Below are 53723 nucleotides of genomic sequence, written 5' to 3' on the forward strand. Positions count from 1 at the left end.
CACGCGCCGGACGTCGCCGTGAAACTCCCCGCCGTGGCCCGCGTACATCGACTCGACGCCCTCGGGGAGCCGATCGAGGATCCGCTCGATACTCTCGATCAGCTCCTCGCGGGACTGACCGGCCATGTCCGTGCGCCCGAAACTCCCGTCCTCGAACGCCCCGTCGTCGTGAACCACGACGTCGCCGCTGTATATCGTCGACTCGCCCACGAACGACACGTGATCGTCGGCGTGGCCGGGCGTGTAGATCGCCTCGCAAGTCTCGTCGCCGACCTCGACTGTATCGCCATCGGACAGTTCGTGGGTTCGGTGGGCGTGCTCGCCGTAGGCGTAGACGTCGGGGTCGAACGCCTCGACGACCGCATCGAGCTGCTCGACGTGATCGCCGTGTTGATGGGTGAGGACGACCCGGTCGAGGTTCTCGACGTGCTCGCCGATCGCATCGACAATCCCCGGCATGGCGCCGGCATCGACCAGCGTCGTCTCCTCGCCGGTGACGAGAAAGACGTTACAGGTGAACGTCTCGGCGTCGGCGGTCAGGTTGTGAACGGCCATACCGGTACCTCGCCGGCCGGTCGTATAAGGATTGTACCGCGATGCTACACTCGTGTTGTTTCCGGGATCACGACAGCCTCCCGTCGGCGTAGATTTTTAGTAACAGGCTACATTATATCCTCGTGTATGGGCTTCGGGAGCTACGATGAATCCGAACAGGAGAACCAAGACTATGACACCGATTTCGAGGACGGCGACGGTGTCGATACGAACGAGAACACCCACGACGGTGCGATCACGTTCGACAACGGTGCCTCGAACGACGAACTGCTCTCGAGGCTCGAAGAGATCAAGGACCAGGAGTGAATGAAATCCGGGGCCCGGGTGCTCGGCGTCGCCGAGTCCTTCCGGGGCGAGCGCTCGCCCGGTGAGCCGAGCACGCTCGCGGGCGCACTCGTGCGCGCGGATCGCGTCGTCGACGGGCTGGCGTTCGGCTCGCTGACCATCGGCGGCGAGGACGCCACCGACGCGGTCGTTGCGCTCTTTTTGGAACTCGACCGTGCGGACGTCCAGTACGTCCTGCTGTCGGGGATCGCCCCCGCGTGGTACAACCTTCTCGACCTGCCCGCGCTGGCCGACGCGCTCGACCGACCGGTCTGTGCGGTGAGTTTCGAGAGGAGTCCGGGCCTCGAAGGACCCCTTCGTGAGGCGTTTTCGGGCGCGGAACTCGACCGGCACCTCGCGGTCTACGAGCGCCAGCCCGCACGCGAGCGGATCGAAATCGGGGAGGGCGAGTTCTTCTGGCGCGGGGTCGGCCTCGACGCCGCGGAGGCTCGGGAACTGCTCTTTGCCACCGCGACCGACGGCGGGCGACCCGAACCGCTCAGGGTCGCGCGACTGGCCGCCCGGGCTGCGGATCGCTTCCGAGAGGATTTGTAACTCGCCGTCGAAACGGCGGGCATGGAGAACATGGACGGACCCCGGGTCACGGAATGTGAGTGCTGTCCCGCCCTCGTCGAGTCGCGCTCGCGGATCGTCAACGGGACGGGACCGGAGGACGCAGACCTGCTGATCGTCGGGGAGGGTCCGGGCGAGCAGGAAGACGAGGAGGGCGAACCGTTCGTCGGCCGGAGCGGGACCCAACTCGACGAGAAACTCCGCGCACACGGCATCGCCCGCGAGGACGTGCGTATCACCAACTGCGTGCGGTGTCGCCCGCCGGAGAACCGCGACCCCACGAAGGAGGAACTCGAGAACTGCCGGGGGTATCTCGAACGCGAGATCGAACTCGTCGACCCCGCGTTGATCATGACCGTCGGGAAGGTGCCAACCGAGCACCTCTTGGAGCGCGATGTGGCGGTGACGAAGGAGGCCGGGAGCGTCGTCGAACACCGGATCGGCGGCGAGTCGAGACGGGTCCTGATCAGCGTCCACCCGGCGGCGATGCTCTATGACCGGTCCCAGGAGGAAACTCTCGACGCGACGGTCGGGGAGGCCGCAACGCTGATCGGTGCGGATGGGGCCGACGGCGGGGACGGCCAGTCACGACTCGACTCGTTTTGAGACGGAAAGTGCCTTTAGCAGGTGGGACGTACCCCGAGACATGAATTTGAGTACGCAGGCCGCCGAGGCGCCCGAAACGCTCGCGGAGGTCGTCGTCGTGGACTACGGGCTGGGGAACCTCAGGAGCGTCACGCGGGGACTAGAGCGGGCCGGCGCCGAGGTGGAGATCACGGACGACCCCGTGGCCTTCGCGGCGGCCGATGGAATCGTCCTTCCGGGCGTCGGCGCGTTTCGTGAGGGCGTCGAGAACGCCGGGCCGTACCGCGAACCACTCCTGGAGGCGGCCGAGCGGGGCCAGCCCGTCTTCGGGATCTGCCTGGGGATGCAGATGCTCCTGACCGAGAGCGAGGAAGCCGCCCACGACGGCGAGGGCGACGTGCGGGGACTGGACTTGATCCCCGGGACCAACCTCCGGTTCGATCAGGGCCAGAAGGTGCCCCACATGGGCTGGAACGAGCTACGCGTCGAGCGCGAACACCCGCTCGTGGAGGGCATCGACGGCGAGTACGCCTACTTCGTTCACTCCTATTACGCCGAACCCGAGGACGCGACCAGCGTGGTCGCCACCACGGACTACGAGATCGAGTTCCCCGCGATCGTCGCCAACGAGGCCGGTAACGTCTTCGGCACCCAGTTTCACCCCGAGAAGAGCGGCGAGACGGGCCTGCAGATCCTGCGGAACTTCGTGGCGATCTGCGCCGAGGCGTGAGGCCGGTACTGTTATCGGTTTTCAGGTAACAACATTGCCATGAGGAAATTCCCGGTCGGGTTCGGTGCCGTGATGCTCGCCCTGTTCACGGTCTTTTCGCTCGGTGCCGACCCGGTTTCGGATCCGGCCTTCGCCGTTCAGATCCTCTCGTTCGGACTCGCGGGCGTCTTACTGTTGGTGAGCGGTGTCGTCGACGCGGTTCCCGTCGGTGGCCGCCGGCTCCGTTGGTACGTCCCCTTCGGCGTCGGACTCGTCCTCGTCGGCGTCTCGTTCTCCGTTGGCCTCCTCCTTACCCCGCCCTTCGAGGGCTCTTTGGGGCGAGCGGTCGGTTGGGCGCTCGCGATCGCAAACGCCCTCGTGTTCGTCTCCGTCGGGGCCGACGCCGTCCGCGGCAACACCTACGTGAACGCGCTGAAACCCCACCCCGATCGGTGATCACTCCGCGCGCTCGCCGCGGATCTCGACCCGGTCTCCGACCTCTATCTCGCCGGCCTCCGAAACCCGCGTGTTGACCATCAGTCGGAACGGGTGATCGAACCGATCGGAGTCGGTCCACTCGGGGCGGGTTTCCTCACGCTTCTCGACGAATCGCTCGCGGAAGTTCGCCATCTCCTCGCCGGTGTCGGGATCCCGCGAGGGGACCACACAGCGCTGGCAGGGATTGACGCCCGCGAGCCGGACGTCCCCTACGGAAAAGTCGACGACGTGACCGTGATCGGAGAAGAGCTGGTCCTCCCAGAACGCGGGGACACCGTCGATTTCGAGGTTCGCACGAAAGCGCCGCCGGATACTCCCCGTACTGAGATCGAACCACGAGGCGACTTCCTCGATGGTCGCGGTGCTGATCACGGTCGGGCCCGCGAGGTCGGTGTCGTCGGGCAGTCCGACCTCGTCGCGGACTAACTCGACGGGATCGCCGAAATGCTCGGTAAGGCGGTCAGTGAGAGGGTCGCAGTCGTCTCCAAGCGAGAACTCGCGGGGGTCGCTTTCGGGTGTCGAGAGCACGACCCGGTCGAGTCCGTCGTAACTCGCTCGTATCCGGTGGACTGCCGGGGTTCGCTTGCCGTTTACGTACTCGTCCTCGCTGTCGACGATCGCATAGCGTCTGTCGCCCGCGATAGGCCCCGACGGGGTAATCTCTGCGCGCTCGGGTTCGTAGGCGTCGAGGGACTTAATCGGAAATATCGAGATCCGCGCGAGCCGTGGGTTCATAGCGACGACTGGGAGCGAGGAGGCTTCGGTTTATCGACTCCCGTGGGGCGGTCACGGTGCGGTGGCCGGTGCGAGCGCGGGCGGCACGTTCGCCGCCCGCGTGAGCGGGACGGGGGAGGGCTGGTGTCCCCGGAAGCGGCGCGTCATCTTCTCGCGGTCAAAGGCCGCTCGAATGGTCCGCGGGACCGGAAGTCCCGCGCTTATCACGCGCCGCGACTCGGCGGTACCTGGACGATCTCGAAAATCGCTTCGCGATTTTCTGGACCCAGAAAGGCCGCGGAGTGCGACTGCCAAGGAGCGCTGAGGGCTTTCTTTAGAGGAAGCTCCGGACCTCGGAGTACCACATATCGTGTTCGTCGACCCGCCCGGTCGCCTCGGCGATCACGACCGCGAGTGCGTGCCAACAGCGCTCGGTGGGGTCTTCGGGGTCGAGGTTGTACGCCGAGTCCTTGCATGTACAGCCCCCGTCCTCGACGACGTACTCCGCCTCGTGGCCGACGACGACGGTGAAATCGCGGTACTCTTTGACCCGTCTCTCGGTGACGGCCTCGATCGCGCGCACGCCCCGGTCGCCGTGGGTCGCGATGATCCGCTCGGCTACGGGACCGGTGATCGCCCCGGCTCCCGCGAGTTCCTCGCGCCACGCGCCGAGCGGATCGGACACACGCCACCTTGGGACGGACGGGGCTAAACCGGTTCGGTTCCACACGGGGATCGCATGGCTTTTCCCCCGCTCGCCGCCGTAGTACTTCCATGCGCGTACGCGAGGGCGGGGTCGAGATCGAAACCGGGGAGGCGTTTTACAACCCCGATCAGGAACTGAATCGCGACCTGACGGTCGCCGTCCTTCGCGCCTATCGCGACCGAGAACCCCGCGCCGAGCGCTATCTCGATGCGATGAGCGCCTCCGGTATCAGGGGGGTACGGGCAGCCGCGGACGGCTGGACGGCGACGCTCTGTGATTACAAGACCGAAAACGCCGACCTCTGTCGGGAGAACCTCGATCGGAACGGGTTGGAGGGCGAAGTGGTGAATCGGGACGCGAACGCCCTGCTTCACGAAGGGCTGTTCGACGTCGTCGATCTCGACCCTTACGGCACGCCGATCCCCTTTGCGGACGCCGCCTTTGCGAACGCCCGCAACATGGTCTGTGTCACCGCCACGGACACCGCCCCGCTGTGTGGCGCTCATTTCGAAAGCGGCGTCAGGAAGTACAGCGCCGTCCCGCAGAACACCGATTATCACCCCGAGATGGGATTGCGAATCCTGCTGTCGGCACTTGCGCGCACCGCCGCGCGCTACGACGTCGGGATCGTTCCGATCTTCAGCCACGTCACCCGCCACTACGTCCGGACCTATCTCGATCTGAACCACAGCGCGACCGACGGCAACCGCGCGATCGAGCGGTTGGGCTATCTCGATCACTGCGAGGACTGTCTCCATCGCGAGGCCACGGAGGGACTGCTCCCCGAATCGTGGGAGAGTTGCCCCCTGTGTGGCTCGAATCGGGTGTTGACGGCGGGGCCGGTCTGGCTCGGTCCCACTCACGAGTCCGCATTCGTCGAGCAGGTCGGCGAACATGTCGACGATGAGTGGGGAAGCGCAACGCGTGCCCACCGACTGATCGAGGCACTCTCCGGGGAACTCCCTCTCCCGACCCACTACGACCAGCATCGCCTCTGCAAGGAGTGGGGTCGGCCCGCCGAATCGATGGACGAGTTCCTCGGGGCGCTGCACGAGGCGGGCTTCGGGGCCACGCGCGCACACTACCACGGGACCGCATTCAAAACCGAGGCGACTGTCGGAGAGATTCGGGAGGCGGTGGCGGGGTCGGCCGAATGACATCCCCCGAGTATTTGTAGCTCCCCACCCCAATTCCGGTGTGAATCGCCGCATGACGAGCGCCGTCGGCGTCGGCCGGGAGGTCGTCGAGGAGGTCCGTGAAAACGAGGCCACGTTTCTCGCGGCGAGCATCGCGTACTACGCGTTCGTCTCCCTCATCCCGCTGTTGTTGTTCACGTTCGCCGCCGTGAGCGCCGTCGGCGGTCAGGAGTTCGCAAACCAGATCCTCGATCGGACCAGCGCCTTTCTCGCGCCGGCCGGCCAGGAGGCCATCGAGGGGGCGATCACCGGCGAAACCGGCCGTGGCGGGGCGACGATCGCGGGGTCGGTCGTGTTGCTCTGGAGCGCGCTCAAACTCTTTCGCGGCCTCGATACGGCCTTCTCGATCATCTACGATTCCGGGCTGGATAAGTCGATCGTCGGCCAGATCGCAAACGCCCTGATCGTCTTTCTGTCGATCCTGCTGGCGATCGTAGGGATGCTCGTCCTCGGAACCGTCTTCGCGCTCGTTCCCACGATCCCCTTCATCGGCTACGTTACCCCGCTGTTCGCGCTGATCGCGCTCTCGGTCGTCTTCCTTCCGATGTACTACTTCATGCCCGATGTCGAGGGCCTGACCGTGCGCGATGCGATCCCGGGGGCCGTCCTCGCGGGAGTAGGGTGGGCTCTCCTCCAGTCGGTGTTCGGGATCTACGCCTCGAACGCCGGCCAGTACGAGGCCTACGGCGTGATCGGCGGGATCCTCCTCTTGCTCACGTGGCTCTACATCGGCGGCGTTCTCATCATCCTCGGTGCCGTACTCAACTCAGTACTCATGAACCGCGACAACGACGCAGACGGCGCAGGCGAAGAGCTCACGGAAACGACCGAAGCGACCGACGGCTCGGGCGCCCGCAAAGCATCCGATTCCCGCGGGCCCGATCCGGACATCGGCGCCGAGGCGGACGGGACGACCGACTCGACGCGTACCGCGAGCGAGGAGGCCGGAACCGGAAAGCGCGGGCCCGCACCCGACGTCGTCGGCCTGCAGGACGAGGTGCGCTCGCTGCGAACCGATCTCGACACCTTCCGGGACGACATCGAGTCCAAAACCGTCGACAAGGAGGACGTCGAATCAGACCTCAAGAAGTACGTCAGAAAGCGCGTCCGCCGGGGTCACGCCACTGGTTGGGGACCGTACCTCGTCTTGCTATACGGGACGATCATGACGCTGGGGGCGTTCTTCTTCCTCTCGGGGCTCGTCGCGATCGCCGCGATGATCGTCCTCTGGCTCTCGACGCTCGGCCTGTACGTCGTGATGGTCACGGTCGGTACCGGACTGGGCGTGCTCGGGTTCCCCGGCCGGGTCAACGACGCGATCCGCAACTGGCGCGGGGACTGATAGAGCCACCAAGCCGACGAATCGCAGGACGGTGCTACGAACGGCCAAGGCACGTACCGGCCCGCGGGAAACGGACCTCACGATCCGAGGTACTCTCGGACCGTATCACGAGCCTCTCGTATCGCTGTCGTACTGCAACCAGTTGCAGTTTCGACCTCGTCCTGTGTGAGGTTACGAGCGAGCCGTTCACACGCATCGACCAGGTCCATGCGGATCAGCTGTCGGTAGAGGCGGATCGCGTCTGGTGTCACCTCTTGAGTTCGAAACGCATACACAGCCGGCGGCGTTCCGTTTCGGACAGAATGGGTCCGGGAACTGGAACCACGACTCGATTTCGCGTCGCGTTGCTACGGATCGACACGGGTCATGACGGTAGCGAGCGCTAGGCCGGCTAGTTCGACGACGATAAAAACGGGTTGCGTCGACCGGGTACGTCAGAACTTCTCGAGGTACTTCTCGGTCTCCCAACTGCTGACGTGAGTCCGATAATCGGCGTAGTCGGAGCGCTTTGCCTGGATGAACTTCTCGGTGACGTGCTCGCCGAGCGCGTCGGTGATGACCTCGTCGCTCTCGAGGGCGTCGACCGCGCGCTCGAGGTTCGGCGGGAGCGTCGTGATGCCGTACTCCTCGCGTTTCGCGTCGTCGAACTCGTAGATGTCCTCGCGCACGGGTGAACCGGGATCCGCGTCGGTCTCGATACCGTGTAGCCCCGCACCGATGATCGCCGCCAGCGCCAGATAGGGGTTACACGAGGGGTCGGGGTTGCGGACCTCGAAGCGCGAACTCGCGCCCGCGGCGTCGGGTACGCGGATGAGCGCAGACCTGTTGACGTCCGACCACGCGATGTAGACGGGCGCCTCGTAGCCGGGCACCAGCCGTTTGTAGGAGTTCACCGTCGGATTGGTGACCGCGGCGAAGGCCTCCGCGTGGTTCAGGATGCCGCCCATGAACTGGTAGGCCACCTCCGAGAGGTTGAACTCATCAGAATCGTTGGCGAAGGCGTTGCCGTCCTCGTCGAAGAGGCTGATGTGGGTGTGCATCCCCGAGCCGTTGATCTCGGCGATCGGCTTGGGCATGAACGTCGCGTGCAGGTCGTTCTGTGCGGCGACTGCTCGGACCACCGAGCGGAAGGTGGCGATGTTGTCCGCCGCTTCGAGCGCGTTCTCGTATTTGAAGTTAATCTCGTGTTGGCCCTCGGCGACCTCGTGGTGGGAGGCCTCGATCTCGAAGCCCATGTCTTCGAGCGCGAAGATGATGTCCCGGCGGACGTCGCTTGCGAGGTCTTTCGGTGCCAGATCGAAGTACCCGCCCGTGTCGTGGGGGATCGTCGTCGCGTTGCCCTCCTCGTCGGTCTTGAAGAGGAAGAACTCGGGTTCGGGACCGATCGAGACGGAGTAGCCCATCTCGTCGGCCTTCTCGAGGACGCTTTTGAGCACCTGTCGCGGCCCGCCGTCGAAGCGGGTCCCGTCGGTGTTGACGACGTCACAGATCAGCCGTGCGCTCGCGTGGTCATCGTCGCCGTTGGACCTCCAGGGGAGGATCTCGAACGTCGACGGGTCGGGCTCGAGGCGCATGTCCGACTCCTGGATGCGTACGAACCCCTCGATCGAAGACCCGTCGAACCAGATTCCCTCGTCGAAGGCCTTCTCGGCCTGACTGGCCGGGATCGCGACGTTCTTGACCGTGCCCGTGATGTCGGTAAACTGCAGGCGGAGGAACTTGACGTTCTCCTCCTCGATGCGCTGCAGGACCGATTGTTCCTCAGATGTAATGTTTCCGTTTGCCATCGTTCTCGACACTCACTCTGAACACAGATACCACCAAAATACTATCGCTCTACGCAAGTATTCCGTTTCGGATATAGAACTGGATATTCGTAAACTTCTAATGGGTGTAGTGGATCCGTAGAAGTGATGACGTACGAAAATCTCGACTCGAAGTTAGTGAACGCGCTGCTGGACGACGGTCGTGCGAGTCTGCGAAGCCTCGCCGAGGAACTGGACGTGTCGGTGACGACCATCTCGAATCACCTCTCGGACCTCGAAGAGGAGGGTGCGATCACGGGCTACACCCCGAAGTTGGACTACGGTCTGCTGGGGTACGACGTCACGGCGATCCTCCAGCTCAAAGTCGAGGGCAACGCACTGCCCGACGTGACCGAACGCCTCAGAGAGTCCGACCGGATGATCAGCGTCTACGAGGTCACCGGCGACCACGACATCATCGCGATCGCGAAGTTCGAGGACACCGACGCGATGAACGAGGGGATCAAGGCCCTGCTCGTTGACCCCGACATCCGCGAATCGAACACCAGCGTCGTGCTGAACGCCCCCGTCGAGAACCGCCAGTTCCCCCTCGAACTCGAGGAATAGAAGCGATTTCTGCGGAAAAACTGCGTTTCGCAATCGGCCCCGTATCTACATGTCCGTCCGGTTCGTTCGCCCGCCAATGAGACGACTGGCGTTCTAGACCGGGATCACTGCTACTACTGTTCGCATGCGTGGGACTGCTCGCGCTACTCGCGCTGTCGCCGCCCCTTCCACTGTCGGGATGTACAGAAGTCGCCGCGGTCGGCGAGCCGCCGGGTGGGCCGGTGCTGTACGGTCTCAACGGCACCGATCTCGGCTACACGCCCGACCGTGGCGTCAACGAGTGTTCGACACACGTCGCCGTCCCGGGGCTCCCGCTTTCGGTTCTGGTACTCGGCGGCGTCCTGGTGGCCGTCTCGCTGTCCGGGCGCGACTGACCGCCGCGATCGAATCCCGCGAGACGGCCGGAACGAATATATATTTCTAATGATACGTCGGTATATGATCGACGTGATCTTCTGGGGCCTGATTGGGTTCGTGCTCCTCGCCAGTGCGGTCTACGTCGGCGTACTACGGGCGCTCGACGTCTATTTCAGCGAGAACGAGGACAGCCTCTTTCTGAGCGACGATCCGCGCCGCTGATCGGTCGGAAACGGGAAGAAATCGGTTCGTCGGTAGTTGGATAGTGGGCTTTAGGGCCTACTTCACATCGCGCCGCCCATGCCGCCCATACCGCCCATGCCACCCATACCGCCGCCCATGCCGCCCATACCGCCACCGCCCGGGGGCATCTCGTCGTCGCCGCCGTCGTCGGCGTCGACCTGCCCACCGGAGAGGTCGCCCGCGGCGATCACGTCGTCGATCCGGAGAATCATGACCGCGGCCTCGGTGGCGCTCTCGATGGCCTGCGTCTTCACGCGCAGGGGCTCGACGACGCCCTCCGCTTCCATGTCGATGACGTCGCCGGTGTAGGCGTCCAGCCCGGCGCTCTGTGCGCCGCCGTCGTGCTGGCTGCGCAGTTCGACGAGCGAGTCGATCGAATCGAGACCTGCGTTCTCCGCCAGCGTGCGCGGGTTGATCTCGAGGGCGTCGGCGAAGGCCTCGACGGCGAGCTGTTCGCGCCCGCCGACCGAGTCGGCGAAGTCACGCAGCGCAAGCGCGAGTTCGATCTCGGGTGCGCCGCCGCCGGGCAGCACCTTTCCGTCCTCGAGGGTGACGCTGACGACGCCCATCGAGTCGTCGATTGCGCGCTCGACCTCGTCGACGACGTGCTCGGTGCCACCGCGGAGGATCAGCGTGACCGATTTGGCCTCCTCGACGTCCTCGACGAAGATGCGCTGGTCGCCGCCGATGTCCTTCTGTGCGACCGAGCCGGCGTAGCCCAGGTCGTCCTCGTCGAGGTCGTCGACGCTGGAGACGACGCTCCCGCCCGTCGAACGGGCGAGTCGCGAGAGGTCCGAGTCCTTCGCGCGCCGGACGGCGATGATGCCCTCCTGTGCGAGGAAGTGCTGGGCCATGTCGTCGATGCCGCTGCCGACGAAGACGACGTCCGCGCCGACGTCCTTGATCTTCTGGACCATCTCCTCGAGCTGGGATTCCTCCTGGTCGAGGAACTGCTGGAGCTGGTCGGGGTCGGTGACGTTGACCTCGGCGTCGATCTCGGTCTCCTTGACTTCGAGGGCACCGTCGAGCAGCGCGACGTTGGCGTCCTCGGCGAAATAGGGCATGTTGTCGTGAACGCGCTCCTTGTCCACGATAACGCCCTCGATGAGCTCGGATTCGGCGGTCGCGCCGCCGACGACCTTCTCGACTTTGACGTTCTCGGTGTCGATGTCGTCCTCGTCGGCGACAGACTGGACGGCGTCGACGACGAGCTCGGCGAGCACGTCACGGGCGTTTTCGGCGCCCTTGCCCGTCATCGCGGTCGCGGCGATCTGGGTGAGGATCTCGGTGTCGTCCGCGTCGACGTCGATCGCGATGTCCTCAAGGACCTCCTTTGCCTTCTCTGCTGCCTGTCGATACCCCTGTGCGAGCGTCGTCGCGTGGATGTCCTGATCGAGCAGTTCTTCGGCCTGCTTCAGCAGTTCGCCCGCGACGACGACCGCCGAGGTGGTGCCGTCCGCGACCTCCTCCTCCTGGGTCTGGGCGACCTCGACGATCATGTTCGCGGCGGGGTGCTCGATGTCCATCTCCTTGAGGATGGTCACGCCGTCGTTCGTGACGACGACCCCACCCGAGGAGTCGACGAGCATCTTGTCCATTCCTTTCGGACCGAGGGTCGTCCGTACGGCCTCGGCGACGGCCTTCCCGGCCGTGATGTTCATCGACTGTGCGTCCCGTCCGGACGTGCGCTGACTGTCGTCCGAGAGTACGATGAGGGGCTGGTTACCCATCTGCTGAGCCATGGTCAGGAGATGGATTGTTTGTGCTTCTATATAAAAGCATCGGAAACGTCAGAATATCCGTGGGAATTGGTGTCCTCCCACGTTGTGACAGGTTATCGCATGAACGTTTATATACTACGCCGACTCCCCGCCGCCGGGGAAGCGGTGGTAACTCAGGTCGTCGCGTTTCTGCTCGTTGTGCTTGCGTTCGAGAAAGGAATAGGCCGCCCCGTGGGGCGCGCCTTCGAGGATCATCTCTGCGGCCTCCCGCACCATCGAGACCTGTTCGGGCCGCCCGATGACACCCATCGTCGACCCGTAGATGACGACGTTCGCGCCCGAGAGCTCCTCCATGATCTGGCGGGTACGCCCGCCCTCGCCGATCAGGCGGCCCTTCTTTCGCTGGAGGTCCTTCTTGTTGCGGGCGGCGGCGTCGATGTCGATCAGGTCGAACAGCATCACGTCGTCTTCGAGCAGTTCCATGGCGTCCTCGGGGGCGAACCCCCGGCCGATGGCGCGGACGATTTCGGGGCCCTTGAGACCCGTAACGGGGTCACCGACGGTTTCGACCTGTACCGCACCGTTCTCCGAATCGACGTCGAGGCGCACCTCCGCACGGGATTCGATCTCCCGGAGCGTCTCGCCGCCGGCACCGATCAGCGCGCCGACGCGGTCCTGCGGAATCTTCACGTGGTTCATATCGGATCTACTGGCTCGGTTAGGTTAAACGTTCGGCCATCGGCCGACGGATACGGGTCGTGGGGTCGTCTCACAGGCACGGACGACGGTCTCGGCGAGACGGGGCCGCACACTTATTCGACGGCTGCACGTACGGGAAGACGGGATGAAATCCGACTCCGCTGGTGACGACCGGGTACGGGGGAACGGACTGCGAGCCACCGTCGAGGACGGCGGTGTCGCGCTGGGGGTGCTCGACGACCTCTACAGCCCGGAGATGGTCGAGATCTACGGCGATCTCGGCTTCGACTTCGTCTGGCACGACCTCGAACACGCCGGTCCGTCGCCCCGCGACGCCGACGCGCTCGCGAGCCTGCTCCGGGCGGCCGACCTCGCGGGCACCGAACTCCTCGTCCGGGTCCCCTCGCCGGACCCGGCGACGATCCGCAAGGCGCTCGATACCGGGGTGCGAAACCTGTTCGTCTCACACGTCGAATCCGCCGAGGCGGTCCGCCGGGCGGTCGAGGCCGCACGATTCGAGTACGACGGCGACCCCGGAAAACGGGGCTTTGCGAACCCGCGGGCGAGCCGCTGGGGCCGGACGGAAGACTACGTCGCGAGCGAGGACCGCGAGACGATGATCGGCATCACAGTCGAGGAACCATCGGCCGTCGAGGAGATCGAGGAGATCCTTTCCGTGCCCGAACTGGGCTTCGTCTTCCTCGGTCCGCTGGATCTCGCGGTGGCGATGGGTCATCCGGGCGAACCAGATCACCCCGAGGTCGAGGAGGCCGTCGGGACGGTCGTGTCGGCCGCGCGCGAGGCGGACGTGGCGATCGGCGGGCTGGGTTTCGGCGAGGACGACGTCGTAGAGAAGATCGACGACGGCTATCAGATCCTGCACACGGGCTCGACGACCGGCGCCGCGGCGGGCGCGCTGGAATCGTGGCCCGAACGGTTCGGCGATCGCTGACCGGATTCGCGCCGGTCCTACCTGTTTCCCGCTCGAAACGCTCCCGCCTCGGGCGACCTCAGCCGGTGGTCTGGAGGATCAACCGAGTCGCCTCTTCGGGGGAGTCCCAGTGGGGGTAGTGGCCACCCTCGTCGAACCAGTACAGCCGGGCCTCGGGGAACCGCTCCATCGCCCGGCCCGCCTGACGGGGAAGGGTGAGCCGGTCCTTGCGCCCCCAGCCGATCACGACCGATCCCGGCGTGGAGTCGGCTCCCTCCTGTGGGGGCCCGAACGCCAGCCGATCCACCAACTCGTCGAACACGGGCGAGTCGGCGAAGGTCCGTAGCTCCTCGAGCGTGACGTCCGCGGGCAGGGCCCACGGGCGCGCCGAGAGCTGTGCCAGAAGCAGGGTCCGACCCACGGGGCTCCCGGTGAGAGTCCCCGTGACGGGCTGGAGCGCCCGGACGAGGCGGATCGACGGGGCGATGGTCCCGTAGAAGAAGCACCGCTCCCAGCCCTCCCAGAACCCGCCGGGATCGAGCGCAACGGTGTCACCGACCTCGCCACGGCGCGCGAGTTCGAGCACGAGCCGCCCGCCCATCGAGTTCCCGACCACGTCGACCCCGGCGAGGTCCCGAGCCTCCATGAACCTCTCGACCGCATCAGCGAGCGTGGCGATGGACGTCTCGCCGTCGAGCGGCGGGGTGTCGCCGTGACCCGGGAGATCGAGAGCGATCACCTCGCGTTCGGCGGCCAGCGCGTCGAGGACCGGTTCCCACGACCGCCAGCTCCCGCCCAGCCCGTGGATCAACAGGAGCGATTCGCCCGTCCCCCGTCGGACGTGGTTTAGCTCCACCGGTCATCCTCCATCAGGTCGTTCGGCCGACAGTCGTCCGACAGACAGTCGTCCCTGCACTCGTTCACGCGAGTCGCGTGAGGTGACATAGCACTCGATACGGACGAGACGCGTAAAAGCGTGCGTCCGTTGGCCGTGTTCCCGATCGCACTCCTCCCGTCGATCACTCCTCAGGCACGGACTCGCCGGTGACGAAGGCGTAAAGGTCGTCGGCATCGGTTTCGAGCCCCTGACGGGCGAAGAAGTTCACGACGTTCTCACAGTCCCGCCGGAGGAACGCCTCGGAGTTCGGGTGGTGGACGGTGACGGCTTGGCCCATGTCCAGAAAGACCAGCTGGCCGTCGTGGAAGACGATGTTGTACTCCGAGAGGTCGCCGTGGACCAGCCCGGCCTCGTCGAGCCGGCGCATGTACTCGCGGACGACGTTGTAAGCGGTTTCGGGGTTCTCGATCTCGACTTCGTTGAGCCGTTTGGCGCGCTCGCCGTCGGTGGCGATGTACTCCATGACCAACACGTTTCGCTCGACGGCGATCGGTTTCGGTACTCTGACGCCCGCCTTGCGGGCGCGCTCCAAGTTGGCGTACTCCTTTCGAGTCCAGGCGAGCACGACCCGTTTCTTGTCCCCACCGAGCTCCTCGAATCGGGGGTCGCCGATGAGGTACTCGCGCATGTCCTTGAAGTCGCTGGCGTTGATCCGGTAGATCTTCACCGCGACCTGTTCGTCTGCGCCCATCGCCTCGTAGACGTTCGCTTCCTTGCCCGTCGAGATCGGCCCGCCGAACGCCTGGAGGTGGCCGTGATGGACCAACTGGTAGAGCGCCAGCAGTGTCGCCTCGTCGAAGACCGACGCCTCGACCTTGAACTGGTCCGCGTCCTTGATCCGTTTGCGAAACTGGTTGAACTCCCGGTCGCGCTTTCGGGCGACGCGATCTGCCTCCGTATCCGAAACGTCGATCTCCTCCCACTCGTCGCCGACGCCCTCCGCACCCTCGGGATCGAGCAGTCCGAACTCGCCCTCCGTGTTGCTCATGCACGCAGTACACGTGCCAGGGGTAAAAGTCCGAGTCCGCTAGACGTGTCCCTCCCGACGCACCCGACCAGCTGTGCGCTGCTCGTAGTGCCACGTCACGTCGGCCTTCCCCTCCCGCCAGTCCCATGGCTCGACTAGCACGACGGCGTCTCGCCCATACGCCGCGGTTCGACGGGGCGCAGTTCGAATCCGACGGAAGCCCGTGTCAGGGGGTTTATCCCGACCGCACTCTCAGGCCCGGTATGCTCGATCGCCTCGGCCTCGCCGGTATCGCCGGTTTCGTACTCGTTCTGGTCGGTCTCGCGCTCGTCGCCGTCAAGAGCCCCCTGATCGCCGCCGGACTCGCGCTCGTGCTCGTCGGGCTCGGACTCGCGGTCAAATCGCTCGTCTCGGGACTGCTCTCGACCTTCGGCATGGGCGGGATGTTCTGAGTCGCGACGCCCGACTCGGCGTGCTGGGGGAGTGGGGCCGCTCGAACGGCAGATCGGATATACGTCCTTTCAGTTTAGTAGAATTTAGGAGAAAAATTATGCTGTCTTAGTTTACATCCTATCTATGAATTGTGCGACGAAATCGCTCGTCGGCATCCAAGCGACGCTCGGCTGTCTCTACCTGGCGCGTGATTTCACCGGTTCGTTCCTTCCGGTTTTCGGCGTGGCGCTGATCGTAATCGGGATACACAGCGTGACCAAAACCGTTCTCGATGCGCCGACACGGGCCGAGAACTAGACCGCGAGCGCACCACTTGCCGGCTCAGACCTCGTTGTCGCCCGCGCGGTGTTCGCTGATCACCTGATCGACCATCGAAGCGTTCTGCTCGCGTCGGCGCTCTTCAGCGCGTTCGTGCCAGCCCTCGATCACCGCCTCGACATCGCTTTCTCGCGCGACGGCGAGTTCGTCGATCTCCTGGATCGTTACCTCGCTTGCATCCCCCACAGGAATTTCCGCCTCGAAGAGGATCTCGTCGGCACTATCGGAGAGCCCGCCGTTCTTGAGGACGACCCGCGGCCGGCTGTCGGCGAGCCGTTTTGCGGTCTTCGGCCCCGCCCCGCTCGCGTCCCGGAGCCAGATCACGTCGCCCTTCGAGAGGCCGTAGGACTCCTCGGCGCGCTCGATCGCGTCCAGCGTGAATTTCTCGATCTGTTTTACCGAAATCAGATCGCGTTTCTCGTCCTCGATGTCCGCGAAGTTAGAGTGATCGAGCTTCCAGAGTTTCTTGAGCCGGTCTAACTTCTCCGAAAGCGCGTCGCGCTCCTCGTGCGCCTCGTCGCGTTCGCGTTCGAGGCGGTCGGTTTCGCGTTCGAGGCGCGTGATTTCCCGCTTCCTGCGGACCCGTTTTCGCTCTTCGCTGCGGCGCTCGGTGAGGTCGGCTTCGAGTTCGTCGATGCGGTCGTCTTTCGTCTCGACGGTTCCCTTCAGGTCGCTTACGTGCCCCTTCAGTCGTTCGACCTGCGTTTCCAGGCGGGCGATCCGCTTCTGTTCGGGGCTGCGCTCGGGCTCGGAGTGCTCCGGGGATTCCTCGTCGTCCCCGCCGTCGTCCTCGCGGTACGAATCGAGGACGGCCTCGACGCTCTCGCCGCCGACGACGCTGGCGATCACCTCGCCGGTATCGATCGGTGCGGGGACTTTCCGGGCGACCCGCTCGAACTGTTCTTCGTGGTCGTCGTAGGCAAAGAGCGCCGCCGCGATCGCATCGCGCTCGTGGTCGTTGTCGTAGCCCACCTCGCGGGTCCGGTGTTGTTTCTCGTCGATCGGTAAGTCGGTCCCGGGGATCCAACTCGCGGCGTCGAAGCTCCGGCGGATCTTCTCGACGGTGTTGGGCATCGGCCTGACGTCCGCGGCGACGATGAAGGGCCGCCCGCGTTCGACGATCCACTCGATGACCGCGGCGGTATCCGCGGTTCTCGTGCTCAGGACGTCGAGGACCTCGCCGTCGATCCCGACGATCGCCACCGCGGTCGTGGTTCCGGGGTCGATCCCCACCAGCACGTGATCGCGCCGCTTTGCGAGGGGCTCGAACTGGATGCCGTCGGTGCGTTCTCGCTCCATCTCGACGCGGACGTCGCCCGCCCGCCCGGTCGAGACGGGGATCTCGTGGGGGTCGGCCTCGACAACGAAGACGGCGCTCGAATAGCCGCCGTACTTCTCCGTGACGGTCTTTTCGTAGGTCAGTCCCGCCCCGTCGAGATCCGACTCGACCTCGCGCGAGCGCTTTTTGACCGCGCCGTGGATCCGGCGGGTGTAGCGATCCGCACTCCAGCCACCCTTGCCGGTCGAGCGCCCCCGCGAGACTTTCACGCGAGTCGTGTTGGTGAATGCGCTCACCTCGTGGCCGACGTTGCCTGCTGCGAGTCGGGCGGCGGCTTCGGCCTCCTTCATCGGTTTTTTACCGTAGGGAACGCCGTGACGTGAGGCGACCCGCGAGAGGGGTTCGGGCCGTTGTGCGCCGGTGACCTGGACCAGCTTGGTTTGGCTCGGTAGCTCCCGGAGGAAATGGACGAGAGCGTCCTTGTCGGCGGCGAGTTCGTAGACGTTGTCGGTCGCTACGATCGAGGGCTCTTCCCTCGCGATCAGCCGCCGGAGCTTCCGGTAGGAGACCACATCTCGGTCGATGTGTTCGCCGTCGAATGCCACGACGGCGTACGAGGGTGCATCGCCACGGACGTCGCCGCTTTGGATGTCGACGCCGAAAATCAGCGTATCGAGGGCACTCGTTCGCGCGCTCACGAACGAATGTACGGAAGCGAGATATATTAACACCACGCCCGCTACGAAACGGCTATGATCCGGGCCGGAACCGCCCGGTTCGAACCGGCAGGATACCTCCACATCGTCGAGTGGTCTCCCGGACGATAGCGTCTACTCCGGGAACGGGACCTCGATCTCCAGCCCGTCCTCGGCGACAAAGGCCTCGTGGTGTTCCTCGCTCGCCTCGTTTGCGAGCCGTGAGGCGTCGCCGGCATACCGCGAGGAGATATGCGTCAGCGCGAGGCGCTTGACCCCGGTGCGAGCCGCAAGTTCGCCGGCCTCGCGGGCGCTCGAGTGACCGGTTTCGCGGGCGCGCTCGGCCCAGTCGTCCCCGAAGGTCGCGTCGTGGATCAGCAAGTCGGCGTCCTCGCTCGCATCGACGGTTTCCTCGGTCGGGCGCGTATCGCCCGTGTAGACGACCCGCCGTCCGGGACGGGGCGAGCCGACCACCTGCTCGGGCTTGATGACGGTGCCGTCCGCCAGTTCGACGGGCTCGCCAGCGTGGAGCCGGCCGAACGCCGGGCCGACGGGCACGCCCAGTTCCTCGGCCCGTTCGCGGTCGAACCGGCCTTTCCTGTCGGCTTCGACCAGCACGTAGCCGACCGAATGGGTTCGGTGGTCGGTCCGAAAGGCCTGTATCTCGTAATCCTCGCCGTCGCGGACGACCTCGCCGGGGGCGACCTCACGGACCTCGACGGGAAAGCCGAGGCGAGCGTCGAGCGCGCCGACGAGGTCCTCGACGGTGCGGCGGGTTCCGCGGGGCGTGTGGACCACCAGGGGGTCGGCCCGGTCGTTGAAATCGAGCGTCTGGAGGAGCCCCGGCAGCCCGAGGACGTGATCCCCGTGGACGTGGGTCAGAAAGATCGCCGAGATCGAAAACCCGGTCGAAAAGCGCATCATCTGGCGCTGGGTGCCCTCGCCGCAGTCGAAGAGCAGCTCCTCGCCCTCGCGGTTGAGGTAGATCCCGCTCGGGTTGCGCCGCGCGGTGGGGACCGCACCGCTGGTCCCCAGAAAGGTCACGCGTAAGGTCATTGGCGGCTCTGCGGGCGGCGCGCCTAAACGGGTGTCGGATCCGTTTCTACTCGCCGTTGAACTCTTCTTTGAGCGTCTCCAGCTGTGCGACCCGCTCGGCGTGGGCGTTGTGCTGGTGGATCGACTCGTCGTTCGACTGTTTCATCGTCACGACCGCGTCCGCGGGCAGGTCGGGGAACTCCCTGATGACGCCCTCGGCCATCGCGCGCACGCAGTCCTCGACGAACTTCGCGTCGGCGTGGGACTCGTAGGTCATGTGGTCCTCGTCGGGGCGTTTCGCGAGGTTGTAGATCCGCGCGCTCATCGAGTCCCGAGCCACGTCGATCAGGTCGTTCAGGTCGACTTCGGGTGCGCCCTCGCTCTCGACCGTGAGGGTCGCGTGCCCGCGCTGGGAGTGGCCCGGTTGGGGGACCTGATCGAGGAACTCGGTGATGACCTCGTCGTCGACGTCGAGCCCTTCGAGGGTGTCGCGGGCGCGCCCGACGGACATCCCCTGCGAACAGGGACAGACGGTCATGCCGGTGACTCGCGTCCCGATCTCCTCGCGGGTACCCTCTTCCGTGGCGGTCGCCCCGGCGATGATGTCGACGGTGCCCTGGGTCTCCCGATCCGATTCGGGGGTGCGATCGCGGGTCATGTACTCGGCTTCCATGTGGACTTCCGCCCGCGAGGTGTAGTCGTGTCGCGAGAGCAGGCGTTCCGCGGCGTCGCCACAGACGTCCTCGACCCGATAGGTCGGCTCGCTCACGGCGTCTTCGAGGATCTCGTTGATGACCTCCATGTTCCGGCTCATGTCCGCGCCCTTGCGCCAGCTCGGCAGGTCGACGAAGACCTCGAACTCGGCCATCAGCACGATCGGGCGCTCGTCGGGTCGGGCGACCTTGACGAGTTTCTCGACCCCGGTGACGCCGACCTGACTCAGTCCGACGGTGACCTCGGGGCTGTCGGCTTGTACGTCCGGCAGTTGCCTGCTCATTGTATATCAGCTAGGGCCGACGCCGATTCAACGTTTCCATCTCGCCCCGATCAGTCGAGTTTGCCGAGCGCTTCGAAAAAATCCACCGGCGGGCCGGCGATGTGGGCCGGTTCCTCGGCGAGGCCGACCTCGACTCGTGTCGGCGGTTCGACGGCCCGCTGTTGTTTCCCGTCGCTGATGACGTAAGCATACTCGGCGTCGTCGACCCGCACCGACAGCGTGCGATCGGCCCCGACGACCAGCGACGGCATCGCCTCGGTCGCACACATCTCCGTGACGACGATCCCCGGGATATCGGGATGGACCAGCGGCCCGCCCTCACTCAGGTTGTAGGCCGTACTGCCGGTCGGCGTCGAGAGCAACACGCCGTCGGCGTGCCCACCCGTATAGAGCGAGCCGTCGACGCGGACCTCGATCGTACAGCCCTGCCCGTGGCCGCGCTGGGGACCCTGGATCACGACCTCGTTGAGCGCCGGCGAGAGCGTCCAGTCCTCGCCCCGAGCCTCGATCCGCGGCACCGACCGCGAGCGGACGGTCCCGGTTCGACGGGCGTAGGCGAGTTCCTCGCGGACCGCACTCACCGCATCCGACGGCGAGACGGCGTTCAGAAAGCCGACCTCTCCGAGGTTCACTCCGAGGATCGGGGTTGCACCGACCCCGCGGGCGGTGTACAGGAAAGTACCGTCGCCGCCGATGCTCACCACGAAGTCACACTCGCGCATCGCGCTCGGTTCGACGCCCGCCATCGAAAGGGCCTCGGCGGTCGCCTCGTCGACCTGTACGGCCGTCTCCTCCTCGCGAAGGGTTTCGATGAGTTCGTCGGCCAGGTTCGCCGCGCGGGCGTTGTCCTTCTGGGCGACGATGCCGACGTCCATACCGCAGATGTGCTCCCGTCACCTAAAAACGCCTCGCACGACGGGCACTCACTCGATGCGCCACTCGCGACACTGGACCGCGCCGTCCTCCACGACGAGCAACTCGCCGATGTGCTCGGCCGGGAGGTCCCGATCTTCGATGTACCGCGCGGCCACCGCGAGGGCCTCCCGCGGGTCGTCACGAGCGGGGATCTCGCCGAGCGCGTCCACGACGGCGGCCCGGTCGCGCTCGACGCGATAGAGGAGACGCCACTCCTCCCCGTCGGTGCGTTCACCGAGCAGGGTCGGCCCGCCCTCCCGGCCGAGTTCGATCCGGTCGGTCGCCGACCGGTTCCATCGCCATCCCTCGGGCGTCCGCGGAGCGTTGGCGACCATAGTCGGACATCCCACCGCTCGCGGGTCGGTGTTGGCCCTGCGAATGCCTGTTCCCTATTAGCTAATACGGCCGCCGTCGTCCCCTCCCGTTTCTCAGATAAATCGCAATATTTTTACCACTCTAGATTACATAATAATATAGAGGCGAACGATGATCCCCGTACAGACGATGACGCTGTTGGTTCCCCTGATCGCCGGGTTGATGGTCGCGGAAGTCGCCGCGTCGTGGTATCTCAGGCTCCGCAGGCGACGAACCTGGTGAGGTCCCGCATCGGGTTCACATCGGGTCTTTGATGGCCCGGTAGTGACTATCGCTGTCAGATACCGTGAGATCGCTCGCCGACTTCAAGAACGTCCGGTCCTACGAGGACCTCTCGCGTCGCCAGCGACTCCTCCTCGGGTACGCGGCCGGACTCGTCTGTGTCATCCTGTTTTACACCGTCGTCTACAACGCGGGAATGCGCGCGCTCGAAGGCGAATCCCACTCGCTGTTCCGGTCGTTCCAGACCGTCGTCGAGACGATGACGACCACGGGCTACGGCGCGGACTCGCCGTGGAGTACGCCGTGGATGAACGTCTTCGTCGTCACGATGCAGCTGTCGGGGATCGCGATCGGGTTTTTCACCCTCCGGGTACTGGTCATCCCCCTGTTCGAGCGGACCTCCCTCGATCTGGACGACCGGCTCACCCCGAAGGACGACCACGTCGTTATCGGCGAGTACCGCCGCGACAGCGACGTGTTGCTCGACGAACTCGAACGGCTGGGGATCGACTACGTGCTGGTCGATTCCGACGCCGAGGAGGCCAAACGGCTCTCGGACGACGGCTATCAGGTCATCCACGGCGACCCCGAGACCGTCGAGACCCTCGAACGGGCTTCCATCCACGAGGCAACCCTACTGGTGACCGACGCAGGCGATCGCAACGCCAGCATCGTGCTGTCGGCACTGGATCTGAACGGTGGCCTCCGGGTGGCGAGTCTCACCGAGTCGACCCGTCGAAACGACGCGCTCGAACGCATCGGCGTCGACACCGCGATCTCCCCGCACGTCCTGATCGGGCGCCGTCTGGCGTACAAAGCCACCACGTCCGTGGCGTTTCCCGAAGGGACGTCGCTCGACGAGGACGTCGAGATCCGCGAGGTGCTGGTCCGCCGACAGAGTCCACTACGGGGCACGAAGGTGCGCGACACCCCGTTTTTCGATCACCCGAACGTGACGCTCGTGGCCGGCTGGTTCGACGGGGACCTCCGGCTGCCCCCCGATCCCTCGGACCGACTGATGCCCAACACCGTGTTGTTGCTGGCCGGTCCGAAGGACGCGATCGACGACGTGCATGCGGACCTGTCGGGGACCGGGCTCCGGACGACCCGCGAGCACACCTCGGTCCTCGTTGCCGGCGCGGGCGAGGGCGGGCGGGCCGTCGTCGAAACGCTCCCCGAGGACGTCTCGACGACCACGGTCGACGTCGACGACCACGAGGGGGTCGACGTCGTCGGGGACGTCGGGGATCCCGGAACGCTGACCGAGGCCGGGATCGCCGACGCCACGGCGCTGGTCGTCACCGTCGACGACGACGCCACCGCGTTGCTCACGATCGCACTCGCTCGCTCGCTCGCTCAACGAGAACCTCGAGATCCTCGCGCGCGTGACCGACGAGGACAAGGTCCGCACGGCATTCAGCGGCGGGGCCGACTACGTGCTGTCGATCCAACAGGCGACCGCGCGACTGCTCGCCCGCGAGGTCTACGGCGAGGACGTCGTCTCGCCGGTGAGCCAGATCCGCCTCATCCGCACCGACGCGGCCCCCCTCGCCGGTCGGTCGATCGACGAGGCCAACGAGGGCTCCGAGACCGGCTGGGTGATCGTTGCCCTCGAACGCGACGGCGAGTACCGGACCGACGAGACGACCGCCATTCGGGAGGGCGATACGGCTCTCGTGGCCGGAACCGACGCGATGATCCGGGAGTTCGAGGAGGGAACGATCGCCTCGTAGCGGTCCGCCCGATCCGAGCGAGCCGCTCGTCTCCTGTTCGTATCGCCTCCGAGAAGTGCCCGGGGAGGGCTCCGAACCCTCGATCTCCGCATGACCCAGATTCGAGCCGTGGCACGGCGCGTGGGTATGGGAGGCTTCCAAGGCAGCCGCCTCGACTCTGAAACCCTATGAGTGCGGCGCTATGTCCAGCTAAGCCACCCGGGCGCGTCCGTCGATTATCGGCTGGCAACCTTTAAGGTTCCCATCTCGTCCCGTCCCGCCGGAATAGATATAAATTTTGAAATTAATCACGATGTATGTCTCGGCCCGAACTCGTCCGGTCGGCCCTCGACGGGGAGTCGGTCGTCGCCCGCGTCCCGCTTCGCGACGACGACGCGCTGTTCGTCTCGCCCACCAGAACCCTCCGCTATCGCTCCCGGAGCCTCCTGAGCGACGAATCGGTCGACGAGTTTTCCCACGCCGTCGAGCGGATCTCGCTCTCGGCGGGCCGCCGGAAGACGACCATCGAACTCGACTATGGGCTTGAGGGCTCGCGCGAACTCGCGGTTCCCGCAGAGCGCGTCGAGGCCGCCCTTCACCCGATCCTCGCGGGCGTGCTCTCGGCGGCCGGTCTCACCGATCCCGGCGAGACCGTACACGAACCGTTTCGCTTCAGCGAACTCACGCTCGTCGTCACCGACGACCGGCTGATCAAACACGTCGGGCGGGCGGTCTGGGACGAGGAGTTCGAGCAGTTTCGCTTCGCCGACGTGGAGGGACTGGCCTTGGAGGAGGGCCGGGTCGCAACGGGGGTCGTCCTCACCGTCTCCGGGCGTGTCGAGCGGTTCAAGGTCCCCACCGAGCGCGCCCGAGCCGTCCGCGAGCGCCTCGAAGGCGCCTTGCTCGCCTACCACGACGTCGAGACGCTCGCGGAGCTTCCCGGTCCCGACGCCGACGACGACGGACAAGTCCCCGTCGATACCGATGGCGATGTCGATGCTGACGGCGCGTCGACGGCGGGACCGGCCCCGAGCGTCGAGCGGTTCGGCGACGTTCGCTCGCTGCACGAACTGGGCAATGTCGGGGAGGGGCCGTCGCCGCTGGACCGTCTCGACGCGCTGGCCGACGCCATCGAGACCCAACAGGACCTCCTCGACCGCCAGCGTCGCGAACTCGACCGCCTGCGCGAGGCCCTCACTCCCGACCCGTAACCTTCCGCACACACGACGAGCCGAAGGGTCCGTGTTCACCCGATTCGAACCGGATGAAATGGCCCGTCGAGAGGCCCGCACCACAGCGCCGACACGAGAACTCGCCCTCCTTGGTGACGACCTCGCTCTCGAAACTGACGAACGCGCCCCGTCGCGGTCGGATCAGCCCGTCCTCGCGCGTGATGATCCCGCGTTTCTCTGCGGTATCGAGGATCTCGCGAGTGAGATGCGGGTCGGTCGTGACCGTCTCGAGGCGGTCGACCGCCGCCGACAGCTCCAGGGCCTCGTCCTCGCAGTGTTCGAGCAGTTCACAGCCCAGTTCGACCGGATCGCTCATCACCCCCAGTACCTAGCCGGCTCACAAAGCGCTGGCGTTCGCCAAACCGCACGGCGTTCGACCGTGAGTTCCGAACCGCCGCCGATGGGACGGCCGTCTACGATCGTCGTTGCTCCCGTCGACGGCGTCGTGATCAGTAGAACGTGTCCGCACAGTCGTAGATCACGCCGTGGTTCGGGCAGACGTACTTACAGTGGCGGTGATACATCGGCGTCCCACAGCGCGGACAGGGCCGTCCCGCCCGTTGTCCCTCGTCCATACCCGCCTTCCAGGCGCCTCGCCTGTCAGTCTATCGCCCGAACACGGGGTCCGTTTCGAGACCCCGGTCGACCACGCATACCCCCTCGAGCGCTTCGAGGGCATCGAGAACAGCCCGGAGGTGCTCGGGAGAGCTGCCCTCGATCCCCACCTCCACCACCTTCCGGTTCGGATCGTCGCCCGGCGCCCGCCGTCCCGTCCGGACGTCAGCCAGTTTCACGCCGTCCTCGGCCACGCGTTTCGCGATCGTCCCGATCCGAGTGCGGTCTTCGACAGCGAGCCGAGGGGTCGCGTACCGGCCGAGCTCGATCAACCCCTGGCGGACGAGGTCGGCGTGATCGCTCAGGTCGGCGTTACCCCCCGAAAGCACGACCGCGACGTCCTCGTCCTCGAACTCGGCCGCCCCCGACAGCAGCGCGGCCAGCGGCGCTGCACCCGCCGGCTCGACGACCGTCTTCGCCCGCTCGGCCAGCAGCGCCACCGCGGCCGCGATCCCCGAATCCGAGACAGTCACCACGCCGTCGACCCGCCCGCGCATCGTCTCGAAGGTGGTCTCGAGGAGTCGGGTGTCGGCGATCCCGTCGGCGACGGTGTCGACGGTCTCGCGCTCGTAGATCTCATTGTTTTCGAGCGACCGACCCGCGTGGGCCGCGCCCTCTGGCTGGACGCCGAGCACCCGGATGTCGCGGTCCTGGGCCTTCAGCGCGGTCGCGATCCCGCCGATCAGTCCGCCCCCGCTGATCGCCACCAGCACGGTATCGAGTTCGGGGTACTGCTCGAACAGTTCGAGTCCCACGGTACCTTGCCCGGCGATGACGCGCTCGTCGTCGAAGGGGTGGACGAACTCCAGATCCTCGCGTTCGGCCAGATCGAGTGCGTGTTCGTAGGAGCGCTCGTAGATGTCGCCCTCGACGACCACTTCGGCGCCGTAGCCCCGAGTCGCGGCGATCTTCGAGGCGGGCGTGATCTCCGGGACGACGATCGTCGCCTCGATCCCCAGCAGGTCGCCCGCGAGCGCCACCCCCTGGGCGTGATTGCCCGCGCTCGCCGCGATCACGCCCCGCTCGCGCTGGGCCTCGGCGAGTTGGGCCATACAGTTGTACGCCCCACGGATCTTGAACGAGCCCGTCCGCTGGGTGTTTTCGAGTTTCGATCCCACTGAGCGCGCCCCGCTCATCTCCGCGAACGTCGTCGAGCGATCCAGTGGCGTCCGGTGGACGATCTCCGCGAGTCGGTCACGGGCGGCTTCGACGTCCGCGATCGAAACCGGGGTCTCGGCCGTCATCCGGCCCCTCCGGTCGTCGTGTCTCTCCCTGTCATACTGGTGCATGCGCCGCCCGGCACTTAACTGTACACAGGGACCGTTGACTTCGGGTACAGTCGCGTGGGTGGTCGCGGCGATGCAGGCCACTGGTGTCGAATACTGTGTACGGTACTTTCGGTAACCGTTGAAAAGCTATTTACTGGCGCTGTTCATTGGTGTCGTATGGCAGGACCACCGATCGAGGAGATCCATTTCGAGGACGCACCCGATGTCGGGGCGGTGCCGGGCCCGGAGTCCACGCGGCTGGTCGAAAAGCAACGGGAAATCGACAGCAGTGCCGTCGCCTACCCCAACAACATCCCGTTGGCGTTCGAGGAGGGCAAGGGCGCGACGCTCCGGGACGCCGATGGCAACACCTTCATCGACCTGTTCGGGGGCATCGGCGTGCTCAACGTCGGCCATTCCAACCCCTACGTGATGGAGGCGGTCCACGAGCAGGCCGACAGGATCGTTCATACGGTGGACTTCCCGAGCGAGGCACGCCTCGAACTCATCGAGAAGCTCGACGAGATCGCGCCGGGTGAGCTCGCGGGCGACAACCGGGTGATCTTCGGCGGCCCGACCGGCAGCGATGCGATCGAGGCCGCCATCAAACTCGCGAAGTACAACACCGGCGGCACCGGCCTGATCGCCTTTCGGGGCGCCTATCACGGCCCCACCAGCGGCCCGATGAGTTTGACGTCGAACAAGAAGTTCAAGGGCCACTACACGCCCTTGCTCCCGGACGTCGTCCACGCACCCTATCCGTACCCCTTCAGACAGGGCAAAACCGAGGACGAGGCCGTCAAGGACGCCCTCGAAGAAGTGCGCGCGATCGTCGAGGACCCCTACGGCGGGCTTGCGAACCCGGCGGGAATTTTCGCCGAGCCGATCCAGGGCGAGGGCGGGGTCGTCGTCCCGCCCGAGGGATTCCTCGAAGGGCTGCGCGAGATCGCCGACGACAACGCCCTCCCTCTAGTGTTCGATGAGATCCAATCCGGACTGGGTCGCTCGGGCGAGTGGTTCGCCTGCGAGCACTACGACGTGACCCCCGACGCGATGACGATGGCGAAGGCCCTCGGTGGCGTTGGCTTCCCCCTCTCGGCGACGATGTACCGCGAGGAGCTCGACACCTGGGGGCCGGGCGATCACGCCGGCACCTATCGTGGGCACGTCGTCGCGATGCGCGCGGGCACGCGGGCCATCGAGTACATCCAGGCCCACGACCTGCTGGCCCACGCCCGCGAACTCGGCGAGTACCTTCGCGCCCGCCTCCGCGAGGCCGGCGAGGAAAACGAGCTGCTGGCCGAAGTACGGGGGAAGGGCCTGTTCATCGGCGCGGAGTTCGCCGAGGACGGTGAGCCTGTCGACGAGACGGTCGACGAAATCCAGCGCTACTGCTACGAACACGGCGTGCTGGTCTGGACCGCCGGACGCCACGGCAGCATCCTTCGCCTGCTCCCGCCGCTCGTGCTCACCGACGAACTCGCCGAAACCGCGATGGACGTGGTTTGTGAGGCGATCGAACACGCGACCCCCGTGCGATCTGCCTGACGAACCCCAGATTTCGACGGTCGTTTCCCTTTCGCTCCTTTCGGGAACTAGTACACGTAATATGTGTGTGCTATCTACAATAAGCGGAACCGTTATTACCGTCCTCAGCGATTGTGAATGATGGGTGACAGCACATACCATGACTGGAGTTAGTGATCGTCCCGTAACCGGCGGGGATGCCGTGCGTGACCGCATCGCCCTCGATCGCTCGTTCGAACGCGAGGGGCGACTCGGTTCTGAGGGAGGGACCTGACCGTGGCCGACGACGACCTCGGGGCGGTCGGACGCTTCCGCGAGGAGATCGATCCGGTGGTCTTCCTCTTCGGTGCCGGACTGACTGTGGGAATCATCGCGACGTTCTTCGCGAGTCCGGGCACCGTCGAGGGAGCCATCGCCTACCTGAATCAGGGGATGCTTCAGTACCTGAACTGGGCGTTGCTCGTGATCGTCTTCCTGATCGTCCTCTTTCTGATCTTCCTGATCGTCGGCCCGTGGGGAAAGATCAAGTTCGGTGACGAACCACCGGAATACAGCTTCATATCGTTTTTCACGATGCTCTATTCGGCGGGGTTCGCCGCCGGCGTGGTGTTCTGGGGACCGACCGAGGCGCTGTTTTACTACGCCAACCCCTCGCCGCTGTTCGACGTCTCGGGCGGGTCGGCCGCGGCGATGACCATCGCTATCCAACAGACGCTCTTTCACTGGGCGCTCCCCCAACTCGCGGTCTTCACCATCATGGGGCTCGCGATCGGCTACTTCACGTACAACTACGAGAACGTCCCCCTCCGGGTCTCCTCGGCGCTCACGCCGATCCTCGGTGCCGACAACCTCGACGGACCGGTCGCGAAGGTCATCGACATTCTCGCGGTGTTCGCCACCATCGGTGGCGTCGCGACGTCGCTGGGGTTCATCGGGAGTCAGTTCATCAGCGGGCTGAGCTTCCAGTGGGGAATCGACCTCGGCAATGCCGGCATCCTGCTGGTGGTGACGACCATGACGCTGCTGTTTACCATCTCGATGGTACTGGGTGTCGACAAGGGGATCCGGCGACTCTCGAACTTCAACATGATCCTCTTCGTTGCCCTCATGGTCGCGACCTTCATCATCGGTCCGTCGATCTTCCTGGTGCTTCTGGGTACGCAGGCGGTCGGGGGGATGCTTACCGACTTCGTCTCGATGAGCCTCTTTACCGGTGCGGGCGTCGAAGGCGGTACGGAGTGGGTCAACTCGTGGACCGTCTTCTACTGGGCGTGGGCGCTCTCGTGGTCGCCTTTCGCCGGCGTGTTCATCGCGCGGATCTCGAAGGGACGAACCGTGAGGGAGGTCGCCTTCACCGGCATCGCCGCGACCTCCGCGGCGACCATCCCGTGGTTCACCTTTGTCGGCGGTACGGCGGTCTGGGCCCAGCACAACGGTGTCGCTGACTTCAGCGCCGTGATCGCCGGCGAGGCCGGCCCGGAGGTCTCGGGGTTCATCCTGTTCGACGCGTTCCCGCTCGGAACCGTCTTCATGGTCTCCTTTATGGTCCTCGTGACGACCTTCTTCATCACCTCCGCCGACTCCTCGACGCTCGCCGTCTCGATGATGACCACCGGCGGCAAAGCCCAGCCCTCGAACATCAACCGGATCTTCTGGGGCGTCGTCCTCGGGATGACCGCGGCGATCCTCATGATCATCGGCGGTATCGAGGCGCTCCAGTCGGCGGCGATCATCACGGGCGCACCGTTCGCGTTCGTCTGTTTCCTCGCCTTGCTCGGGCTTGCAAAGGACTTCAGTGCGACCCATGGCCGCGTGATCCTACAGGACGGCGCGTGGATCATCGGCTCCGGTCCCGATCGCTCGAAGCCGGCGGACACACCGTCCGCCGCCAACGACGACGACTGAGCGGCTCGATTCGGAACCGTTTTCCGACGCCGTACACAATTTTTGTGTATGGGTGATGAGAACGAAACTACCGGGAGCGAGTCAGCCGTCGATCCCGCGTTCGATCCCGACCGCGATCGGGGTGTACTGACCCCGAGCGACCGGGAGTTCCTGCTCGGGCGCAAGACCGACTACACCGATCACTCGAAAAAGCAGAAGCGAAACCGGATCCGCCGGCGGGTTCGCAACGCGATCCTCGATTTCACGATCCTCTTCGAGTACCTCGACGAGCGCGACCGCGAGACGGTCTTCGACCCCGAAAACGAGGAGTGTGACGCCTACACGCGCGGGATCACCGACACGCTCGCCTTCCTCCATCTGGGGACGATGGGCTACTCGACGCCGTTCAAAGACATGCTCGCCCGCGGCGTCTCGAAGGGCGAGCAGGAACTGGCGGGTTCGGACTACCGGATGGTCAACGTCGAGTTCAACGTCGACCCCGTCGGCCGGATCGACGTCGACGAGGTCGTCGAGAAGCTCGATCGGGGTGCCTTCGAGGAGATCACCGACGAGGAGCTTCGTGCGTTCGTCCGCCTGCTGGCCGAAAGCGAGGACTTCTCGCCCGGACCGCTGCGCGAGGAGATCAAGGGCCAGATGGATCACTTCGCCGAGCGGGCCGCCGAGGCCGCGACCCGGCGCGACAGACAGATCGGCGAGTTGACCGACTAGGGACGCTCCTTTCGGATCCGCTCGATCGACTCGGTCAGTACGTCCACGGCGATCCCCAGACTGCGCTCGTCGACGTCGAAGTGGGGTGTGTGGTGGCTGTCGGGGTGGTCCGTCCCGACGATGGCGTAGGTGGCCAGCCCGCCCGCCTCCTGGACCGCCTGCATGAGGAACGTCGCGTCCTCGCTCGCGCCGAACTCCGCCGTCCCGACCGGCCGATTGACGCCCTCGACCCCGCGTGCGACTTCCTGGACCAGTGTCGCGAGTTCGGGGTCGCTGTCGGCACGCGGGGACTCGCTGTGGATCGCCACGTCGGCCCCACAGCCGTGCATCTCGGCGGCCGAGGTGCAGATCCGCTCGAAACGCCCCTTCATCGACTCCATCAGCCGAGTCGTCTCGCCGCGTACCTCCGCGGTGATCCTCGCGTCCTCCGCGATCACGTTGCTCGCGGTGCCGGCCTCGACCCGGCCGACGTTCACCCGCGTCATCCCCTCGCTGTGACGGGGAATCGCGTAGGCCTCGCTCACCGCGCTCGCCATCGCCTGGATCGCGTTGGCCCCCTTCTCGGGCGCTTGGCCCGCATGGGAGGACTCGCCCTCGAACGCGACGTTCATGTGGCTCATCGCCAGTGGTTTCTCCATGCCTGCGACGACTTCCCCCGTGGGGTGGTCCAGTCCGACGTGGACACACAGCAGGTACTCGATCCCCTTGGCGTAGGGTCCCTCGGCCATCGGCCGGCCGCCGCCGCCCTCCTCCTCGGCGGGCTGGAAGAAGACGGTGAACGTCCCCGAGAAGTCGCTCTCGGCGACGGCTTCCAGTACCGCGAGCCCGACCGTCATGTGGGCGTCGTGCCCGCAGGCGTGCATTAGTCCCTCATGTTCGGAGCGAAACCCCTCGCGTGCGGGACGGTGACTCTCGTCCGGGGCCTCCTCGACGAACAAGCCGTCGATGTCGACGCGCAACCCGATCGAGGGCCCCTCCCCCCGGTCGAGCACGGCCACACAACCCGTGTAGCCCCCCTCACAGGCGTCGAGGACGTCCTCACGTGCGCCCCGCTTGCGGGCGCGCTCGAACCACGGCGCCAGCTCCTCGTCGCTCGGTACCGCCATCCGTTCGTCGGGGGCCATCGCCTCCCGTCCCACCGCGAGTTCGTCCACTTCCACCTCCTCGATCGCCTCGACCAGCAGGCTCGTCGTGTAGAACTCCCGCCACGCCGGTTCGGGGTATCGGTGGAACGACCGCCGGCGCTCGCTCAGCCCCTCGTGCATCGTCCGTGACATTCTCTCACGAACTCGTCGCCCCAGTCACTTAAAAATACACAGAAACCGTAGACAGCGAACACGAAGACTTTAGCGCCGTGCGCCCGATCGAGTGGAGTGATACCTATGACCGAGGAACGACCCGACGTAGTGGTGTTACGCGAGGGAACCGAGGGGCTCTCGACCGAACCATATGCCGAGGAACTGCGCGAGCGACTGCCCGAGTACGAGGTTCGACGCGCTCGGACGCCGAGCGAGGAGCGCGACCTGATCGAGGGTGCCCGGGTCGCCACGGGGGTTCGCATCGACGAGGAACTCCTGTCTCACGCAACCGATCTCGAACTGTTCGCGTGTGCCTTCGCGGGCACCGAGCACCTCCCGACCGAGGCGCTGCGCGAGCGGGGGATAGCGCTGACCAACGCCGGCGGGATCCACGCCCCGGGGCTCGCGGAGGGCGTTCTCGGCAACATGCTCGTGTTCGCCCGCCGGCTCCACGAGGGCTGGCGACGAAAGGAGAACAGGGAGTGGCGCCACTTCCAGTCGGGCGAACTCACCGGGAGCACTGTCACGATCGTCGGCCTCGGCTCCATCGGGGAGGCGCTCACCCAACGATTAGAGGGCATGGAGGTCGAGACCATCGGGGTACGCTACTCGCCGGAGAAGGGCGGACCGACCGACGAGGTGATCGGGTTCGACGAGGCGGCACTCCACGACGCGCTCGCCCGGACCGACTATCTGGTGATCGCCTGCCCGCTGACCGACACCACGAGAGGACTGATCGGCGAGGACGAGTTCGCCACCCTGCCGCCCGAGGCGGTCCTGATCAACACCGCCCGCGGGCCGATCGTCGAGACCGACGCCCTGGTGGGCGCGATCCAGACGAACTCGATTCGGGGGGCGGCACTGGACGTGACCGACCCCGAACCCCTGCCGCCCGACCACGTCCTGTGGGGGTTCGAGAACGTTCTGATAACCCCGCATACGGGCGGGCACACCCCCAAACACTGGGATCGACTCGCAGAAATCGTCGCCGGAAACGTCGCGGCGCTCGATTCCGGTGGCGACCTCGAGAACCTCGTGTTTGCGCCGGAGTGATCAGTCGTCGGCGGCGATCGGTCGCTCCTCGCGGGGGAAGTTCCCGATCGTCGCCTCGCGGAACGCCTCCTCGTCGAACTCGAACGCGCCGTTCAGGAATTCGAGGACCTGTTCGGTGTCGCGCATGGCGTTTTTCAGGCACGTCGAGGCCCCCGGCGAGGGCGTGATGTTGAAGATGATGTCCTCGCCGGTGATCTTGGCCTCGCCCATGTCGAGGGTCTTTCCGTCCGTATCGACGATCTGCGGGCGAACGCCGCCGTAGCCCTTCGCGCGCTCGATATCGTCGAGTCCGACGCTCGGCACCACCTTCTGGACGTGCGGCAGGAACGAGCGTTTTCCGACCTCGGGGACGTCGTAGACCAGGTTCTTGAGGACGTACGGCAACAGGACCCGATCGGCGAGCACGTTTCCGTAGCTCAAAAACGAGTCGGCGTTCAGACCGAAGACGTCGAGGAAGTCCTCGACGGTCGAGATCCGCCCCCGTTCGAGTTCGGGCACCAGCTTTGCGGTCGGCCCGAAGCGCGTGATCGAGTCGTCGTGGACGTCCGCGTCGCCGTGGATCGCGGCGAAGGGGAGTTTCTGCATCTGGAGGGTATACACCTTGCCGTTGAGCAGGTCGTCCGCGAGGAAGAAACTCCCCGCGACGGGCAATAGGGACATGTCCTCGCCGTAGCCCATCTCCTTTGCGACCTGCAGGCTGTGTGAGCCCGCGGCGACGACCGTCGCGTCGGCCTCGAACCAGCCCGCCTCGCTCTCGACGATGAAGCCGTCGTCGGTCTCGTCGAGGCGCTTTACCTCGCTGTCGGTGTAGACGTCGACGCCGGCCTCCTTGCGGGCCGCCTCGACGAACGATTTTGCGGTCTCACCGTAGTCGACGACGTAGCCGTCGGGCGTCTGGAGGGCGTATAGCTCGGTGTCGGGATCCCGCCCGTCGACGACGTTGGGCTCGATTTCGGCGATCTCCTCGCGGTCGATGGGCCGGAGCTTCGGGTACAGATCGGCAAAGCCTTCCTCGGTGTAGCGCCGCCGTAGCTCGTCGGCCTCCTCTTTCCCGACCGCCAGCACCATCTTGCTTCGCTTGCTGTGGAACTCCCTGTCGGGATCCTCCCGTTCGAGGTAACCCGCCAGCAGCTGGGCGCCCTCGTTTACCTCTTCGGCCTTCTCCCGGGTGTAGTTGGTCTCGATGTCCCCGAAGTGAAGCGTCTGGGAGTTGTTCGTGTGGTGGGAGTTGATCGAGGCGATCTCCGCTTCTTTCTCCAGGAGCGCCACTCGCTCGATGTCGGTGAACTTCGATACAGTATAGAGCAGTGCTGCGCCACTGATCCCTCCGCCGACGATGACGAGGTCGTATTTTTCTACCATAGTTGAAAACCTTGCTGCGACGGCCGCTCTCACTCTCACGTCGGGTGTCGGGTACTTTTCTATGTCGGTATCGGTCGGTAGAAACGTTATCACGCCCCAATCGGCCGGATCGACGGCGCGTCTCGGGGCGCGGGACGATCAGACTGAAAAGACCTTCTGGGGGAACGAGGAGAACCGTTCGGCGCCGTTCGCGGTCACGCGAAACGACTCGCTGATCTCGACGCCCAGTTCGTCCGTCCAGATCCCCGGGATCATGTGGAAGGTCATGTTCTCCTCCAAGACGGTTTCATCACCCGGTCGGATGCTCGCGGTGTGCTCGCCCCAGTCCGGCGGATACCCGAGCCCCATCGAGTAGCCGATCCTGTCTTCCTTCTCGATGCCGTGTTTCGCGATCGACTCGCGCCACGCCCGCTCGACGGCCTCGCAGGTCACGCCCGGTTCGGCCGTATCGAGCGCCGCGTTCAGCCCCTCGACGACGACGTCCGCGACCCGCCCCATCTCCTCGGGAACATCGCCGATCACGGCGGTTCGCGCAAGCGGCGAGTGATACCGGTGGCGACAGCCCGCGAGTTCGACGATCACGGGATCCCCATCCGAGAAGGGTTCGTCCGACCACGTGAGATGGGGCGTCCCCGTGTGCTCGCCCGAGGGCATCAGCGGGACGATCGCGGGGTAGTCGCCCCCGAACTCGCCGGTTCCCTCGATCAGGGTGCGGTAGATCTCGCTTGCGACTCGTGATTCGGGAACGCCCTCGCCCATTGCGTCGATTCCGGCCTGCATCGCCGCCTCCGAGAGGCGAGTGGCCTCCTCGATCAGTTCGATCTCCCGCTTTGACTTCCTGATACGGACCCACCCCACCAGCAGGGTCGAATCGGAGAACGTCGCCTCGGGAAGGCGCTCCTGGAGGCGCTGGTGGGATTTGGCGGTGTAGTACGAGGCGTCCATCTCGACGCCGATGTGGGTGTCGTCCCACCCCATCTCCTCTATGACCCGCGCAACGAAGTCCATCGGGTGTTTGTCCACGGGCGAGTGGACGTGATCGTCGCTGTAGGCGCGTAGGTTCTTGTGATCGATCCAGACGGTCGCCTTCGCGCCGTTTTTGTCCATTCCGCGGCCGATCCAGACGGGCTGGTCGTGATCCAATGAGACCACGAGTCCCTGATGGACGTAAAAGGACCACCCGTCGTAGCCCGAGAGGTAGTTCATGTTCGCGGGGTCGGTCACGAACAGCGTCTCGATCCCCGCCTCCCGCATGCGCTCTTTGGTCCGGTCAATCCGCCGTTCGTACTCCGCTTGTTCGAACACCTGCACGGTAATCACTGACAAGACCATCCTCTCGGGCGCGGGACTTATGTTTTCGTGTATCCCGAAAACGAAAGTCGTTATCGAGTCGCCTCGATCGCGTCGCGAAACAGCGAGATACCGAGGTCGATCTCGCGTTCGGTGACGTCGAGCGGCGGGAGCAGTCGGATCGTGCTGTGGCCACAACCCAGCGTGAGCAGCCCCCGCTGTAACCCTGCCTTTACGACCGCGGTACGGCGTTCTTTCGAGTCGAACTCGACGGCGAGCATCAACCCCTTCCCGCGGACGTCCGTCACCCCTTCGAGGTCGGCGTCGCCGAGCAGTTCTTTCACTTGCCGGCCCCGCTCGACGGCGTTCTCTAACAGGTCGTACTCGTCGATCGCGTCGAGGGTGAACACGCCTTGGGCCGCCGCGACGAGATCGCCACCGCCCCATGTCGAGCCGAGTCGGTTTTTTTCCTCGGGGAATATCTCGGAGCGCGAGATCGTCGCGCCCGACCGGAGCGCCTTCGCGCTGGTGATCACGTCGGGTTCGATGGCGTAGTGGTCCGACGCCCACATCTCCCCCGTGCGCCCGATCCCCGACTGGATCTCGTCGACGATCAGGTGGATGTCGTGGGTCTCACAGACCCGCTGGACCTCCTCCATAAACGCCTCGCTCGGGAAGCGATACCCGCCGACGCCCTGGATCGGTTCGAGGATCAGGAAGGCGACCTCCCGCGGGTCCATATAGCCCCGCTCGGGGTCGAGCATTCGTTCGAGCTGCGAGCGTCCGCCGGCGAAAAAGCCACACGAACAGGTCGATGCCTCACAGGCCCGATCCTCGCAGAACGGAACGGTTCGAGTGCCGGCGGTTTCGGGATAGGCACGCGTATAGACGTCGCCGGCGCGCGTCATCGAGAGCGTTCCCAGCGTCCGGCCGTGAAACGCCCCCAGAAAGGTGATGCCGTACTTTCGCTCGGGAGTGTTCGCGTAGGAGATCTTCATCGCGTTCTCGATCGCCTCCGCGCCCGAGTTCGAGAGGAAAACGGTGTCCATGTCGTACTGCGAGGACACCTCGACGAGCCGTTCCATCAATTGGGCCGCCCCCGGAATCTCGGGTTCTTCGGGCCCACCCGCCGAGCCGGCGTAGAAGTCCTGACCGGCGATCTTCAGCGGGTCGACCAGATCGAACTCGGCCATGCGATCGGTGATCTTCGGGTTGTTGTAGCCAAGCGGTGCGGCCCCGATATGGCAGGTGAAATCCAGAAAGACGTTGCCGTCGAGGTCGGTACAGAACGGTCCCTCCGACTCCCCGGCGACGTCCCAGGCGAACTCGTGGGCGTGCTCGCTGGGCGCGGAGTAGCGGTGGTGGTGCTCGATCCACTCGCGGGTCCGCTCCCCGGGAAGCCGCCGCACGCTCGGCTCCGCGTTATCACGGTTCATACACGGAAAGCGTATACATCGTTATTAACTCTTGTCGTCGCGAGCGTGAGAGAGTAGGACTAGGAGTGTACTTGTAGACCCAGTTCGTTCTGCTATGTGAGGGACGCACAAAGCTTATATGATGATTCAAGTTTTATCTGTTGGGACGTTTTGCAACTCAGTAGTCGCATACAGGTGGGTGTGTGAATTACTATGACCTTAGAATCGCAAAGACGGAATCAAGAGTCTGTGAAGGAAGCGGCTGATGTCCTTCAAGAAGTCACTGGACGCCCTCGTGAGGAGTTTGACGCTAGTGAATACGAAATTCCCGCGTTCGCTGATCAAGAGATCATTGTCGAAGAGGACGATGCTGAATGAAGCCTGTAGATGCAGAGCTATCGTCCCACTTTAGATACTGATCACAAATATCGATATAATTCTCATCGAAGTATTTCTCACAAAACGTAGGCGCATCAGCTAATGGAATCGAGGGGAAGTCTTTCACCTTACGATTGTTCTCTGTCGGATGTTCAAGGTCCATGTGTAGGCCTTCTTTTGTGATATCATGTCCAAATTGGTGGGCTGGTTGATGATCAAACCAAGCTATATCTTGCCAATCTTCGTCCGTTGTTGGATTTGGACTTCTGTTATATTCTAACTGAACATAGAATGCCTGCAGTTCATGGTCCTTGATTTTCAAACAGGTCCGCCGCTGTACCCAAGGTGAATGTATGCTATACATATATGTACTATCGTTCATGGATACCAAATATATTAGGTGGGTTTTGCGGGGATTTCCCGCTGAATATGCCTACCTCAGCACTCCGACCAGCCACAGGACTCGCAGGTCTTACAGCCCTCCGAGTAGTACAGCGTCATCGACCCACAGTCGGGACACTCGGGGCTCTCGCCCGCGTCGATGAGGTCCTGGTGGGCGTCGTCGGAGCCGGAGTCGACGGCCGTCCCGCCGTCGGAACTCGTCTGGGTTCGACTGACCCCGTCTTCGCGTTCTTCGTCTTCGAGTTCGGTGAGGTTCTGCTGTTTGGGATAGGCGCGTTCGATGTCGCCGTCGAGGTATCGTCGCATCGCCGTCCCGATCGCGTCCGGGATGGAGTTGACCTGCTGGCCCTTGTCCCAGGCGACCTTCGGCGAGCGGATGCCTTGGAGTTCGCTTGCGATCTCCTCGGGGTCGACGCCCGAGCGAAGCGCCGTCGAGATGGTCTTTGCGAGCGCCTCGGTGAAGCTCGCGGTAAACCCGCCCGAATTACCGATGTTGGCAAAGAGCTCGAACGGCCGGCCCTCGCTGTCCTCGTTGATGTTGACGTAGAGCTTGCCGTAGCCCGTGTCGATACGCTGGGTCACGCCGTGGAGCACGTCGGGTCGGGTGCGCTTCGTGGCGTACTGGCCCGACTCGGGGGTGAAGTCGAAGTCGTCGTTGAGGGTTGCGCGGACTTCCTCGTGGGTGAGGAACTCATCGATCCCGCCGAAGACCTCGGTGATCTGTTCGACGAGTGACTCTGCGGCCTCCTCTTCGTCGGCGAACTCGGCGTTGTCCGCCCGCGTGGTCAGCACCTGCTTCGAGCGCGTGCCGTCGCGATAGACGGTGACGCCCTTGCCGCCGTTGTCGTAGATGTAGCGATACACTTCCTCCATGTCCTCCTTCGAGGCGGCGTTGGGGAAGTTACAGGTCTTCGAGATGGCCGAGTCGACGCCGGTCTGGCAGGCACACTGAACCGCGGCATGGTCCTTGCCCGCCAGATCCGACGTGACGACGAACAGCTCGCCGATGGCGTTCGGAACAGTAGAAAGCCCCTCGACGCCGTCGAACTCGTTTTCGCTCATCTGCTCCTGCGCTTCGGCCTTGACGGCCTCGACGTCGACGTCGTTGGCCTCTAGGGTGCGCAGGAAGTAGTCGTCGAACTCGACGAGCATCTCCTCGCCCTGCACGTCGTCGGAGACGTTCTTGTAGTAGGCGACGTTGTAGATGGGCTCACAGCCCCCAGTTGTATTGCCGACCATCGAGGTGGTGCCCGTCGGCGCGATGGTCGTCGTGTTGTGGTTGCGGATGGGGTACCCTTCTGCCCAGTCGTCGGCGGACTCGCCGGTGTGGTGTTCGAACCACTCGGCGTACTCGGTCGGGTTCGCGTACTTGGAGTCGCTCCAGTCCTCGAAGGAGCCGCGCTCACCCGCGAGCTCGTGGCTCGCACGCTTCGAGCCGTGGTTGATATGGGTCATCAGCTGGCTGGCCATCTCGTTGCCCTCTTCGCTGCCGTAGCGCACGCCGAGCTGGATGTACAGCTGTGCCAGTCCCATGATCCCCAGCCCGATCTTACGCATCTCTCGCACTTTCTGTTCGATCTCGGGGACCGGGAAATCGCTCATCGTGACGACGTTCTCCAGGAATCGGGTACCCAGTTCGATCCGGCGATCGAACTCCGCCGTGTCGATCGCCTCCTCGAGGTAGTCCGCCATCGCCGCCTCCAGCGAATCGTACTCCGCCCCGTGTTCTGTGTGCCAGATCCGCCAGTCGGGAGCGTCGGTCGCCGCAAGCGTCGAGAGGTTGATGTGACCCAGGTTGCAGGCCTCGTACTCCTCGAGGGGCTGTTCGCCACAGGGGTTCGTCGCGAGGATGCGGTGGTCGGGATGGGCCTCGACGTCGAAGGAGTGTTCCTTGTTGACCCGTTCGAGGTAGATCACGCCGGGCTCGCCGTTCTCGTAGGCGCCGTCGACGATCCGGTCCCAGAGCGCCTCGGCGGGGATCGCCAGTTCCTCACCGACCTCGACGTGGTGTCCGAGGCCGTAGCGGGAGTACATCTCCTTGGTTTCGGCGGTCGCGATGTGCGGTTCTTCTGTCCGAGGGTTCTCGAAGACGAACTCCTCGTCGTTGTAGAGTGCCTCCATGAACCCGTCGGTGACGCCCACGGAGATGTTGAAATTGGAGAGGTGGCCCTCGACGGCGTTGCGGAGGTGTTTCGGAACTCTGCCGTCCTCGTCGATCAGCCCGCGGGCCTCCTCGAGCGCCTCGGAAAACGAGGTGTACGTGTAGTCGTCGGGGTCGTTGAGCCGCAGGGTGTGTGCAAGCGAGACGTCCTTGTTCTTCGCGTGGATGAACTCGATGACGTCCGGGTGGGACACGCGCATGACGCCCATCTGGGCCCCCCGTCGCGTCCCACCCTGGGCGATCGTCTCGCACATCTGGTCGAACGTGCGCATGAACGTGATCGGGCCGCTCGCGATGCCGCCCGTGCTCCCTACTGAATCGCCGTAGGGACGCAGTCGCCAGAACGCATAACCCATGCCACCGCCGCTTTGGAACACTTCCGCCGCCTCTTTGGCGGTCTGGTGAATGTCCGAAATGTCGTCACCGGGCGAGTCGACGAAACACGCAGAGAGCTGTTGGAGCTCGTCGCCCGCGTTCATCAGCGTCGGACTGTTCGGGATAAACGAGAGGCGTTCCATCAGCGCCTGGAACTCGTCGGCTTTCGCCTCGACGTGCTCGCGGATCCCGTCGGGCAGTTCAGGGACGAGCGTCTCGTAGGTGAACTTGTTGACGTTATGGACGGTGAGTTCGGTTTGTGCGTCGTCGGTCGCACTCGTTCCGGCACCGAAGACCGTCGCGGCCAGTTCGTCCCGGCGCGGGTGGTCGGGTTTGAGCTGGTCGGGCGTGACGGTGACCTCGACGTCCCGACGCTCGCTCTCGAAGACCGCCTCCGCGAGCGCGATGTTCCTCGCGACCCGCTCGAAGAGGTCCTCCTGGGTTTCGACGAGTTCGCCCTCGGCGTTCTTCCGAAGGTAGCGCGCCGGGAGGATGTTGTGATACGCGTTCGCGGTCAGACGCTCCTCTAGGGTCTCGCCCTCGGTGCGTTTGACCGGGAGGGTGATCTCCTCGGCGTCCGCGTCCGCACGGCTCACGCGCAAATCCCCTCGGTGCCAGCAAACAGGCTCTGTCGCCTGATTCCTCTCGATAGAGTCCTCGTATTTCCTTCCATGTTTGACGAGGTTTCTATACATCCCGCTATAGATAAAGCCCTGTCTTTTCTTTCTTACATATTTTTGTAGAATAAACTGACGGCTGGGTAATAGTTAGATTAATATTTCTGCCACGTCCGATGGCAGAGTCACTTACTCCAACTATTACCTGGGGGCTATTAGTATGTATCCAAACCGGAGCGAAAGTGATTCGGCGTCCGACGGGTGTTAGCCGCCGTAGGCAAACACTTATTTATTTCTATATTAATTACGAGTTATGGACGAACCAATCCCGATGGAGGCGGCCCTCGCCGCCGATTCGAGCATGGCACTGCTCGTGTTGGCGGCGCTCGTGGTCGTAATCCTCGTCGGGCGGTTCCTGTTGAACCTCGCGTGGCGGCTCGTCGCGATGACGACCGTCGCGATCGTCGCCTTCTACGCGGTGACGGTCGTGCTCCCCTCAGTGTTCGCGCTGGCGTAGGAAGTTCTCGATCACGTCGTGGCCCACGCCCGTGAGCACGCTCTCGGGGTGAAACTGCACGCACTCGATGGGGTACTCGCGGTGACGAATCCCCATGACCAGCTGCTGGCCGGCGTGGTCCGTCGTCGCCGTCACGTCGAAACACTCCGGGACCTCGGTCGCGATCAACGAGTGATACCGCCCGGCCTGAAACTCGTCTTCGAGCCCGGCGAAGACGCCCCGGCCGTCGTGCTCGACGGGAAAGGCCTTCCCGTGGATCGGTTCGGGTGCTCGTCCCACGCTGCCGCCGTAGGCGTAGACGGCGGCCTCGAGCCCGAGACAGACACCCAGAGTCGGGATCTCGGGGCTCACCTCGCGGAGCACCTCGGTCGTGACGCCGACGTCCCGGTCGTTCTTCGGGTGGCCCGGCCCCGGCGAGATCACGATCGCGTCCGGGTCCGCGGCGCGGATCTCGGAAAGTGAAGCAGTATTCCTGAGAACCTCGGTTTCGGCACCCTGTTCGGAAACGTACTCGACGAGGTTGTAGGTGAACGAATCGAAGTTGTCGACGAACAGCACGCGTTTCGTGCGGGCGAGGCTCATTGGAGCACCCCTTGCTCGACCTCGATACGCTCGAGCGCGTCGAGGACGCCGCCCATTTTCTTCTCGGTCTCCTCGTATTCGGCGGCGGGGTCGCTGTCTGCGACCAGCCCCGCGCCCGCCTGGACGGTGATCCGATTGCGCTCGCCGTGTTCGATCGTCGCGGTTCGGATCGCGATGGCGGTATCGGCATCGCCGGTCCAGGAGTAGTAGCCGACACCCCCACCGTAGATTCCCCGGGGCTCCCGTTCGAGCTCGTCGATGATCTCCATCGCGCGGATCTTCGGCGCGCCGGAAAGCGTTCCGGCGGGGAACGCCGCCCGCGTCGCGTCGAAGCTGTCACACCCGGTCGCGAGCTCGCCGGTGACGGTGCTTTCGATATGCTGGACGTGGCTGTACTTGAGGACATTCATGAACTCCTCGACCCGTACGGAGCCCGGTTTCGAGACCCGCCGGACGTCGTTTCGTGCCAGATCGACGAGCATGGTGTGTTCGGCGCGCTCCTTGTCGTCGGCGAGCATCTCGCCGGCGAGCCGACGGTCCTCGACGGGGCTCGACCCCCGCGAGCAGGTGCCCGCGATCGGGTTGCTCGTCACCAGCCCGTCCCGGACCGAGATCAGCGTCTCGGGGCTCGCGCCCACTACCGTGCGCTCGCCGTAGCCGAGTAAGTACATGTACGGCGAGGGGTTGATCTCCCTGAGGGCTTCGTACAGTCCCAGCGGATCGACATCGCCGATGAGCTCGCGTTTCCGTGAGAGCACGCCCTGATAGATGTCGCCATCGAGTACGCGCTCTTTCGTCTCTCGGACCACCGCCTCGTACTCTTCGCGGGAGCCCGCGCGCTCGCCCTCGCGGACGAATCCGCCGGTTTCGGGCTCGTCGGCCGCCACGAGCGATTCTCGCACGCGCTCGACCTCCGTTTCGAGCGCGTCGTAGAGCTCGTCGGGATCGTCCTCCGGGAAGACGATCGGGGTCAACGAGAGCGTGAGCGTCCCCTCGACTTCGTCGAAGACGAGCGTTCTGGTGCTCAGGACGAACTGAGCGTCGGGCGTCTCGCTTGCGGGTCGCTCGATTCCTACCTCCGAGAGCCAGAGGTCGTAGACCGCGTCGTAGGCGAGAAAGCCGACGAGCCCGCCGTGGAGGTGACCGTCCGCCGGAAATCCGATTCTGGGAACCTCAGGAAGCGCCTCCCGGAGGGTATCGAGGGTATCGCCGCCGTTCGGCTCGACGAGAGTTTCGAGGCGCTCGTCGCCGAGCACGTCGACCTCGGCCGATCCCGACCGGACGGTGACGACTGACTCAGGGTCGTAGCCGACGAAGGAGTACCGCGCGTGGCGGGTCGCGGTCGTACTCGCGGGCTGGAACGCGCCGTCGGGGTCCGAGGAGGCGACCTTCTCGGCGCTTTCGAGTAGGTAGCCGTACTCCGTATCGAGCGCCCCGTAGGCCGCAAGCGGCGTCGTCTCGACGTCGAGCTCCGCCCCGACGTAGACGACCGAGGGCTCCTCGACGGCGGCTCGCTCGCGGAAGCTCTCGCGGTCGATCATCTCGCGGGCACCTCCACGTCCCCCGCCTTCGCCTGCCGAACGAACCGTTCGACCGCGTCGTGGTCTTTCACCCCACCGTTACGTTCCACGCCACTAGCGACGTCGACACCGAACGGTTCGGCGATCTCGACCGCCTCGGCGATGTTCTTGGGGGTCAGCCCACCCGCGAGAACCACCGGTGAGTCGAGGTCTGTTGCGAGTTCGCCGGTTCGCTCCCAGTCGTGGGTTCGCCCGGTACCCCCGGCCCCGCTCGCGTCGGTCGAGTCGATCAAGAGAGCGTCGGCGATCGGGTCGAACGCACGTGCCTCCTCAAGATCGGTCGCATCGACGGATTTGATCACTGGCCGCGAGATCGTTTCCCTCACCACTTCGAGCCCATCGGGGTCGAACGGGCCGTGGATCTGGAGGACGTCCGGCCGGGTGCGTTCGACCAACTCGATCGCTTCGTTGGGAGTTTCGGGCATCGTCACGAGCACGCCGGTCACGAACGGCGGAACCCCTTCGAGTAGGTCGGCGGCCCGCTCGGAATCGACGGCGCGGGGGCTGTCGACAGGCACGCCGCTGATGACGCCGATCGCGTCCGCACCCGTAGCGACCGACGCCGCGATATCTGCTTCGCGGGTGTGCCCGCAAATCTTCACGCGGGTCACTGAACCACCGTCCCGCGCATCGATTCGAGTTTTTCGGCGGCACCCCCTTCGTCGATCGCCTCGGTCGCGATCTCCACCCCCTCTTCGAGCGAGGCGGCCTCGCCGGCGACGTAGATCGCCGCGCCCGCGTTCGCGAGGACGATCTCGCGTTTCGCGCCCTCGACCTCGCCGGTGACGATCCCTTCGAGGTCCGCGGCGTTCTCCTCTGGCGTGCCGCCGCTGACTGCTTCGACGGGGTGGGTTTCGAGGCCGAGGTCCGCCGGTTCGAGGGTGTACTCCTCGATTCCGTTTTCGCGGACTTCGGCGACGCGTGTCTCGTCGTGGATCGCGATCTCGTCCATGCCCGATCCGTGGACCACCAGCGCGCGCTCGACGTCCATGTGCGAGAGCGCACGGGCGAGGATCGGGACGAGTTCGGGGTCGTAGACGCCGACCACCTGCGCCTCCGCGCCCGCGGGGTTGGTCAGCGGCCCGAGCACGTTGAAGATCGTTCGGATTCCTAACTCTTTTCGCGGGCCGATGACGGCCTTCATCGCGGGGTGGAACACGGGCGCGAGCATGAACCCGATCCCCTGATCCTCGATCGCGTGCTCGACCGCCGGGGGTTCGGCGTCGATCTGGACGCCCAGTTCCTCTAAGACGTCCGCGCTCCCGGAGTTCGAGGAGACCGAGTAGTTGCCGTGTTTGGCGACGGGGACGCCCGCACCGCTGGCGACGATCGCGCTCGTCGTCGAGACGTTGATCGTGTCGTAGTCGTCGCCGCCGGTCCCGCAGGTGTCGACCAACGGGGTGCGCTCGGGGGCGATGGTCCGGGCGGCCTCGCGCATCCCCTCGGCGAAGCCCGCGATCTCCTCCTCGGTTTCGCCCTTCGCCCGGAGCGCGGTCAGCAGCGCGCCGATCTGGGCCTCGGTGGCGTCCTCGAAAACCGCCGTCGCTGTCGCCCGTGCTTCGTCCTGCGTCAGGTCCTCGCCCTCCGTGACTCGCTCGATGGTGTCCTTCATGAGTGAACTCCGATGTACGTATTCGGCTTGTAATGGACAAGTAAGTACATCGGCTTAAGCGTGTCGTCGTTTTCCCTTCTCTGCCCTCCCCGAGTCGAAAGCTTCAATTACTCCGGCGGGGTATCCGGAAGTGCACGAGGCAGCGAGGGTTGGTGGTCTAGTCAGGCTATGACACCTCCTTGACATGGAGGAGGCCGGCGGTTCAAATCCGCCCCAACCCATTTCTCGACGACGCAAACCGACGAGCGCAGCGAGTCGGTCGCGTCGGCGGAAATGGTTACGAAGTATTTAAACCAGGGAGTGTAGCGAACGAAGTGAGCGGAACGACCGAGGTTCAAATCCGCCCCAACCCGCTTCTTGACGACACAACCTGACGAGCAGTAGAATCCAACGCCTTCACACTAGAGTGGAGATTCACGAATCGTTATAGCCTCCTGATTCTACAACTACTGTTTCAAAACCTGGATCGGAATACTCACTATATTCTTCCCAAGGAACCCATTTCTTGTATTTTTCCTTCCATTCCATTGCGCGATACCAGTGACCACCCAATTGTGGAGTAGATTGGTTGAGTCGGTGCCGTTGGTCTTCTAAACTTTCGTACGTTTCCCGAAGCTCGCTTATCTCTTTGTTTGTATCCACAAGATCAATTTCGATGAAATTTCGTACTTGGTCATGTAATTGATGAAGTTCTTGCCCAGCGTTATAATAATCTCGTGATCTTAGCTTTGGTCCATAGAACGTACTTAGCAAGGATCCTATGAGTATTATTATCGCAAGATCAGTGGGTGTGAGAATAGAAAATGGATAAAATAAAACAAACTCTGTCGCCTCATCTCTTGTTAATACATACAGTAGAATAGAACCAATTATCACTATGAATAAATCTAGTATCCATCCGAATCGACCGACCCACTCTGCTGCGACATAATTTCGCAGATATGTATATTTCAATGCACCCTTCGTAGAGAGTGATCGGTTATACAGCTGTTTTCGCATTCTAAATTCTCTACTCCCTCCGAAAATACTGTGTAAGTCCTTCTCATCCATATCCGATGTTTCCCTTTTAGTCTTTTAAATCCTCGACAATCCATATGAATGTCTAATCGAGACTTCCACCGGTTTCTTTACTCCCTCGCCCCCTTCCACCGAGTATGCCAACCGATCTCGTAGTACCCGAGGAAACGATACAGGAAGCCTGCGGGGACGTCGAGTTCCCGCGCATGGGCGTTATCGAACAGGTCTGGGAAACCGATCCCATTCCCACCGAGGAGATCGAGGACCGGGCGGCAAAAGCAGTCAAAGGGCTCCCCTTCGAGGACGTCCCCGACGGCGGCGAGGTGGCGATCGGCGCGGGCAGCCGCGGCATCGCGAACCTGCCCGCAATCGTCCGCGGGGTGGTCCGGGGCGTCGAGGAGTCGGGCTACGAGCCGTTCGTCTTCCCGGCGATGGGCTCCCATGGGGGTGCCACGGCGGAGGGCCAGGTCGATAAGCTCTCGACGCTCGGGGTCACCGAGGAGTCGGCGGGCTGTCCGATCCGCGCGACGATGGAGGTCGTGGAGGTCGGGCGCACCCCCGAGCGCGACGTGCCCGTGTATGCCGACGCCAACGCGGTCGAGGCCGAAGCGATCATCCCAGTCAACCGGATCAAACCCCACACGGACTTTCAGGGCCCCGTCGAGAGCGGGCTCTCGAAGATGCTCGTCATCGGGATGGGCAAACAGCGCGGCGCGAAAATGGCTCACGACTGGGCGGTCGACTGGAGCCTGCGCAACATGCTCCCCGAGATCACCGAGATCCTCCTCGAAAAGCTCCCGGTCGCCGGCGGCGTCGCGATCCTCGAGGACGAACACGACGACACCGACCGGATCGAGGCGATCCCCCCGTCAGGGTTCTTGAAACGCGAGGCCGAACTCCTCGAAGTCGCGTGGGAACGAATGCCCAAACTCCCGTTCGAGGAGCTGGACGTGCTCGTCGTCGACCGGATCGGCAAGGACGTCAGCGGCCAGGGGATGGACACCAACGTCACCGGCCGCCGTCACTTCACCATCAACGAACCCGAGCCCGAATCCCCCGACGTGAAGCGGATCTACGTCCGGGGCTTTACGGGGAAAACGAAGGGCAACGCGATGGGCATGGGGGCAGCGGATTTCGTTCATGAGAACGTTTTCGAGGGGCTCGAACCGTCGAAGACGCTGATCAACGCGATCACCGCGAGCACCGTTCGCGGGGTACGCCTCCCGCCGGTCGTCGAAACCGATCGGGCGGGGCTGACGGCCGCACTCGGCACGATCGGTCCCGTTTCCGGCTCCGAGGCGCGCGTCCTCCGGGTGACCGACACGATGCGCTTACAGCGGTGTTACGCCTCCGAGGCGCTTATCGAGGCCGCTCGCGAGCGCGCGGACCTGCGCGTGGTCGGCGAGCCCGGGGGAGTCGAGTTCGATGCCAACGGCGAGTTCCTCGGGGCCCCTGAGTAGCGACGGGCGATACGGCTTACTGTCCGTAGCCCTACGCGGACGTATGCCACCCGACCTCGGACTGCTCGCTCGGCTCGCGGTCGCGGTCTTCGTGATCGTCATGCCGACGCTCATGTTTCTGGGACTCGTACGCCTGTTGAACCGGATGCGCGATGAGGACCTGATCTACCGGTTGATGACCGACGAAGAACTGCGAAGCGTCGAGCGCTCGCACTCGCTTGCGGGTTTCGTCGAGGAGGTCACCGGGACGACCCCCGGCGCGATCCGCTGTCCCGACTGCGGGGGGCTCAACGCCGCGGGGATGGACAGCTGTGTCGAGTGTGGTGCGCGAATCGGCTGATCGGCGAGCGCAAACCGGTCACTCCGCGTCGGCTTGGGCCTCGGAGACGTCGTGAAGCGTCTCGTGAAACCCGAGGACGAGCGAGGGAACCACGACGATGAAACAGTGTTCCTCGAGGGGAATCCCCGCGACCTCGATCCCGGTTCGCTCGACGATATCGAAGACGCCGACTTCGAGGGTGTACCAGTCCCAGACGTACGCGACGGGATAGAGCACGAGGACCGTCTTCGCGGCGCGTCTCAGGGCACCGGCTCGCTGAAGCAACGCGCCGGCGATCGCCCCCCAGAAGACGATGGTAGCGAGGTACGTATAGCGCCCGAGGACCGTAATATCGACTCGCATACCGGACTCGACGGATGGCACGTGCTAAACAGTATCGCCGTGGGAATGACTAACGTTGATTACGGTGGACAGCCAAACGTAACCGATACGATGGATATTGCCGATATAGCCACGACCGACTACACCGAAGCCGACGTCGGCGAGCGCTTCGGGAAGATCCGGGCCGCCTTCGAGGAGACCAACCCCAAAGCGATCGTGATCACCGACGACGGCGAGTACGCCGGTATCGTCACCGAGCGCCAGATCCTCCAATCGCACGTCGAGGACAACACCAAGGCCTCGGCGTTCATGCGCTCGGCGCCGGGGATCGACCGCGAGGAGGACATCCGCGAGGTCGCGCGCAAACTCGTCGAGGGCGGGACGATGGTCGCGCCCGTCTTCGACGGGGAGGGACTCTGGGGGATCGTCACCGCCGACGCCATTCTCGAGAGCGTCCTCGAGAACCTCGACGCCATCACCGTCGAGCAGATCTACACCGACGAGGTCGTCTCGGTCAACCGCGATACGACCGTCGGTCGGGCGATCAATCTCTTGCGCGAGCACGGCATCTCCCGTCTGCCCGTGCTGGCCGACGACGGCCAACTCGAAGGCGTCGTCACCACGCACGACCTGCGGGACGTGATCATCCGCGACATGGACAAAGCCACCGTCGGCGACCGGGCGGGCGACCTCGAACGGATCCTCGACATTCCGGTCTACGACGTGATGAACAGCCCCGTCGAAACCGCCGACCGCGAGGAGACGGCCAAAGCCGCCGTCGAACGAATGCTCGACAGCGATTACAACGGGCTGATGGTCACTGCCGACGAGAACGACCGACACGTCTCGGGCGTCGTCACCAAGACCGACGTGTTGCGGGCGCTGACCTTCACCGAGGACGAGCATATGGACGTCCAGATCACGAACATCGACCTGCTCGATACGCTCGCGCGCGAGGACGTCCGCACCGACATCGCCGGCGTCACCGACAAGTACCGCCGGATGCAGGTCCAACACGCCCACGTTCGCTTCCAGGAACACAAGGAGAAACTCCGGGGCACGCCGCTGATCCACTGCCAGATCCGTCTGCGCACCAACCGGGGCCAGGTCGCCGGTTCGGGCGAAGGCTACGGCGCGAACTCCGCGTTCCACGTCGCGCTCGATAAACTGGAGCGAAACGTCCTCGAAATGAAGGGGATGCAATCGGACGAGGAGTACGAAGGGCAGTTGCTCAGGAAACTCAACGAGATCTGATCACCCAGCTTTTACCAGCGAGTGAGCGAATCGAACGAGCGCTGTAAAAGCTGGATCAAAAGCGCGGCGTCTCCCTTTGGTCCGGCTGCGCTACCGCTCGCTTCGCTCGTAGAGTGCACTCCCTCAGACGGCCCTGAACGCCACGACCCCGACCACGCCCGCGATCAGCGCGAGCAGGATGCTCTCGGTGCGCCACACCACCAGCAGGGTGAGCCCCGCCGCGGCCCACTCGGCGGGGCCACCCGAGGCCAGTTCCGGCCCGAGTATCGCGATCACGATCGCGCCCGGCAGGACCGAGATCCCGGCTTCGAGCCGGTCGCTCACTTCGACGCGACTCAACAGCCACAGCCCGCCGGCCTTCGTCACGAACGTCACGGCGGCCATCGCGAGGATCACGCCCACTACCCGTGGATCGAGCGAGAGGGGTTCACTCATCGTAGCGGATCACCTCGACGACCCCGGCGAGCGCGCCCCCGACGAGGATGTACCACTGGCCGGGGAGGAATCTGGCGGCAAGCAGCGCGCTCGCGAGCGCGACGACCCACGGGACGAGCGACGACCGGCCCTCCCAGAGTTCGGCGGCGAGCGCGACGAAGACGGCCGCGAGGACGAAGTCGATCCCGTACCTGGCGGGATCGCCGATTTTCCCGCCCGCGAGAACTCCAAGCACCGTCGAGCCGACCCAGAACGTCCAGACTGCGAGGCCGCTTCCCAGCAGGAACGCGCCCCGGCCGCTGCCCGAGCCCAGATCGCGCATCGTCAGCGCCCAGTTCTCGTCGGCCATCAGAAAGAGGCTTCCGTAGGCCTGCCTCGCCGAGAGTCGACTGAACCACGGCTGGAGGGCCGCCCCCATCAGCGAGTACCGGAGGTTGATCGCGACCACCGCGAGCAGGACCGTCGTGACCGGGATCGGGTCGGCCCAGAGTTCGACGGCGACGATCTGTGAGGCCCCCGCGACGACGGTGGCGCTCATCAGCCCCGCCTCGGCGGCGCTCAGACCCGCACGAGCGGCCAGCACGCCGAACGCGACTCCATAGCCCCCGACCCCCAGCGCGATCGGGAGCGCCGTGAGAAATCCCGCCCGCACCCCGCGTCGGCGAAACGTGACCGGTTGCGATTCGGCCCCGTCGCTGTCGGCCCCCTCGTCCGGGCGATCGCTCTCGGCGTCGGGTCGTGGATTCGACATTCTCCGGGTCCTCTCGTCGACCGTGGTCGCAACCGGGCCACCGGTCACCCCTCCAGCAGTTCCCAGAGACGCTCGTGATCGCCGTCCATGCGCCCTACGAGGTCGCGTGCCCGGTTTCTGGTCTCGCCGTCGATGCGGACGTGGACCATCCCCTCGCCGGGTTGGCCGTAGACGACGCTCGCGCCGTCGGGTGCCAGCGCGATCGCGGGCACGGTCACGAGGTCCTCCTCGCCTGCAACGTCGATAGCGACCGGCTCATCGCTCTCGATCGCCTCCCGAAGCGCCCGGCAGATCGATTCCGAGAGTGCGCCGGCGGGGTTCGTCGCCGCGATTCGACGGGCGTCGCTTCCTTCGAGCGCGGCGGCGACCTCGGGATCGACCGTCTCGCGCTCGGTCAGCCCGTCGACCACGGCGACGTCGGGAGTCCGGCCGATCCGCTCGAAGTGAGAGGAGACGACGTCACCGACGGCGATCAGGGGGCCCGAAACGCCTTCCAGAAGGACAGCGGCGTCGGTCTCGATCGGTCCCATCGGCTCTTTGAACGCGCCTCGAAGGGAGTCGGGGAGTCGGAGGAGGACCTCTGGGTCCGCCATCAACGGACTTTCAGTGCGTACTCGCCGGCTTCGGTGACTTGCATCTCGCGGGCGATCTCGCTGTCCTCGGGGTGGGCGATCACGACGTAGCCCGCCCAGTCCTCGGTAAAGGAGGTCGATCCACACGACGGGCAGGCGTTGGTGTCGGGATCGACGACGCGATGGCAGTCCCGACAGACCTTTCGGTTGCGGGCCATCTAGTCGTCACCCGCGGCCTGTTGGCGTGCCTCGTGGTCCTCGGTAAGCCAGCCGTGCTTGCCGAGGCCGGGCTGTTTCGCGGTCAGACCGATCTTCGAGTCCCGTGGGTTGCGTTCGTCGATGCTCTTGGTGACGATCCGCGCGCGGACGGCGTCGTCCACACCGAGGGTACGGTTGGATTCGGTCGAGGCCAGTTGTTGGTTCTCGGCGTCGTAGGAGAGGTATTCGTCGGAGATCTGCGAGACGTGCAACAGGCCATCGACGGGGCCGATACCGACGAACGCACCGAACTCCACGACCTCCACTACCGTTCCGTCGACGACCTCCTGCATTCGGGGGTCGAACGTGACGGCGTCGAATTCGGCCTCATAGAAGACCGACCCCTCGTGGCGCTCGCGCTCGGGGAGGACGACGCCCTCGCCGACGTCGCGGACTTCGGTGACGGTGACGACGCTCCCGACCTCCGAGTCCATGCGTCCCTCGAGTTTGTCCTGGAGGAGTCGCTGTATCTGATCGGTCGTGACGCTGCCGAGTTCCCGCGCGGGGACCTCGACCGTGTCCGTGAGTGTAACCCGTTTATACATGTTATGGCTGAGTGACTGCGAGTTCGTTCCGGCCCCTTAAACCAATTACTGGAACGCTGGCGTCGAGCAGTCGCTCGCGCAGCGGGCCGTCGTTCGTGACGACGTACTCGCACTCGCCCGCCCGGGCCAGCGCGACGATGGCGTCGTCAGCGTGTGCGTGCTCGGTTTCGACCGTTCGACACCGCTCGGCGAGATCCGATCCGACCGTGGCCGCGACCGCCTCCCGACTCGCCCCGCCGGCGAGGTTCCGAAGCTCCCGGCACACCGAATCGGGGACGACGTACTCCGGGTCGGCCACCACCTGCTCGGTGGCCTCGAACACCCGCAGATCGCATTCGACTGGCATCATCAACGCGTTGGTATCCATGCAGACGACGGTCATCTACTCCGTCAGGGTGCCGATCCCGATGAGCCGCCAGCGCGTCCCGACCCGACGGTTGATGGCGATCGTCGCGTCGACGGGCGCACAGACGGGTCGCTTGAGCTTGACCTCACACTCCCCGTCGCGCGCGCTCGTGACCGCGCCGACCGTGGTGGCGGTACCGATGGTCATCATCAGCGGCTCGCCGGTGGAGATCGGGTCGATCGAGTCGCCCGCCTCGGCCCCGACGACCCGTTCGAGAAGGTCGATGTCCATCGTAAAGGACTCCCAGGTCGGCGGCAACGTTCCGGGGATCCCGGCGATCTGGCCCGCGAGCGCGTCGCCCTTCGTCAGGCTGGGATCCAGCCCGGTTCCGATACCGAGCAGGCCCCCCGGTACCGCCCGGTCGACGGCCTCGCCGCCGGCCTGTATCGAGCGCACGTCCGTCCGGATCGGCTCCCAGGAGGACTGGCCCCCCTCCTCGACCTCCCGGCCCGGCCGGACCTCGAGGTCGTCGCCGACCTCCAGGTGACCCGAGACGAGACTGCCCCCGATCACGCCGCCGGTGAGTTCGTCCCAGGTCGTCCCGGGGCGGTTGATGTCGAAACTGCGCGCGACGTGCATCCGGGGGTCGGCGTCGGGATCGCGTTCGGGCGTGGGGATCTCCTCCTCGATCGCGCCGATCAGGTAGTCGATGTTGACCTCCTGTTGGGCGCTAATCGGGACGATGGGTGCGTCCTCGGCCACAGTACCGGAGACGAACTCCTTGATCTGCTCGTAGTTCCGCTCGATCCGGTCGCGATCGACCAGGTCGACCTTGTTCTGGGCGATGACGACGTTCTCGATCCCGATGATATCGAGCGCCATCAGGTGCTCTTCGGTCTGGGGCTGGGGCACCTCCTCGGTGGCGCTGACGACGAGGACCGCTCCGTCCATGATCGAGGCCCCCGAGAGCATCGTTGCCATCAGGGTCTCGTGGCCCGGCGCGTCGACGAAGGAGACGGTGCGGACGACCTCGCTCTCCTCGCCGTCGGGGCAGGTCTCCTCGATCGTGTAACACTCGGGTTCGGGGAGGCCCGGACACCGCCGGAAAGTCGTATCCGCGTAGCCGAGTCGGATGG

General features: G+C 64.8%; 61 protein-coding genes, 2 tRNA genes and 2 pseudogenes (2 of these 65 cut by a window edge). 25 read left to right on the forward strand and 40 right to left on the reverse strand.

The features are described from left to right. A protein-coding gene (locus HACJB3_RS03495) for an MBL fold metallo-hydrolase (RefSeq protein WP_008417917.1) crosses the window boundary here: on the reverse strand, nucleotides 1–555 show its 5' portion. Its footprint begins 57 nt before the window's first position; 555 of the gene's 612 nt are visible here — the first part of the coding sequence; it begins with the start codon at nucleotides 553–555; the stop codon falls past the left edge of the window. 126 nt (nucleotides 556–681) lie between these two features. On the opposite strand from HACJB3_RS03495, the gene HACJB3_RS03500 reads away from it, so the two are divergent. From HACJB3_RS03500 to HACJB3_RS03520, 5 genes are read left to right on the forward strand one after another with little or no spacing between them, the layout of a single operon-like run. Then, nucleotides 682–861: a DUF5786 family protein gene (locus tag HACJB3_RS03500; protein WP_008417915.1), complete on the forward strand. Its 180-nt coding sequence runs from the start codon at nucleotides 682–684 to the stop codon at nucleotides 859–861. After that, on the forward strand, nucleotides 862–1434 hold the full coding sequence (locus tag HACJB3_RS03505) for an endonuclease dU (RefSeq protein WP_008417914.1): 573 nt from the start codon (nucleotides 862–864) through the stop codon (nucleotides 1432–1434). It begins immediately after the preceding gene. 21 nt (nucleotides 1435–1455) lie between these two features. Then, the gene (locus tag HACJB3_RS03510; RefSeq protein WP_008417913.1) at nucleotides 1456–2058 is read left to right on the forward strand and encodes a uracil-DNA glycosylase; all 603 of its coding nucleotides are present in this window, start codon (nucleotides 1456–1458) and stop codon (nucleotides 2056–2058) included. 40 nt (nucleotides 2059–2098) lie between these two features. Beyond that, the gene (hisH, locus tag HACJB3_RS03515) at nucleotides 2099–2767 is read left to right on the forward strand and encodes an imidazole glycerol phosphate synthase subunit HisH (RefSeq protein ID WP_008417912.1); all 669 of its coding nucleotides are present in this window, start codon (nucleotides 2099–2101) and stop codon (nucleotides 2765–2767) included. Between the two features lie 39 nt (nucleotides 2768–2806). Continuing rightward, nucleotides 2807–3202 (forward strand): hypothetical protein, encoded by a 396-nt coding sequence (locus HACJB3_RS03520; protein ID WP_008417911.1) that lies wholly within the window; start codon nucleotides 2807–2809, stop codon nucleotides 3200–3202. On the opposite strand, the gene HACJB3_RS03525 is transcribed toward HACJB3_RS03520, so the two are convergent. The 3 genes from HACJB3_RS03525 to HACJB3_RS03530 all read right to left on the reverse strand — a co-directional run bounded on the left by HACJB3_RS03525 (nucleotide 3203) and on the right by HACJB3_RS03530 (nucleotide 4643). Then, entirely contained in the window at nucleotides 3203–3979 is a 777-nt protein-coding gene (locus tag HACJB3_RS03525) for an MOSC domain-containing protein (protein WP_008417910.1), read from the reverse strand. A 51-nt stretch (nucleotides 3980–4030) separates the two neighbouring features. After that, nucleotides 4031–4186: a hypothetical protein gene (locus HACJB3_RS19940; protein WP_155828803.1), complete on the reverse strand. Its 156-nt coding sequence runs from the start codon at nucleotides 4184–4186 to the stop codon at nucleotides 4031–4033. A 106-nt stretch (nucleotides 4187–4292) separates the two neighbouring features. After that, nucleotides 4293–4643, reverse strand: a complete 351-nt coding sequence (locus tag HACJB3_RS03530; protein WP_008417909.1) for a hypothetical protein — start codon at nucleotides 4641–4643, stop codon at nucleotides 4293–4295. A gap of 89 nt (nucleotides 4644–4732) precedes the next feature. Here HACJB3_RS03530 and HACJB3_RS03535 point away from each other — a divergent pair, with 89 nt between their 5' ends. Further along, complete coding sequence (locus HACJB3_RS03535) at nucleotides 4733–5821, forward strand: tRNA (guanine(26)-N(2))-dimethyltransferase (RefSeq protein WP_008417908.1); 1089 nt, start codon at nucleotides 4733–4735, stop codon at nucleotides 5819–5821. Between the two features lie 40 nt (nucleotides 5822–5861). Next, on the forward strand, nucleotides 5862–7202 hold the full coding sequence (locus tag HACJB3_RS03540; protein WP_238532820.1) for a YihY/virulence factor BrkB family protein: 1341 nt from the start codon (nucleotides 5862–5864) through the stop codon (nucleotides 7200–7202). A gap of 77 nt (nucleotides 7203–7279) precedes the next feature. On the opposite strand, the gene HACJB3_RS19945 is transcribed toward HACJB3_RS03540, so the two are convergent. Then, a complete protein-coding gene (locus HACJB3_RS19945; protein ID WP_155828804.1) occupies nucleotides 7280–7453 on the reverse strand; it encodes a hypothetical protein in 174 nt (57 codons plus the stop codon). Nucleotides 7454–7636: 183 nt separating this feature from the next. After that, nucleotides 7637–8989 (reverse strand): type I glutamate--ammonia ligase, encoded by a 1353-nt coding sequence (gene glnA, locus HACJB3_RS03545; protein WP_008417906.1) that lies wholly within the window; start codon nucleotides 8987–8989, stop codon nucleotides 7637–7639. 126 nt (nucleotides 8990–9115) lie between these two features. Here glnA and lrp point away from each other — a divergent pair, with 126 nt between their 5' ends. The 3 genes from lrp to HACJB3_RS20105 all read left to right on the forward strand — a co-directional run bounded on the left by lrp (nucleotide 9116) and on the right by HACJB3_RS20105 (nucleotide 10153). Next, the gene (gene lrp / locus HACJB3_RS03550) at nucleotides 9116–9574 is read left to right on the forward strand and encodes an HTH-type transcriptional regulator Lrp (protein WP_008417905.1); all 459 of its coding nucleotides are present in this window, start codon (nucleotides 9116–9118) and stop codon (nucleotides 9572–9574) included. Between the two features lie 128 nt (nucleotides 9575–9702). Continuing rightward, on the forward strand, nucleotides 9703–9948 hold the full coding sequence (locus HACJB3_RS03555; protein WP_008417903.1) for a hypothetical protein: 246 nt from the start codon (nucleotides 9703–9705) through the stop codon (nucleotides 9946–9948). 64 nt (nucleotides 9949–10012) lie between these two features. Then, the gene (locus HACJB3_RS20105; RefSeq protein WP_008417902.1) at nucleotides 10013–10153 is read left to right on the forward strand and encodes a hypothetical protein; all 141 of its coding nucleotides are present in this window, start codon (nucleotides 10013–10015) and stop codon (nucleotides 10151–10153) included. Between the two features lie 62 nt (nucleotides 10154–10215). Here HACJB3_RS20105 and thsA read toward each other — a convergent pair whose 3' ends face one another. Together thsA and HACJB3_RS03565 are read right to left on the reverse strand one after the other, a co-directional pair. Next, on the reverse strand, nucleotides 10216–11904 hold the full coding sequence (gene thsA, locus HACJB3_RS03560) for a thermosome subunit alpha (protein WP_008417901.1): 1689 nt from the start codon (nucleotides 11902–11904) through the stop codon (nucleotides 10216–10218). Between the two features lie 126 nt (nucleotides 11905–12030). Beyond that, nucleotides 12031–12594 (reverse strand): KH domain-containing protein, encoded by a 564-nt coding sequence (locus HACJB3_RS03565; protein ID WP_008417900.1) that lies wholly within the window; start codon nucleotides 12592–12594, stop codon nucleotides 12031–12033. A 145-nt stretch (nucleotides 12595–12739) separates the two neighbouring features. Here HACJB3_RS03565 and HACJB3_RS03570 point away from each other — a divergent pair, with 145 nt between their 5' ends. Beyond that, on the forward strand, nucleotides 12740–13546 hold the full coding sequence (locus HACJB3_RS03570) for an HpcH/HpaI aldolase family protein (protein ID WP_008417899.1): 807 nt from the start codon (nucleotides 12740–12742) through the stop codon (nucleotides 13544–13546). Nucleotides 13547–13604: 58 nt separating this feature from the next. On the opposite strand, the gene HACJB3_RS03575 is transcribed toward HACJB3_RS03570, so the two are convergent. The 3 genes and pseudogenes from HACJB3_RS03575 to HACJB3_RS20600 all read right to left on the reverse strand — a co-directional run. Beyond that, entirely contained in the window at nucleotides 13605–14381 is a 777-nt protein-coding gene (locus HACJB3_RS03575; RefSeq protein ID WP_008417898.1) for an alpha/beta fold hydrolase, read from the reverse strand. A gap of 163 nt (nucleotides 14382–14544) precedes the next feature. Continuing rightward, entirely contained in the window at nucleotides 14545–15411 is an 867-nt protein-coding gene (gene rio1, locus HACJB3_RS03580; protein WP_008417897.1) for a serine/threonine-protein kinase Rio1, read from the reverse strand. Nucleotides 15412–15450: 39 nt separating this feature from the next. Then, nucleotides 15451–15561: pseudogene (locus HACJB3_RS20600) on the reverse strand (translation initiation factor 1A); the annotation flags it as partial. Between the two features lie 92 nt (nucleotides 15562–15653). Here HACJB3_RS20600 and HACJB3_RS03585 point away from each other — a divergent pair. Together HACJB3_RS03585 and HACJB3_RS20110 are read left to right on the forward strand one after the other, a co-directional pair. Continuing rightward, nucleotides 15654–15842 carry a DUF7470 family protein gene (locus HACJB3_RS03585; RefSeq protein ID WP_008417896.1) on the forward strand — a complete coding sequence of 63 codons (189 nt, stop codon included), beginning with the start codon at nucleotides 15654–15656 and terminating at the stop codon, nucleotides 15840–15842. A 124-nt stretch (nucleotides 15843–15966) separates the two neighbouring features. Beyond that, on the forward strand, nucleotides 15967–16140 hold the full coding sequence (locus tag HACJB3_RS20110; RefSeq protein WP_008417895.1) for a hypothetical protein: 174 nt from the start codon (nucleotides 15967–15969) through the stop codon (nucleotides 16138–16140). Nucleotides 16141–16164: 24 nt separating this feature from the next. On the opposite strand, the gene HACJB3_RS03590 is transcribed toward HACJB3_RS20110, so the two are convergent. The 6 genes from HACJB3_RS03590 to HACJB3_RS20605 form a co-directional block, all read right to left on the reverse strand. Further along, entirely contained in the window at nucleotides 16165–18138 is a 1974-nt protein-coding gene (locus HACJB3_RS03590) for a DUF460 domain-containing protein (RefSeq protein ID WP_008417894.1), read from the reverse strand. 132 nt (nucleotides 18139–18270) lie between these two features. After that, nucleotides 18271–19191 (reverse strand): ribonuclease Z, encoded by a 921-nt coding sequence (gene rnz, locus HACJB3_RS03595; protein ID WP_008417893.1) that lies wholly within the window; start codon nucleotides 19189–19191, stop codon nucleotides 18271–18273. A gap of 46 nt (nucleotides 19192–19237) precedes the next feature. Next, a complete protein-coding gene (gene mptA / locus HACJB3_RS03600; protein WP_008417892.1) occupies nucleotides 19238–20167 on the reverse strand; it encodes a GTP cyclohydrolase MptA in 930 nt (309 codons plus the stop codon). A 50-nt stretch (nucleotides 20168–20217) separates the two neighbouring features. Then, entirely contained in the window at nucleotides 20218–21042 is an 825-nt protein-coding gene (locus HACJB3_RS03605; protein WP_008417891.1) for an NAD(+)/NADH kinase, read from the reverse strand. Between the two features lie 48 nt (nucleotides 21043–21090). Then, nucleotides 21091–21417, reverse strand: a complete 327-nt coding sequence (locus tag HACJB3_RS03610) for a hypothetical protein (protein ID WP_008417890.1) — start codon at nucleotides 21415–21417, stop codon at nucleotides 21091–21093. A gap of 317 nt (nucleotides 21418–21734) precedes the next feature. Beyond that, entirely contained in the window at nucleotides 21735–22304 is a 570-nt protein-coding gene (locus HACJB3_RS20605; protein ID WP_238532821.1) for a hypothetical protein, read from the reverse strand. Between HACJB3_RS20605 and HACJB3_RS20610 the strand changes: the two are divergent. Continuing rightward, nucleotides 22194–22982 (forward strand): annotated as a pseudogene (locus HACJB3_RS20610) (potassium channel family protein); the annotation flags it as partial. The gene HACJB3_RS20605 and the pseudogene HACJB3_RS20610 overlap by 111 nt on opposite strands. A gap of 82 nt (nucleotides 22983–23064) precedes the next feature. After that, the gene (locus tag HACJB3_RS20615) at nucleotides 23065–23412 is read left to right on the forward strand and encodes a TrkA C-terminal domain-containing protein (protein WP_238532822.1); all 348 of its coding nucleotides are present in this window, start codon (nucleotides 23065–23067) and stop codon (nucleotides 23410–23412) included. A gap of 56 nt (nucleotides 23413–23468) precedes the next feature. On the opposite strand, the gene HACJB3_RS19550 is transcribed toward HACJB3_RS20615, so the two are convergent. Next, nucleotides 23469–23616 (reverse strand) — tRNA-Met (locus tag HACJB3_RS19550). Between the two features lie 92 nt (nucleotides 23617–23708). Between HACJB3_RS19550 and HACJB3_RS03620 the strand changes: the two genes are divergently transcribed. Next, complete coding sequence (locus HACJB3_RS03620; protein WP_008417888.1) at nucleotides 23709–24602, forward strand: DUF7115 domain-containing protein; 894 nt, start codon at nucleotides 23709–23711, stop codon at nucleotides 24600–24602. Here the strand turns inward: HACJB3_RS03620 and HACJB3_RS03625 are convergent. From HACJB3_RS03625 to ilvA, 3 genes are all read right to left on the reverse strand, one after another. Next, entirely contained in the window at nucleotides 24586–24939 is a 354-nt protein-coding gene (locus tag HACJB3_RS03625) for a DUF5830 family protein (protein WP_008417887.1), read from the reverse strand. The two genes, HACJB3_RS03620 and HACJB3_RS03625, sit on opposite strands and share 17 nt — an antisense overlap. 133 nt (nucleotides 24940–25072) lie before the next feature. Then, a complete protein-coding gene (locus HACJB3_RS20990; RefSeq protein ID WP_008417886.1) occupies nucleotides 25073–25198 on the reverse strand; it encodes an HVO_2523 family zinc finger protein in 126 nt (41 codons plus the stop codon). Nucleotides 25199–25228: 30 nt separating this feature from the next. Then, the gene (gene ilvA, locus HACJB3_RS03630; RefSeq protein ID WP_008417884.1) at nucleotides 25229–26482 is read right to left on the reverse strand and encodes a threonine ammonia-lyase; all 1254 of its coding nucleotides are present in this window, start codon (nucleotides 26480–26482) and stop codon (nucleotides 25229–25231) included. Nucleotides 26483–26683: 201 nt separating this feature from the next. Between ilvA and HACJB3_RS03635 the strand changes: the two genes are divergently transcribed. The 3 genes from HACJB3_RS03635 (at nucleotide 26684) to HACJB3_RS03645 (ending at nucleotide 30646) form a co-directional block, all read left to right on the forward strand. Beyond that, nucleotides 26684–28054, forward strand: coding sequence for an aspartate aminotransferase family protein (locus HACJB3_RS03635; protein ID WP_008417883.1), 1371 nt, complete (start codon nucleotides 26684–26686; stop codon nucleotides 28052–28054). 255 nt (nucleotides 28055–28309) lie between these two features. Beyond that, nucleotides 28310–29938, forward strand: coding sequence for a BCCT family transporter (locus tag HACJB3_RS03640; protein ID WP_008417881.1), 1629 nt, complete (start codon nucleotides 28310–28312; stop codon nucleotides 29936–29938). Nucleotides 29939–29986: 48 nt separating this feature from the next. Then, complete coding sequence (locus HACJB3_RS03645; protein WP_008417879.1) at nucleotides 29987–30646, forward strand: hypothetical protein; 660 nt, start codon at nucleotides 29987–29989, stop codon at nucleotides 30644–30646. On the opposite strand, the gene HACJB3_RS03650 is transcribed toward HACJB3_RS03645, so the two are convergent. After that, nucleotides 30643–31923 (reverse strand): amidohydrolase, encoded by a 1281-nt coding sequence (locus HACJB3_RS03650; protein WP_013199379.1) that lies wholly within the window; start codon nucleotides 31921–31923, stop codon nucleotides 30643–30645. The two genes, HACJB3_RS03645 and HACJB3_RS03650, sit on opposite strands and share 4 nt — an antisense overlap. 105 nt (nucleotides 31924–32028) lie before the next feature. On the opposite strand from HACJB3_RS03650, the gene HACJB3_RS03655 reads away from it, so the two are divergent. Next, entirely contained in the window at nucleotides 32029–32997 is a 969-nt protein-coding gene (locus HACJB3_RS03655; protein ID WP_008417874.1) for a D-2-hydroxyacid dehydrogenase, read from the forward strand. Here the strand turns inward: HACJB3_RS03655 and HACJB3_RS03660 are convergent, their stop codons facing one another. The 5 genes from HACJB3_RS03660 to HACJB3_RS03675 form a co-directional block, all read right to left on the reverse strand. After that, complete coding sequence (locus HACJB3_RS03660) at nucleotides 32998–34359, reverse strand: FAD-dependent oxidoreductase (protein WP_008417873.1); 1362 nt, start codon at nucleotides 34357–34359, stop codon at nucleotides 32998–33000. Between the two features lie 138 nt (nucleotides 34360–34497). Continuing rightward, on the reverse strand, nucleotides 34498–35691 hold the full coding sequence (locus HACJB3_RS03665) for a M24 family metallopeptidase (RefSeq protein WP_008417872.1): 1194 nt from the start codon (nucleotides 35689–35691) through the stop codon (nucleotides 34498–34500). A 50-nt stretch (nucleotides 35692–35741) separates the two neighbouring features. After that, on the reverse strand, nucleotides 35742–37085 hold the full coding sequence (locus tag HACJB3_RS03670; protein ID WP_008417871.1) for a class-III pyridoxal-phosphate-dependent aminotransferase: 1344 nt from the start codon (nucleotides 37083–37085) through the stop codon (nucleotides 35742–35744). 328 nt (nucleotides 37086–37413) lie between these two features. Continuing rightward, on the reverse strand, nucleotides 37414–37764 hold the full coding sequence (locus tag HACJB3_RS19555) for a DUF7718 family protein (protein WP_148258228.1): 351 nt from the start codon (nucleotides 37762–37764) through the stop codon (nucleotides 37414–37416). A 116-nt stretch (nucleotides 37765–37880) separates the two neighbouring features. Further along, the gene (locus HACJB3_RS03675) at nucleotides 37881–40976 is read right to left on the reverse strand and encodes an adenosylcobalamin-dependent ribonucleoside-diphosphate reductase (RefSeq protein ID WP_008417870.1); all 3096 of its coding nucleotides are present in this window, start codon (nucleotides 40974–40976) and stop codon (nucleotides 37881–37883) included. Between the two features lie 334 nt (nucleotides 40977–41310). Here HACJB3_RS03675 and HACJB3_RS03680 point away from each other — a divergent pair, with 334 nt between their 5' ends. After that, on the forward strand, nucleotides 41311–41514 hold the full coding sequence (locus tag HACJB3_RS03680; RefSeq protein ID WP_008417869.1) for a hypothetical protein: 204 nt from the start codon (nucleotides 41311–41313) through the stop codon (nucleotides 41512–41514). Here HACJB3_RS03680 and trpG read toward each other — a convergent pair. From trpG to trpD, 4 genes are read right to left on the reverse strand one after another with little or no spacing between them, the layout of a single operon-like run. Continuing rightward, entirely contained in the window at nucleotides 41494–42096 is a 603-nt protein-coding gene (gene trpG, locus HACJB3_RS03685; protein ID WP_008417867.1) for an anthranilate synthase component II, read from the reverse strand. The genes HACJB3_RS03680 and trpG overlap by 21 nt on opposite strands. Beyond that, nucleotides 42093–43637, reverse strand: coding sequence for an anthranilate synthase component I (gene trpE, locus HACJB3_RS03690; protein WP_008417865.1), 1545 nt, complete (start codon nucleotides 43635–43637; stop codon nucleotides 42093–42095). The genes trpG and trpE overlap by 4 nt, the downstream gene beginning before the upstream one ends. Beyond that, nucleotides 43634–44287 carry a phosphoribosylanthranilate isomerase gene (locus tag HACJB3_RS03695; protein ID WP_008417864.1) on the reverse strand — a complete coding sequence of 218 codons (654 nt, stop codon included), beginning with the start codon at nucleotides 44285–44287 and terminating at the stop codon, nucleotides 43634–43636. The genes trpE and HACJB3_RS03695 overlap by 4 nt, the downstream gene beginning before the upstream one ends. After that, nucleotides 44284–45288 carry an anthranilate phosphoribosyltransferase gene (trpD, locus tag HACJB3_RS03700; RefSeq protein WP_008417863.1) on the reverse strand — a complete coding sequence of 335 codons (1005 nt, stop codon included), beginning with the start codon at nucleotides 45286–45288 and terminating at the stop codon, nucleotides 44284–44286. The genes HACJB3_RS03695 and trpD overlap by 4 nt, the downstream gene beginning before the upstream one ends. Before the next feature lie 146 nt (nucleotides 45289–45434). On the opposite strand from trpD, the gene HACJB3_RS03705 reads away from it, so the two are divergent. Beyond that, nucleotides 45435–45509 (forward strand) — tRNA-Val (locus HACJB3_RS03705). Nucleotides 45510–45702: 193 nt separating this feature from the next. On the opposite strand, the gene HACJB3_RS19560 is transcribed toward HACJB3_RS03705, so the two are convergent. Further along, nucleotides 45703–46338, reverse strand: a complete 636-nt coding sequence (locus HACJB3_RS19560; protein WP_148258229.1) for a hypothetical protein — start codon at nucleotides 46336–46338, stop codon at nucleotides 45703–45705. Nucleotides 46339–46442: 104 nt separating this feature from the next. Here HACJB3_RS19560 and HACJB3_RS03710 point away from each other — a divergent pair, with 104 nt between their 5' ends. Beyond that, the gene (locus HACJB3_RS03710) at nucleotides 46443–47765 is read left to right on the forward strand and encodes a hypothetical protein (protein ID WP_008417861.1); all 1323 of its coding nucleotides are present in this window, start codon (nucleotides 46443–46445) and stop codon (nucleotides 47763–47765) included. A gap of 43 nt (nucleotides 47766–47808) precedes the next feature. Continuing rightward, the gene (locus HACJB3_RS03715) at nucleotides 47809–48105 is read left to right on the forward strand and encodes a hypothetical protein (protein ID WP_008417859.1); all 297 of its coding nucleotides are present in this window, start codon (nucleotides 47809–47811) and stop codon (nucleotides 48103–48105) included. Between the two features lie 18 nt (nucleotides 48106–48123). Here HACJB3_RS03715 and HACJB3_RS03720 read toward each other — a convergent pair whose 3' ends face one another. Beyond that, a complete protein-coding gene (locus HACJB3_RS03720) occupies nucleotides 48124–48447 on the reverse strand; it encodes a lycopene cyclase domain-containing protein (RefSeq protein ID WP_008417858.1) in 324 nt (107 codons plus the stop codon). A gap of 90 nt (nucleotides 48448–48537) precedes the next feature. Between HACJB3_RS03720 and HACJB3_RS03725 the strand changes: the two genes are divergently transcribed. Further along, a complete protein-coding gene (locus HACJB3_RS03725) occupies nucleotides 48538–49680 on the forward strand; it encodes a CBS domain-containing protein (protein WP_008417855.1) in 1143 nt (380 codons plus the stop codon). A 123-nt stretch (nucleotides 49681–49803) separates the two neighbouring features. Here the strand turns inward: HACJB3_RS03725 and HACJB3_RS03730 are convergent, their stop codons facing one another. The 7 genes in view from HACJB3_RS03730 to HACJB3_RS03760 are tightly spaced (at most 44 nt apart) and all read right to left on the reverse strand, a layout consistent with a single transcriptional unit that may run on beyond the window. Next, the gene (locus HACJB3_RS03730; RefSeq protein WP_008417853.1) at nucleotides 49804–50115 is read right to left on the reverse strand and encodes an AzlD family protein; all 312 of its coding nucleotides are present in this window, start codon (nucleotides 50113–50115) and stop codon (nucleotides 49804–49806) included. Further along, complete coding sequence (locus HACJB3_RS03735; RefSeq protein WP_008417852.1) at nucleotides 50108–50866, reverse strand: AzlC family ABC transporter permease; 759 nt, start codon at nucleotides 50864–50866, stop codon at nucleotides 50108–50110. Before HACJB3_RS03735 ends, HACJB3_RS03730 begins: the two co-directional genes overlap by 8 nt. A gap of 44 nt (nucleotides 50867–50910) precedes the next feature. After that, a complete protein-coding gene (locus HACJB3_RS03740) occupies nucleotides 50911–51459 on the reverse strand; it encodes a GTP-dependent dephospho-CoA kinase family protein (RefSeq protein WP_008417851.1) in 549 nt (182 codons plus the stop codon). After that, complete coding sequence (spt4, locus tag HACJB3_RS03745) at nucleotides 51459–51656, reverse strand: transcription elongation factor subunit Spt4 (RefSeq protein WP_008417850.1); 198 nt, start codon at nucleotides 51654–51656, stop codon at nucleotides 51459–51461. The genes HACJB3_RS03740 and spt4 overlap by 1 nt, the downstream gene beginning before the upstream one ends. Then, nucleotides 51657–52241, reverse strand: a complete 585-nt coding sequence (locus tag HACJB3_RS03750; RefSeq protein ID WP_008417849.1) for a DNA-directed RNA polymerase — start codon at nucleotides 52239–52241, stop codon at nucleotides 51657–51659. It abuts the gene before it with no gap. A 1-nt stretch (nucleotide 52242) separates the two neighbouring features. Next, the gene (locus HACJB3_RS03755) at nucleotides 52243–52623 is read right to left on the reverse strand and encodes an RNA-binding protein (RefSeq protein WP_008417848.1); all 381 of its coding nucleotides are present in this window, start codon (nucleotides 52621–52623) and stop codon (nucleotides 52243–52245) included. Next, nucleotides 52624–53723, reverse strand: partial view of a translation initiation factor IF-2 subunit gamma gene (locus tag HACJB3_RS03760; RefSeq protein WP_049934262.1) — the 3' portion only. Its footprint extends 148 nt past the window's final position; the window shows 1100 of its 1248 coding nt (coding positions 149–1248); its start codon lies off the right edge, out of view; it ends in the stop codon at nucleotides 52624–52626.

The organism is Halalkalicoccus jeotgali B3, assembly GCF_000196895.1.
Taxonomy (GTDB): domain Archaea; phylum Halobacteriota; class Halobacteria; order Halobacteriales; family Halalkalicoccaceae; genus Halalkalicoccus; species Halalkalicoccus jeotgali.

Excerpts from the sequence above, each read along its gene's own strand:
- HACJB3_RS03740 (WP_008417851.1), bottom strand. The coding sequence starts at position 51,459 with ATGGCGGACCCAGAGGTCCTCCTCCGACTCCCCGACTCCCTTCGAGGC.
- HACJB3_RS03725 (WP_008417855.1), top strand. The coding sequence starts at position 48,538 with ATGGATATTGCCGATATAGCCACGACCGACTACACCGAAGCCGACGTC.
- glnA (WP_008417906.1), bottom strand. The coding sequence starts at position 8,989 with ATGGCAAACGGAAACATTACATCTGAGGAACAATCGGTCCTGCAGCGC.
- HACJB3_RS20110 (WP_008417895.1), top strand. The coding sequence starts at position 15,967 with ATGAATTGTGCGACGAAATCGCTCGTCGGCATCCAAGCGACGCTCGGC.
- HACJB3_RS03535 (WP_008417908.1), top strand. The coding sequence starts at position 4,733 with ATGCGCGTACGCGAGGGCGGGGTCGAGATCGAAACCGGGGAGGCGTTT.
- HACJB3_RS03650 (WP_013199379.1), bottom strand. The coding sequence starts at position 31,923 with ATGTCACGGACGATGCACGAGGGGCTGAGCGAGCGCCGGCGGTCGTTC.
- HACJB3_RS03670 (WP_008417871.1), bottom strand. The coding sequence starts at position 37,085 with ATGAACCGTGATAACGCGGAGCCGAGCGTGCGGCGGCTTCCCGGGGAG.
- trpE (WP_008417865.1), bottom strand. The coding sequence starts at position 43,637 with ATGATCGACCGCGAGAGCTTCCGCGAGCGAGCCGCCGTCGAGGAGCCC.
- spt4 (WP_008417850.1), bottom strand. The coding sequence starts at position 51,656 with ATGGCCCGCAACCGAAAGGTCTGTCGGGACTGCCATCGCGTCGTCGAT.
- HACJB3_RS03645 (WP_008417879.1), top strand. The coding sequence starts at position 29,987 with ATGGGTGATGAGAACGAAACTACCGGGAGCGAGTCAGCCGTCGATCCC.
- HACJB3_RS03610 (WP_008417890.1), bottom strand. The coding sequence starts at position 21,417 with ATGGTCGCCAACGCTCCGCGGACGCCCGAGGGATGGCGATGGAACCGG.
- HACJB3_RS03720 (WP_008417858.1), bottom strand. The coding sequence starts at position 48,447 with ATGCGAGTCGATATTACGGTCCTCGGGCGCTATACGTACCTCGCTACC.
- HACJB3_RS03565 (WP_008417900.1), bottom strand. The coding sequence starts at position 12,594 with ATGAACCACGTGAAGATTCCGCAGGACCGCGTCGGCGCGCTGATCGGT.
- rnz (WP_008417893.1), bottom strand. The coding sequence starts at position 19,191 with ATGACCTTACGCGTGACCTTTCTGGGGACCAGCGGTGCGGTCCCCACC.
- HACJB3_RS03735 (WP_008417852.1), bottom strand. The coding sequence starts at position 50,866 with ATGTCGAATCCACGACCCGACGCCGAGAGCGATCGCCCGGACGAGGGG.
- ilvA (WP_008417884.1), bottom strand. The coding sequence starts at position 26,482 with ATGACGGCCGAGACCCCGGTTTCGATCGCGGACGTCGAAGCCGCCCGT.
- HACJB3_RS03570 (WP_008417899.1), top strand. The coding sequence starts at position 12,740 with ATGAAATCCGACTCCGCTGGTGACGACCGGGTACGGGGGAACGGACTG.
- HACJB3_RS03660 (WP_008417873.1), bottom strand. The coding sequence starts at position 34,359 with ATGGTAGAAAAATACGACCTCGTCATCGTCGGCGGAGGGATCAGTGGC.
- HACJB3_RS03665 (WP_008417872.1), bottom strand. The coding sequence starts at position 35,691 with ATGGTCTTGTCAGTGATTACCGTGCAGGTGTTCGAACAAGCGGAGTAC.
- HACJB3_RS03710 (WP_008417861.1), top strand. The coding sequence starts at position 46,443 with ATGCCAACCGATCTCGTAGTACCCGAGGAAACGATACAGGAAGCCTGC.
- HACJB3_RS03655 (WP_008417874.1), top strand. The coding sequence starts at position 32,029 with ATGACCGAGGAACGACCCGACGTAGTGGTGTTACGCGAGGGAACCGAG.
- lrp (WP_008417905.1), top strand. The coding sequence starts at position 9,116 with ATGACGTACGAAAATCTCGACTCGAAGTTAGTGAACGCGCTGCTGGAC.
- HACJB3_RS03525 (WP_008417910.1), bottom strand. The coding sequence starts at position 3,979 with ATGAACCCACGGCTCGCGCGGATCTCGATATTTCCGATTAAGTCCCTC.
- HACJB3_RS03625 (WP_008417887.1), bottom strand. The coding sequence starts at position 24,939 with ATGAGCGATCCGGTCGAACTGGGCTGTGAACTGCTCGAACACTGCGAG.
- thsA (WP_008417901.1), bottom strand. The coding sequence starts at position 11,904 with ATGGGTAACCAGCCCCTCATCGTACTCTCGGACGACAGTCAGCGCACG.
- HACJB3_RS03715 (WP_008417859.1), top strand. The coding sequence starts at position 47,809 with ATGCCACCCGACCTCGGACTGCTCGCTCGGCTCGCGGTCGCGGTCTTC.
- HACJB3_RS20990 (WP_008417886.1), bottom strand. The coding sequence starts at position 25,198 with ATGGACGAGGGACAACGGGCGGGACGGCCCTGTCCGCGCTGTGGGACG.
- HACJB3_RS03750 (WP_008417849.1), bottom strand. The coding sequence starts at position 52,241 with ATGTATAAACGGGTTACACTCACGGACACGGTCGAGGTCCCCGCGCGG.
- HACJB3_RS03505 (WP_008417914.1), top strand. The coding sequence starts at position 862 with ATGAAATCCGGGGCCCGGGTGCTCGGCGTCGCCGAGTCCTTCCGGGGC.
- trpD (WP_008417863.1), bottom strand. The coding sequence starts at position 45,288 with ATGAAGGACACCATCGAGCGAGTCACGGAGGGCGAGGACCTGACGCAG.
- HACJB3_RS03635 (WP_008417883.1), top strand. The coding sequence starts at position 26,684 with ATGGCAGGACCACCGATCGAGGAGATCCATTTCGAGGACGCACCCGAT.
- HACJB3_RS03510 (WP_008417913.1), top strand. The coding sequence starts at position 1,456 with ATGGAGAACATGGACGGACCCCGGGTCACGGAATGTGAGTGCTGTCCC.
- HACJB3_RS03500 (WP_008417915.1), top strand. The coding sequence starts at position 682 with ATGGGCTTCGGGAGCTACGATGAATCCGAACAGGAGAACCAAGACTAT.
- HACJB3_RS03755 (WP_008417848.1), bottom strand. The coding sequence starts at position 52,623 with ATGACCGTCGTCTGCATGGATACCAACGCGTTGATGATGCCAGTCGAA.
- trpG (WP_008417867.1), bottom strand. The coding sequence starts at position 42,096 with ATGAGCCTCGCCCGCACGAAACGCGTGCTGTTCGTCGACAACTTCGAT.
- HACJB3_RS03680 (WP_008417869.1), top strand. The coding sequence starts at position 41,311 with ATGGACGAACCAATCCCGATGGAGGCGGCCCTCGCCGCCGATTCGAGC.
- HACJB3_RS03620 (WP_008417888.1), top strand. The coding sequence starts at position 23,709 with ATGTCTCGGCCCGAACTCGTCCGGTCGGCCCTCGACGGGGAGTCGGTC.
- hisH (WP_008417912.1), top strand. The coding sequence starts at position 2,099 with ATGAATTTGAGTACGCAGGCCGCCGAGGCGCCCGAAACGCTCGCGGAG.
- mptA (WP_008417892.1), bottom strand. The coding sequence starts at position 20,167 with ATGAGCAGGCAACTGCCGGACGTACAAGCCGACAGCCCCGAGGTCACC.
- HACJB3_RS19560 (WP_148258229.1), bottom strand. The coding sequence starts at position 46,338 with ATGGATGAGAAGGACTTACACAGTATTTTCGGAGGGAGTAGAGAATTT.
- HACJB3_RS03605 (WP_008417891.1), bottom strand. The coding sequence starts at position 21,042 with ATGGACGTCGGCATCGTCGCCCAGAAGGACAACGCCCGCGCGGCGAAC.
- HACJB3_RS03520 (WP_008417911.1), top strand. The coding sequence starts at position 2,807 with ATGAGGAAATTCCCGGTCGGGTTCGGTGCCGTGATGCTCGCCCTGTTC.
- HACJB3_RS20105 (WP_008417902.1), top strand. The coding sequence starts at position 10,013 with ATGATCGACGTGATCTTCTGGGGCCTGATTGGGTTCGTGCTCCTCGCC.
- HACJB3_RS03730 (WP_008417853.1), bottom strand. The coding sequence starts at position 50,115 with ATGAGTGAACCCCTCTCGCTCGATCCACGGGTAGTGGGCGTGATCCTC.
- HACJB3_RS03585 (WP_008417896.1), top strand. The coding sequence starts at position 15,654 with ATGCTCGATCGCCTCGGCCTCGCCGGTATCGCCGGTTTCGTACTCGTT.
- rio1 (WP_008417897.1), bottom strand. The coding sequence starts at position 15,411 with ATGAGCAACACGGAGGGCGAGTTCGGACTGCTCGATCCCGAGGGTGCG.